Below are 55687 nucleotides of genomic sequence, written 5' to 3' on the forward strand. Positions count from 1 at the left end.
GTCACCGTGGTCTATGCCAGCCGGGGCTATCCCGGGGCCCACAAGACCGGCAATGAGATTCTCGGCATCGACAAGGCCGGCGAGGGCGAGGGCGTCCTCATCTTCCAGGCCGGCACCAAGCGGCTCGGCAACAAGATCGTCTCCAATGGCGGGCGGGTGCTGAATGTCACCGCCACCGGCGCCACGCTGAAAGAGGCCCGCGACCGCGCCTATGGGGCGGCGGCGCGCATCGAATGGCCCGGCGGCTTCTATCGGAACGATATTGGCTGGCGCGCCTTGAAGTAGGATTTCGGGCGCACGGGTCGCAAGAACGCGGCGCCCACATGTGACACAGGGAGGATGCCGTGCCTGATCTCGCCGATCTTTTTCCCGGTTTCTCGTCGCACAATATCGACACGCCGGCCGGGCGCATCTTCGCCCGCGTCGGCGGCGAGGGGCCGCCCCTCCTCCTCCTGCACGGTTTTCCCCAGACCGGGGTGATGTGGCACAAGGTGGCCCCCGCCTTGGCCAAGACCCATCGGCTCGTCATTCCCGACCTGCCCGGCTATGGCTGGAGCGCCGCGCCCGAGCCGGGCCGCGACCATGCCCCCTATTCCAAGCGCGCCATGGCGGCGGCGCTGGTGGCCGTGATGGAGCATCTGGGCCACGCCCATTTCGCCCTCGCCGGCCATGACCGGGGGGCGCGCGTCGGCTACCGCCTGGCGCTGGATGCGCCCGGGCGGGTGGACCGGCTGGCGGTGCTGGACATCGTGCCCACCCTGACCATGTGGCACGGCATGGACCGGGCCCGGGCTCTGCAGGTCTATCACTGGGCCCTCCTGGCCCAGCCCCATCCTTTGCCGGAAAAGCTGATCGGCGCCGATCCCGGCTTCTTCCTGGACTGGACGCTGGCCAGCTGGACGGGGGCGAAGGACCTCTCCGCCTTCGATCCCCGAGCGCTCGCCCATTACCGCGCCGCCTTCGCCTCCCCCGACCATATCCGCGCCGCCTGCGAGGATTATCGCGCAGGGGCCACCATTGATCTTGCCCATGACGAGGCGGACCTTGCCGCCGGCCGGCAGATCGATTGCGAGATGCTGGCGGTGTGGGGCGCGGCGGGCATTCCAAGCCGGGGCGTGAGCCCGCTGGAGGCCTGGAAGGTGTTCGCCCCCAAGCGGTCGGGCGCCCCGGTGGAGGCCGGCCACTTCGTCTGCGAGGAAGCCCCCGAGGCGGTGAGCGCGGCGCTGGCGGCCTTCTTCGCCTGACCGGCCTCAGGTCTCCGGCTGGAGCAGGCGGCCGGCCCAGATCTCCCGCACCGTCAGGCCCGCCACCAGCGTGACGATGGCGCTGGCCAGGAGGAGCAGAGCCCAGGCGGCCGCCCGCGCCGCCGGGTGCGGATGATCGTTGGCAAAGGCCAGGGTGGACATGGCGAAGGCCGCGGTGGGGAAGGTCCAGGCCCACCAGGACAGGGCGAAGGGCATCCGCGCGAACACCGGCACCAGGGTGGCGAACACCAGCGCCAGGAAGGCGCCGAGGCCCAGCAGGATGAGCGGACCGGGGCCAAAGCCGTGGGTCAGCCGCGCCAGCGCCAGCGCGCCCACCGCCGGCGGCGCCAGCAGAATGACCAGGGTCGGCTGAAGGCGGACCGGCATCTTCGGACCGAGGATGATCCGCTGCAGGATCAGCGGCTGCACCATGGCCCACAACAGCGCGCCGACGCCGAACAACACCCAGCTCAGCGTCTCATAGCCAAGCGCCACCCCGAAGGAGGGCGCCAGCACATTGCCCACCAGCGGGATGAGCAGCGGCGGCGACAAGGCGGACGTGTCCCGCGCGCTGACCAGAAGCCCGCGCACCATCCACACGCCGATGGCCACATGCAGCGTCACCGCCACCAGCCAGAGGCCGCAGGCGAGGTCGAAGGCATAAGGCGCAAGGCCGCCGGAGACGATCATCAGGCCGATGGAAGCGGCCCCGGCGAAAGCCGAGCGCACGGGATGCCGGAGGTCGGAGGCGAGCGCGCCGGGATGGCGCACGGCGCGCGTCACGTGCAGGAACACGAGCATCACCCACAGGGCCCCGGCCAGGGCAATGAGCGTCTCGCCGATGAAGGCGGGCGCGCCCAGATAGCGCGCCGCCTCCCGCCAGCCGAGGCCAACGCCCCCCACCCCCAGCGGCGCGGCGAAGAGCGGCAGCGGCAGATGCACCAGCCGTCCCGGCCTCGATCCCGGAACGGGCGACCTGCGCGTCTGGCCAGCGGACATGGCGGTGTTTCCTGCCGTGGAGGGATATGCGCCGTTGAAACGGGCCGCACCCGCCGCCCTTTGGCGCGAGCGGCCGGTTGCCTTGGCTTTACCATTGCGGCCGCAATTTCACGACGGGCGCCCGTGCATGGTGACGCCCCGTTCCATGCGACACCCCGAAGGATCGCAGGATCTGTCAGCGCCGGTCCTTGAAGAAGGTGCGCAGCACCTCGGCCGCCTGCCGCTCGGCGATGCCGCCATAGACTTCGGGGGCATGGTGGCAGGTGGGCTGGCTGTAGAAGCGCGGGCCGCTGTCCACCGCCCCGCCCTTGGGATCGGCGGCGCCATAATAAAGCCGGCGGATGCGCGCGAAGGAGATGGCCGCCGCGCACATGGCGCAGGGCTCCAGCGTCACATAGAGATCGCAGTTCACCAGCCGCTCGGCGCCCAGTGTCGCGGCCCCCGCGCGCAGCACCTGCATCTCCGCATGGGCGGTGGGATCTGAGTTTTCGCGCGTACGGTTGCCATCGCGGGCGATCACCGTGGAACCGCGCACCAGCACCGCCCCCACCGGCACTTCGCCCCGCGCGGCGGCGGCGCGGGCCTCGGCGAGCGCCATCTGCATGAAAGTCTCGCCCACGCCGACGCTCCAGCCACCTCGTCTCGCAGCACGGATCGTGCTATCGCCCTCTCCATGCCCCGTACACAGCCTCCCCGCAAGGACAAGAACCGCGTCCCGCGCGTCAAAACCGCGCTGCCGCCCGCCCAAACCAAGGACGCCGAGCGCGTCGCCAAGGTGATCGCCCGCGCCGGACTCGGCTCGCGGCGCGAGATCGAGGACTGGATCCTGGAGGGACGGATCGCCGTCAACGGGACCGTCCTGACCACCCCCGCCTTCACCGTGACGGCGGAGGACGCCATCACGGTCGACGGCGCACCCCTGCCGGAGCGCGAGCGCACCCGCCTGTTCCTCTATCACAAGCCCCGGGGCGTGGTGACCACCAACAAGGACCCGGAAGGGCGCACCACCCTGTTCGAGATCCTGCCGAAGGGCCTGCCGCGCCTCGTCAGCGTCGGACGGCTCGATCTGAATTCCGAAGGCCTGCTGCTGCTGACCAATGATGGCGGCCTTGCCCGCGTCCTGGAGCTGCCGGAGACCGGTTGGCTGCGCCGCTACCGCGTGCGCGCCAAGGGCGAGATCGACCAGGCCCAGCTCGACGGCCTCATCAAGGGCATCACCGTGGAGGGCGTGGAATACGGCCCCATCGAGGCGACCCTTGACCGCGTCCAGGGCGCCAATGCCTGGATCACGGTGGCGCTGCGCGAAGGCAAGAATCGCGAGGTGCGCAATGTGCTGGGCGCCCTCGGTCTGTTGGTGAACCGCCTGATCCGCGTCTCCTACGGCCCCTTCCAGCTGGGCGAGGTGCCGGAAGGCGGCATCGAGGAGGTGCGCACCCGCATCCTGCGCGACCAGATGGGCGCCGAGATCATCGCCGCCTCCGGGGCCGACTTTGACGGCCCCATCCTCGACCAGCCCGTGGAGCCGCCCGCCCGCCGGACGCGCCCGGAGCCTGCCGAGGACGGCGACGAGGAGCGTCGTCCCGTCCGCCGCGGCCCGCCGCGCCGCGCCGAGCCGGAGCCGGAGCCCCGTGGCCGCGCCCGCCGTCCGCGCGGCGAGGCCGAGGAGACCGCCTCCTTCCGCGTGCGCAGCCGCCGGGGCGACGAGGAACGTGAGCTGGAGAGCCGCGGCACCGTCTCCGACCGCAAGGGCCGCGAGATCAAGGTGGAGCGCGTGGTGAAGCCACGCGAAGAATCCCGCCCGGGCAGGTCGTTCGACGCTCGCCCGCCCCGCAAGGGCGGCCAGCGCGGCTTTGACGATGCGCGCGGCGAGAAGCCCCGCTTCGGCCGGGGCCGTCCCGGCTTCAGCCGTGATGAAGGGGAATTTGGCGGCCGTCCCGCCCGGGGCGGGGCCCGTCCGCCCCGCCGCGACGAGCGCCCCCGCTCCGAGGGGGATGATGTGGGCTTCCTGCCGCGCGGCCCCCGCGCCGGCGCCGAGCGCGGCGAGCGCCCCGCACGCCCCTTCCGCGAGCGGTCCGAGCGTCCCGAGGGCGGTGCCCGTCCGCCCCGTTCCGGTGGCCGCTTCGGCGGTGACCGCGAGGAGCGCGGCGAGCGTCCGGCCCGTCCCTTCCGCGAGCGCTCCGAGCGTCCCGAAGGCGGCGCCCGCCCGCCCCGCGCCGGTGGCCGCTTCGGCGGTGACCGCGAGGAGCGCGGCGAGCGCCCGGCCCGGCCCTTCCGCGAACGGTCCGAGCGTCCCGAGGGTGGCGAACGGCCCCAGCGGTCCGGTGGGTTCCGCTCCGGTGGACGGGAAGACGGCCCGAAGGGCTTCAAGGGCGGCGCCGGCAAGCGGCCCGCTTATGGCGATGATCGTCCGCGCGGCCCGGCCGGGCCTGGCAAGGGCGGACCAAAAGGCGGGCCGCAGGGCCGTCCCTCCGGCGGCTTCAAGGCTGGCCCCAAAGGCGGCGGCAAAGGTGGTCCGAAGGGTGGGCCCGGTGGCTCAGGCCCGCGCGGCCGGTCGTCCGGCCCCCGCAGCCGGGGCTGATCGGGGACGGCCATGCGGATCGTCGGCGGTTCCCTGCGCGGGCGGGTGCTGAAAGCGCCCGCCACCAACGCCACCCGCCCCACCACGGACCGGCTGCGGGAAGCCCTGTTCAACGTGCTCGCCCATGCCTATGGCGATGCGGCTGATGGCGCGCGGGTGCTGGACCTGTTCGCGGGCACCGGCGCGCTGGGCATTGAGGCGCTCTCACGCGGCGCGGCCTTCGCCCTGTTCGTGGAAGAGGCGGTGGAGCCCCGCGCCCTCATCCGCACCAATGTGGAGACGCTGGGCTTGACCGGCGTCACCCGCATCTTCCGGCGCGATGCCACCCGCCTGGGCGACTGCCCGCCGGGCGATGCCTATGGCCTCGTCTTCTGCGACCCACCCTATGGCAAGGGGCTCGCTGAACAGGCGCTGGCCTCCGCGCGCCTGGGCGGCTGGCTCGCACCCGAGGCGCTGGTGGTGGTGGAGGAGAAGGCCGGCGCCTTCACGGTGCCAGAAGGCTTCACCGAGCTGGAGCGCCGGCGCTATGACGAGACGGAACTGACGTTCCTGTCTGCCTGAGACTGCCTACCCGCCCGAGCCTCACTCGGCCGCCAGGAAGCGGCCGATGCGCTCCACCGCCTCGCGCATGTCCGCTTCCGAGCCGGCATAGGAAAAGCGCAGGAACTGCTTGCCCCGGAACGGGTCGAAATCGACCCCCGGGGTCGCCGCCACATGCACGGCGTCCAGCAGCCGGGTGGCGAAGGCGGCGGAATCGCCGGTGAAGCGCGAAACATCCGCATAAAGATAAAAGGCGCCGTCCACCGGCAGGAAGTGGTCAAGCCCCACGCGCGGCAGGCCTTCTGTGAGGATGCGGCGGTTCACCTCATAGCCGTGCTTCACCACGTCCATTTCCGCCCGACCGTCAAAGGCGGCCTCGGCGGCGATCTGCGACAAGGTGGGCACCGAGATGGACAGGTTCTGCTGCAGGCGTTCCATGGTGCGGGAGAAGCCGGGGGGCACCACCATCCAGCCCACGCGCCAGCCGGTCATGCAGAAATATTTGGAGAAGGAATTGATGACCACCGCCTCCTCCGACAGCTCCACGGCGCTCACCGCCGGGAAGGCATAATCGAGGCCGTGATAGATCTCGTCGGAGACAAAGCGCATACCCAGATCCCTGGCGCAGTCCAAGAGCGCCGCCAAGGCGGGGCGATCCATCATGGTGCCGGTGGGATTGGCGGGGCTGGCCACCAAGACGCCCTTCAGCGGCTTTTCCCGGTGGGCGGCCAGCAGGGATTCCGGCGTCAGGGCGAAGCGGTCTTCCGCCCGGGTCTCGATGAGCACCGGCTCACAGCCAAGCGCCGAAAGCACATGGCGATAGGGCGGATAGCCGGGGGCGGCGATGGCCACCCGATCGCCCGGCGCGAACAGGGCCAGGAAGGCCAGGATGAAGCCCCCCGACGATCCGTTGGTGACCACGATGCGCTCCGGGTCCACCGCCGTGCCGTGGACCTCGCCGTAATAGCGGGCGATTCGCGCGCGCAGCGAGGGAATGCCCAGCGCCGCCGTATAGCCCACCTGCCCCGCCTCCAGCGCGGCGGCGGCCGCGCGGCGGGCGGTGAGCGGGGCGGGCGCGGCCGGCTGTCCCACTTCCATATGGATCACCCGCCCGCCCTCGCTCTCGATGCGGGCCGCATGCGCCATCACGTCCATGACGATGAAGGGCGCCACTTCCGAGCGCGCGGAGCCGGAGAAGGGAGAAAAGGGACGCGTGGACATGAGACGTGATCCTCGCACGGGGGCGGCGCCGTGGTGTCGCCGCATTCGCGCTGTGGTTACAGGGTTCGCCCCAACGTGATCCGGGGGCGCATTGACCCACAGGGTCGGGCCGTGTTCCTTCGCTTAGCCTGCGGAGGCGGGCCCGCCAAGGGTTCAGCGGACACGCCCGCAATGCAAAGGAACGAGCGTACGGACCGATGAAGGTGGTGTGGAGCCTCATTCAGCGCATGTGTCAGCCCCGTCGGCCCCCGCCCGCCGATGGCCGGGGCGCGGTTGCGCGCCGCCGGGCGGCGCGCCCAGGCGCAGCGCTGAACCTCGTGCTCGCGTTCGTCGCCAGCCTCGCCTTGCCCATCCACGAGGCGGCGGCGCAGGCCCGCCCCAAGATCATCCGCGATGCCGAGATCGAGAATCTGCTGCGCGACTATATCCGCCCCATCCTCAAGGTCGCCGGGCTGACGCAGCAGAATGTGGACGTGGTGCTGATCGGCGACCGCTCCTTCAACGCCTTCGTGGCCGACGGCAAGCGCATCTTCATCAATGTGGGCGCGCTGATGGATGCGGAGACGCCCAACCAGATCATCGGCGTGCTCGCCCATGAGATCGGCCACATCTCCGCCGGCCATCTGGTGCGCATGCGCGAGCAGATCGCGGGCGCCCAGACCATGGCCATCGCGGCCATGCTTCTAGCCGGCGCGGGGGTCGCGGCCGGAGCGGCGGCGGGCGCCAGCTCCAATGCGGTGAGCGGCGCGGCGGCGGGCGCCATGACCGCGCCCCAGGAAATGATTCGCCGCTCGCTTTTGAGCTACCAGCGCGGCCAGGAATTGGAGGCCGACCGGCTGGCGGTGAAGTATCTCACCGCCACGCGCCAGTCCGCCAAGGGCATGCTGGAGACCTTCGAGCGCTTCCAGAGCGACCAGCTCTTTCTCTCCCAGCGCGTCGACCCCTATCTGCTGAGCCATCCCATGGCGCGCGAGCGCATTGCGGCGCTGGAGGAACTGGCCAAGGCCAGCCCCTATTACAACACCAAGGACCCGCCCGAGCTCCAGGCCCGCCACGACCTCATGCGCGCCAAGCTGTTCGGCTTCATGGACCGGCCCGACGCGGTGCTGCGCCGCTATCCGCCCACCGACACCTCGCTGGCGGCCCAATATGCCCGTGCCATCTCGGCCTATCGCTTTGGCAACGTGAACGACTCCATCGCCAAGATCGACGCCCTCATCGCCCGCCAGCCGGGCAACCCTTATTTCATCGAGCTGAAGGGCCAGGCGCTGCTGGAGGCGGGCCGGGCGGGACAGGCGGTGGCCCCGCTCCAGCAGGCGGTGCGCATGACCGACGGCAATCCCCTCATCCGGGCCATGCTGGGACAGGCGCTGGTGGAATCCGGCAATCCCGCCTACACGGACGAGGCCATCCGCGAATTGTCCTTCGCCACCCAGCGCGATCCTGATTCGGTGACCGCCTGGCGCGCTTTGGCCACCGCCTATGGCCGCAAGGGAGATCTTGCCAATGCCGACCTTGCCTCGGCGCAGAGCTATATGGCGGCGGGCGAATTCCGCACCGGCCAGGAACTGGCCGCCCGCGCCCGCCAGCGCTTCAAGCCCGGCACGCCCGGCTGGCTGAAGGCCGACGACATCTTGAACTTCAAGCCCCCCGCCGCGACGGCGCAACGGTGATGATGCCCAGTTCTGTCGCACCCCGTTCTGTCGCACCCCGTTCTGACGCGTTCCGTTTGCTCATGGAGACTTCGATGCTGCCCCGTCCCGGCCTGCGTGCCGCCCTCGCCTTTGCCGCCGCCTTCGGGACGCTGGCCACCCTCACCGCACCCGCCGCCGCCTTCACCGATGCGGAGAAGGCGGAGATGGGCCCCATCATCCGCGACTATCTCATCAAGAATCCCGAAGTGCTCCAGGAGGCCATCGCCGAGCTGGAGAAGCGCCAGGCCGCCAGCGAGGCCAAGGACCGCCAGCAGGCCCTGTCGCAGATGAAGGACCTCATCTTCAACAGCCCGCGCGGCGTGGTGGTGGGCAACCCCAAGGGCGACGTCACCCTGGTGGAATTCTTCGACTATAATTGCGGCTATTGCCGCAAGTCGCTCTCCGACATCGAGCAGCTCATCAAGGCCGACCCCAAGCTGAAGGTGGTGCTGCGCGAGTTCCCGGTGCTCGGCCAGGGCTCGGTGGAAGCCGCCCAGGTGGCGGTGGCCGTGCGCATGGTTGCGCCCGACAAATACATGGCCTTCCACCATGCCCTGCTGTCCGGCCGCGGCCAGGCCGACCGCGCCAAGGCCATCGCCGCCGCCAAGGAAGTGGGCATCGACACTGCCCTCATCCAGAAGCAGGCCACCTCGCCGGAGCTGAACGCCACCCTCGACGAAAGCATGAAGATCGCCCAGGCGCTGGGCCTCAACGGCACGCCGTCCTTCGTGGTGGGCAATGACGTGGTGATCGGCGCTGTCGGCTACGACAAGCTCAAGGACGCCATCGACCAGGCCCGCAAGCAGCCCACCAACTGAGCCGCCCTGCGACGGTGTGCATCATTCCCGCCCCGCGCCGCGTGATCGCCGCGCGGGGCGCTTTTCTTAAGGCCCGTGACACCTTATAAACGCGCGGCCCGAAGAGCCGGCGCCGGCATGATGCCGCGACGTCTTCCCCTCGGCGGACCCGCGATGTGCGCGGGGCGCCATGGACCCGATCGCACCGGATGCCCGATACCGTCCACGTCCTCAACGGACCCAATCTGAACCTGCTCGGCACCCGCGAGCCCGGCATTTACGGCGCCGCGACGCTGGCCGACATCGAGGCTTTGTGCCGCCAGGCCGCCGCCAGCCACGGGCTGGACCTGGTGTTCCACCAGACCAATCATGAAGGCGTGCTGGTGGACCAGATCCACGCGGCGCGGGGCAGCCTCGGCGTGGTGCTGAATGCGGGCGCCTATACCCACACCTCGGTGGCGCTCCGGGACGCCATCGCCGCTGCGGCCGTGACCACGGTGGAAGTCCACCTGTCCAATGTGTTCGCGCGCGAGCCGTTCCGGCACCATTCCTATCTCTCGCCGGTGGCACGCGGCGTCATCTGCGGCTTTGGTCCGCAGGGCTATGTGCTGGGCATCGCCGCGCTCGCCGCGCAGCGTGCGGCCTGACCATGCTTGACATTCGGAACTGACCAGTCCTCAAGGAGCCCCGCGCGGCCCCTCGCGCCGCACGATCGCATAGGCATGATGAAGAATCCCAAATCCCCGATCGACACCGCCCTCGTCCGCGACATCGCCCAGCTCCTCTCGGAGAGCGACCTAACGGAAATCGAGGTCCAGCACGACGCGCTGCGCATCCGTGTGGTGCGCGCCCCCGCCCAGGTGGTGCAGGTGGCCCCTGCCGCCGTGGCGGCGCCCGCCGCCCCCGCGCTGGCCGCCCCCGAAGTCGCCGCCGCCAGTCCGGCCGACTTCTCCAAGCACCCGGGCGCGGTCACCTCGCCCATGGTCGGCACCGCCTATCGCTGCCCCGAGCCGGGCGCAGCGCCGTTCGTGGACGTGGGCTCCACCGTGCGCGAAGGCCAGACGGTTCTCATCGTCGAAGCCATGAAGACCATGAACGCCATCCCCGCCCCGCGCTCCGGCACGATCACCAAGATCCTGGTGGAGAACGGCCAGCCGGTGGAATATGGCGAGCCCCTGCTCGTCATCGAATGAGAGGCGGCGCGCCGCGTGGCGCGCGCTTGACGAGACGGGCCGGCGCCTCCTGCCGGCCGTCGGCAGATTGAGTTTACGCGAAGGCTAACCGCGCCGATGTTTCAGAAAATCCTCATCGCCAATCGCGGCGAGATCGCGCTGCGCATCCTGCGGGCCTGCAAGGAGCTCGGCATTGCCACCGTGGCCGTGCACTCCACCGTGGATGCGGATGCCATGCATGTGCGCCTCGCCGATGAGAGCGTGTGCATCGGCCCCGCGCCCGCCCGCGACAGCTATCTGAACATCCCCTCGCTGCTCGCCGCCTGCGAGATCACGGGCGCGGACGCGGTGCATCCCGGCTACGGCTTCCTGGCGGAGAACGCCCGCTTCGCCGAGATCCTGAACGACCACAACATCCACTTCATCGGTCCCAAGGCGGAGCATATCCGCATCATGGGCGACAAGATCGAGGCCAAGAAGACCGCCCAGCGCCTCGGCATTCCGGTGGTGCCCGGCTCGGAGGGCGGCATCCACTCGGACGAGGAGGCCCATAAGGTCGCGGCCGAGATCGGCTTCCCGGTTCTGGTGAAGGCGGCCGCCGGCGGCGGCGGGCGCGGCATGAAGGTGGCGCTCACAGCCGACGACCTCTCCGCGGCCCTGTCCACCGCCCGCTCGGAAGCCAAGGCGGCCTTTGGCGACGATGCGGTCTATCTGGAAAAGTACCTCGGCAAGCCGCGCCACATCGAGGTGCAGGTGCTCGGCGACGGGCGCGGCAATGCCATTCATCTGGGCGAGCGCGACTGCTCCCTGCAGCGCCGCCACCAGAAGGTGTGGGAGGAGGCCCCCTCCCCGGTCATCACCGTCGCCCAGCGCGAGCAGATCGGCGAGACGGTGGCCAAGGCCATGCGCGAGATGAAATATCTCGGCGTCGGCACGGTGGAATTCCTTTACGAGAACGGGGAATTCTACTTCATCGAGATGAACACCCGCATCCAGGTGGAGCATCCGGTCACCGAGATGGTCACCGGCATCGACCTCATCAACGAGCAGATCCGCGTCGCCGCCGGCGAGCCCCTGACCCTCACCCAGAAGGACGTGGTGATCGAGGGCCATGCCATCGAGTGCCGCGTGAATGCGGAGCACCCCACAACCTTCCGCCCCTCGCCCGGCCGCATCACCCATTATCATGTGCCCGGCGGGCTCGGCATCCGCGTGGACAGCAATGCCTACCAGGGCTACGCGATCCCGCCCAATTACGATTCGCTGGTGGGAAAGCTCATCGTCCACGGCAAGACGCGCGACGAATGCCTGATGCGCCTGCGCCGGGCGCTGGACGAGTTCGTGGTGGATGGCATCGACACCACCTTGCCCTTGTTCCGCACCCTCGTGCGCACCAAGGACATTGCCGAAGGCCAGTATGACATCCACTGGCTGGAGCATTTCCTGGCCAAGGGCGAGGACTGACCCCGAATCCGCGCGGACCAGTCAGGCGGCCTTGCCGTCCTTGGGCAAGGCCAGGCACGCCAGGAGGCCGAGGGCGAGGCCGGCGAGCGTCAGCTCCACCCGATAGCCGCCGAGCGTGGTGATCGCCTCGCTCGGCGAGAGCGCGAAGTTCAGCGCCACTACGGTCAGGCAGAAGCTGTAGAGGCCGTAACGCTGCGGCCCCACCAGCAGCATGGCGCCGACGATGGCGCCCATCAGCCCCAGGTGCAGCCCCAGGGGCAGGCCCAGGAAGAGAAGCGCCACCGCCGCCACCGATCCGAGCACGGTGCCGAGCCCGCGCCGGTGCATTCTGCGCAAGGTCTCGGTCCGCGTCGGCTTCATGACGCGCAGCGCCGTGGTCAGCAGCCAGCCCGAATGGGGCACCGGCACCAGCACCACCAGCACGCTGCCCACCCCCGCCAGAACCGCCATCACCAGATCGAAACGCGCCCGCACCTTGGGGGCGGGCGTCACGGCGCCGGCATCGCGGGAGAACAGCCCCATCCACGGCACCACCAGCTCCTGCCGCCAGCTGCGGCGGCCGGTGTCGCCTCGTGGCACCAGCAGCGCCACCCAGAGCGCCTGCCAGAGCGCGCCCAGGCCGAGGGCAAGGCCATAGGTGAGCGGGGAGAGGCCGGGGGGCAGCGGCCCGGCGGACAGGGCCATGGCCAGGGCGCTCAGGGCCGCCACCGGCCGCAGGCTCACCGGCACCAGCTCGGTGCGCGCCTGCCAGAGGGCGAAGAGGATGGCAGCGGGCATGAACCGCCACAGGTCCAGCCCGCAAAAGGCGCCGATGGCCGCCGAGGCCCCGAAGCAGGCCGCCGCCACCGCCAGCTTGGCGCGGGGCTGGCGCGCCGGCAGGCGCGGAAAGCTCACCACCAGGAGATAGGCCCCGAAGGCGCCGGCGATCCCCGCCTCAAGCGCGCCCGTGGCCAGGCCGGCAAAGCCGGGCGCCGTCGCGGCTGCGGCGAGCCCCCCTGCCCGGATCAGACGGGCCCGCTCCATTCGCCCCTCCCCCTGGCCCCACCGACGACGCGCCGCCGGCCTCAAGGGACGGGCGGCCGATCACTCTTCTTCTTCGAGGCTGAACTGCTTCAGCTTCTCGTCATACACGAAGGTCTCGCCATAGCGGCCCCAATTGACCACCGCCAGGAGGGATTCCTGCGCGAACTCCTCCGACATGTGGTCTTCCAGCTCGTCGGCGAAGCGCGACCAGGGCGCCTTGTGGCTGGGACGCTCCTCCAGCACCCGGTGGATGTGGGCGGCCAGCGGCACATGGGCCAGGAGATGGTCCGCGAACAGGCGCTTGCGGGCCTCCACCTCGGCGCCCACGAACTCCCGCCCGGCATCGGTGAGCAGAATGTCGCCCGCCACGATCTCGGCGAAACGCAGCATCTGCAGGGTCTCGGCCACGGGGAAGAGCTCGTCCGCCGGCATGTGCAGGCTGTCGGCCAGCTCCGGCAGATCGGCGCGACCGTTATAGGGCGGATCGTTCAGCTCTTCGAGCAGACCCGCCAGGATGTTGGTGGAGATGGGCTGCAGGTGCGAGGTGATGGTGGCCGCTTCCTGCTGCTGCTGGTCGTGGCCCTGGAGCGCCGCGCCGGGACCCGCCCGGTTGGTCATGCGGGCGTAGATCTCCTCCACCAGCGCGCGGAATTCCGGCGCCAGGCGGTCGCGCGGATGGGGCAGGCTGATGGGCATCTCATAGGCGACCCGTCCCGGATTGGACGAGAAGATGAGGACGCGGTCGCACATGAGCACCGCTTCCTCGATGTTGTGGGTGACGATGAGGATGGACTTGATGGGCAGGACGCCATCCGTCCACAGGTCGATGATGTCGGTGCGCAGCGTCTCGGCGGTCAGCACGTCCAGCGCCGAGAAGGGCTCATCCATGAGCAGGAGGCGGGGATGCACCACCAGCGCCCGGGCGAAGCCCACGCGCTGGCGCATGCCGCCGGACAATTCCTTGGGATAGGCGCTCTCGAAGCCGCCGAGGCCGATGAGGTCGATGGCCTGCTCGGCGCGCCGGCGCCGTTCCGCCGCATCCACCCCCAGCGCCTCCAGGCCGATCTCCACATTCTGGAGCACGGTCAGCCAGGGGAAGAGGGCGAAGGTCTGGAACACCATGGAGATGCCCGGGCACGGCCCGTTGATCTTCTGGCCGCACCAGGTCACCTCGCCCGAGAAGGGCGGCACGAGGCCGGAAATGATGCGCAGCAGGGATGACTTGCCGGAGCCCGAGCGGCCCAGCAGGCCGACGATCTCGCCCTCCTTGATGGACAGCGAGACATCGTCCAGCACCAGGATGCGGTTGTTGTCGCCCTTGCGGTACGACTGGACCACGTGGGAGACGCCGAGCAGCGGGGCATCTGCCGCGGGAGAGACGGTTTCGAGCATGGTCGGTCTCCTCAGTCGAGGCGCAGGCGGCGGGCCGCGAAGGTGAACATCGGGCGCCAGAGCGTGCGGTTGAACGCGATGACGTAGAGCGACATGACGGCGATGCCGAGGGTGACGCGCGGGAAGTCCGCCGCCGTGGTGGCATCGGCAATATAGGCGCCAAGGCCTTCCGCCCGCAGCGTGGTGTCACCCCAGCTGGCCACCTCCGCCACGATGGAGGCGTTCCAGGAGCCACCGCTCGCGGTCAGAGCGCCCGTGACATAATAGGGGAAGACGCCGGGCAGGATCACCTTGCTCCACCAGTGCCACCCCCGGATGTGGAAGGAACTGGCGGCTTCCCTGAGGTCGTTGGGGAAGGCGCTGGCGCCGGCGATGACGTTGAACAGGATGTACCACTGGGTGCCCAGCACCATCAGCGGGGACAGCCAGACATTGGGGTCGAGCCCGAGCCGCACGATCGCCACCACCGCGAAGGGGAAGACGATGTTGGCCGGGAAGGCCGCCAGGAACTGGGCCGCCGGCTGGAGCGCGGTGGCCACCTTCGGCCGCAGGCCGATCCACACCCCCACCGGCACCCAGATGAGCGAGGCGAGGAAGATCAGCACGGCCACGCGGATCAGGGTGAGGAAGCCCAGCCACACCACATGGCCCACTTCGGCGAGCCCCACCTCGCGGCCCACGTAATCCACCACGATCCAGGCGCCATAGGCGGCGCTGGCCACCACCAGCACCGTCCAGATGCGATCCATGGTGGGGCTGGTCCAGGCGGCCTCCACGCGGTGGGGCACGCGCACCGGCGAGCGCAGCGGCATGCGGGCGGTGACCTTGGCCAACGCGCCGACGGGCGTGAGGATGATCTGCAGCAGGTGCGCCCGCTTCACCAGGTCGAGCACCCAGGACTTGGGCGCCGGACCGCCGGCGGACTGCTCGAACCGGAACTTCTCCGCCCAGGCCACCAGCGGCCGGAACAGCAACTGGTCATAGAGCAGGATGATGACCAGCATGGCGATCACCGACCAGGCCACGGCGCCAAGGTCGCGATGGTCGATGGCGGTGGCCACATAGGCGCCGATGCCCGGCAGCGTGATGGTGGTGTCGCCCACCGTGATGGCTTCCGAGGCCACCACGAAGAACCAGCCGCCCGACATGGACATCATGGTGTTCCACACCAGGCCCGGCATGGAGAAGGGCACTTCCAGGCGCCAGAAGCGCTGCCAGCCGGTGAGGCGGAAGCTGTCGGACACTTCCACCAGGTCGCGCGGCAAGGTCTTCAGCGACTGGTAGAAGCTGAAGGTCATGTTCCAGGCCTGGCTGGTGAAGATGGCGAACACCGCCGCCAGCTCCACGCCCAGAACCTGGCCCGGAAACAGGTTCATGAAGAACAGCACGGTGAAGGACAGGAAGCCCAGCACCGGCACCGACTGCAGGATGTCGAGCACCGGGATCAGCACCATCTCGGCGCGCCGGCTCTTGGCGGCGATGGCGCCGTACACGAAGGTGAAGATCAGCGAGCAGACGATGGCGGCCAGCATGCGCAAGGTGGTGCGCAGCGCATATTCGGGCAGCGACCACGGGTCGAGCGAAATGGGCGTGCGCTCGATGTCGGCGATGGGAACGAGCGTCTCTTGCGTCGCATGGGTAATCAGCGCCAGGAAGGCGAAGATGATGGCGAAGGCGAAGAGATCGAACGCGCTGAAATAGCGGGGGCGCACCGCCGCGGGATCGGGTTTGGAGCCAACAGGCTGGAAGAGCATGAGGCGGGTCCGCTGCGCACGAGCTGAATGGCGGACGACACCGCGCGGTGGGTCCTTGGGCGGCAGTACAGCGCGTTCATGACAAAAAGACTACAATCGGTTTTCAGTAGCTTGGCACCTTTCCACCCTTCTCTTGCTGCACCGCACTTTCTCCGCGAGAGTGATCCAAAAGCGGCAAAGCGCCACATCGCCGCCCCGCTTGCATGCGCTTCTATGATCCCATGAGCCGGCCCCGCGACCATATTGTTGAAATCACCTCTGACGTGCTGCTGAAGGCCTATGCCTGCGGCATCTTTCCCATGGCCGAAAGCGCCGAGGATCCAGGGCTTTACTGGATCGAGCCGGAACGGCGGGGGATCATTCCGTTGGATGCCTTCCACGTCTCATCCCGCCTCGCCCGGACCGTGCGGTCGGACCTGTTCGAGGTGCGGGTGGACAGCGATTTCGAGGCTGTGATCTCCGGCTGCGCCGCCTCCCAGCCCGGCCGCACCAAGACCTGGATCAATGGCCGCATCCGCTCGCTTTATGGCGACTTGTTCCGCCGCGGCCATTGCCACACGGTGGAGGTCTGGCGGGACGGTCAACTGGTGGGCGGGCTCTATGGCGTCCGGCTTGGCGCCGCCTTCTTCGGCGAGAGCATGTTCCACACGGAGCGGGACGCCTCCAAGGTCGCCCTCGTCCATCTGGTGGCCCGCCTGAAGGCGGGCGGCTTCCGGCTGCTGGACACCCAGTTCGTCACCTCCCACCTCGCCACGTTCGGCGCGGTGGAGGTCAGCCGGCGCGCCTATCAGCGCCTGCTGGACGATGCGGTGAAAGCCCGGGCGGACTTCTACTTCTGGCCCGCGGACCGGGTGGTGCCCGGCGGCGTCGCCTTACAATCCATCAGCCAGATATCGTAGATGGGGTGCTCCACGGCGTGGAGCCCGGGGCTTGAGGCGAACATCCATCCGGTAAAGATGCGCTTGGCCTCGCCCTTCAGCGTGATCTCGTTCACCTCGGTGAAGGAGGTGGTGTTGGGCGTCTCGGTGGGCGGGCGGGTGTAGCACACGCGCGGCGTCACCTGGAGGGCGCCGAATTGCACGGTCTCGCCGATGGCCACGTCGAACGAGGTGATGCGGCCGGTGATCTTGTCGAGCCCGGCGAAGACGGCCGTCGGATTGGAGATGCGTTCCGCCGAGGGCTGCACCACCACATAATCATTGCCATCGGCCGCCGGAGCCTGGGTGCCGGGGGCCACAGGCGGCGCGGCGACCGGGGTCTGGGCGGCGGGCGCCGCCTGGGTGGCCGGCGCCGGCTGGCTGCCGGGCTGGGCGGCCCGTGGGGCGCCGGGCGGCGGCTGTTGGGGATATTGCGGGCGGGCCGACTGGCTGGGCGTGGTGGTGGACGACGGGCCGACGCTGGCGGGCGGCAGCAGGGGCGCCGATTCGATGCCGCTTCTCGACTGCGCGAAAGCCACCGATCCCGCCGCGAGCAGCGTCGCGAAAGCAAGGAACGACGCAAAGCGGGACATCACCATGTCAGAACCATTTCCAGGGGCCGGCCATCGGGCGGCTGGATTGCCACGAAGCGGGAGAGGCGATCCGCCTGCCGCCGGTCCCCGTTAACACCCCCATTGCGGCCACGGAAGGGCAAGCCAAGCGGGGCGCGCCATCTCCGCGCATGGGCGCGGGGCGCAAGACTGGCGATCGAGGGGAACTGAGGGACGAAACGCGCCAGTGACGCGCCAAGTGGGGGCGCGGGCCTGACGCCCGCGCACACCTCACGCGGTGCGACTCACTCGCCCGGCGTCCAGGCCGAATAGTCGCCCGTCACGCGCGGACGAGCGCGGCCGGCGAGCACGGAGCCCTTGGGGCGATAGGCGGCGGGGCTGCCGGTGAGATTGCGGTGGTGCGGCTTCTGCCAGGACCGGGGCGCGTAGTTTTCCTCGGTGGGCAGCACGTCGGTGCGGTGGTGCATCCAGCCATACCAGCCGGGCGGAATGGCGGTCGCCTCGGCATAGCCGTTATAGATGACCCAGCGGCGCTCGAAGCCGAGCGTGGGGTCGATCGCGCCGTTGCGGGTGCGGAAATAGCGGTTGCCAAACTCGTCCTGGCCCACGAACTCGCCAAACCGGCGGGTCCACAGCGCCGTGCCGATCGTCTGCTTGTTCCACCAGGTGAAAATATAAAGCAGCAACTCTTTCACGATCCGCGCCTCGCTCGATTTTGGGTCGGAACATGCCATTCCCGCGCCCGGGTGTCCACGCCTTCTCGACGGGAGCGGGAGCGCCGCCCCAATGGTCCCGCCCTAAGGCAGGATCAACGTCACCACATATACGAAGAACAGAACCAGATGCACCAGTCCGGTGAGGGTATTGGTCTTGCCGGTGCCGAAATTCACCACCGACAGCAGCAGCGCCAGGAGCAGTTGCACCCGGTCCTCCGGGTCGACGCCCAGGATGATCGGCCGGTACAGGATGAAGGAAATGGCCACCATGGCGGGCATGGTGAGGCCGATGGTGGCGAGCGCGGAGCCGAGCGCCGTGTTGATCGCCCGCTGCAGCTCGTTGTTGCGGGCCGCGCGAATGGCGGTGATGGTCTCCGGCAGCAGCAGCATGGCCACCACCACGGCGCCGATCACCGCATCGGGGTCCGCAAGGTTCAGCGGCACGATGAGATGTTCGACGCCGGCCGCCACATGGTCCGACAGCATCACCACGCCCACCAGGCTGAGCAGCAGGAAGGCCACCGCCTTGAGCGTCTGCCGGCCGCTGGGCCGGTCGTCAATTTCACTGTCTGAATCCAGGTAGTCCAGCCGGTAGCGCACCGTCTGCATGAACAAGAACGACAGATAGAGCAGCACCACGCCCACCATGATGAGGGCGAGCAGCACGGGATTGGAGGTGCCGTTCACACCGGCGGAGGTTTCCCCCGGCAGGATCAGGGCGATCACCGAAATGGCGATGATGACGGACAGGAAGCCCGTCACGCCCTGTTGCTGCACCCCTTGCTGGTAGTGGCGCAGGCTTCCCACCAACAGGCAGATGCCCACCACGCCGGTGAGCACGAACATCACGGTGGAGAGCACCGCCTCGCGGGCCAGGGTGGGATTGTTGCTCCCGTTCAGCATCAGGGACGCAAGCACCGAGACTTCGATGAGGGTCACGGAGAAGGTGAGGACCAGCGTTCCGTAGGGCTGGCCCAGCCGCGCCGAGATGCGCTCGGCATGCTTCACCGCCGAGAAGGAGGAGCCCAGCAGCAGGAAGGTGGCCGCGATGGCCACGGGGTCGGAAAACGGCAGTTGGAGGATGGGGCCCGCCAAGGCGAGCCCCACCGCCGACATGGGGAGGACATAGGCATAGGCCGGAATGGCCATGACCGCGCTCCGGCCTAGAGGGAGATGTCGAACCCCTTCGCCTTGCGATCGGCGAGCAGGCACAGATAGCAGGCCGCAAGGCTTGCCCCGGCGAGCGCAGTGATCTCCGCGTGGTCGTAGGGGGGCGAGACCTCCACCACGTCGAAGCCCTTCAGATTGAGCCCGCCGAACTGGCGCAGGATGGAGATGGCCTCCCGGCTGGTGAGGCCGCCGCACACCGGCGTGCCGGTGCCCGGCGCGAAGGCGGGGTCGATCGCGTCAATGTCGAAGGAGACATAGACCGGGGCATCCCCCACCCGCTCGATCACACGCCGCGCCACCTCGCGCGGGCCCAGCTCGCCCGCGGTGAAGCCGTCGATGATGTCGATGCCATAGGTCTGGGGCGCGTGGGTGCGAATGCCCACCTGCACCGAACGGTCGACGCGGATAAGGCCGTCCTTCACCGCCCGGGTAATCATGGTGCCGTGGTCCACCCGCTCGCCGTCATCGTCCCAGGTGTCCTGGTGGGCGTCGAACTGGATGAGGGCCACCGGCTCGCCGAGCTTGGCTACCAGCGATTTCAGCACGGGATAGGTGAGGAAATGGTCGCCGCCCAACGTCACCAGATGGGTGCCACGGGCATGGTGCTGGGCCGCCTGCGCCTCGATGGCGGCGGGAATGGCATGGGCGATGCCATAGTCGAAGACGCAATCCCCGGCGTCGGCCACATCGAGCCGGGCGAAGGGATCGAAGCCGAAGGGATAGTAGGGATCGCCATCCAGAATGGAGGACGCCGCCCGCAGCGCGCGCGGCCCGAAGCGGGTACCGGGGCGGTTGGAGACGGTCACGTCGAGCGGGATGCCCCACACCACGGCCTCGGCGCCCCCGCCGTCCTTGGCATAGCGCCGCCGCAGGAAGGAGGCCGCGCCCGAATAGTTCGGCTCCATGGACTGGCCGAACCGGAAGGAGGCATCCAGCGCGCGGTCCACCGGCCGCGGGAACAGGGGATCAGCGCTCATCACACTCTCTCTGTGTTGCCGTTTGCATTGCAGCACAAGTCGCTACCTTCGACTTAGCCTTTCCCCATCGCCAAGAGCAAGAGCGACGCAAGGTCAGGCCTTGCCCCAGGCAGGGCCTCGCGCATGGGCTCAGATGGCATATTCGCCGGTCTGGTGGGCCTTGGGCGGGCGGCAGTCCACGGCGCCCCCGGCGGCGGGAAACAGGCGGGCGCGGTCGAAGCGCACCGACACCCGCGTGCCCGGCGGCACGCGCACGGCGGGGGTGACATTGGCCTCCACCAGGCCGCCGCCCACTTCCACTTCCAGGAGGCGCGTCGCCCCGTGCCGGCGGAAGCCCCGCACCACCCCGTCCGCGCCGGGCGTGCCGGCCATGGACACCGTGATGTCGTGGGGGCGCACGAACAGGAGGCCCGGCCCTTCCGACACTGTTTCAATGGGCGCGGCCACCACGTCGCCGCCAGCGCGCACCAGCCCCTCGCCCACGGTCACCGGCAGGCGGCTGGAGGCGCCCATGAAGCCGAACACGTCGGGCGTAGCGGGACGGTCATAGACGTCGTCCGGCGTGCCCACCTGCTCGATGCGCCCCTGGCTCATGACCACCACGCGGTCGGCCAGTTCCAGCGCCTCCTCCTGGTCGTGGGTGACGAACAAGGTGGTGTGGCCGGTCTGGTCGTGCAGCGCCCGGAGCCAGGCGCGCAATTCCTTGCGCACGAGGGCATCCAGCGCCCCGAAGGGCTCGTCCAGCAGCAGCACCTTGGGCTCGATGGCCAAAGCCCGGGCCAGCGCCACGCGCTGGCGCTGGCCGCCAGACAATTGCGCCGGGAAGCGGCCGCCATAGCCTTCCAGCTGCACGAGGGCGAGCAACTCCTCCACCCGGCGGCGGATCTCGGCGTCCGGCGGGCGCGTCGCCCGGCTGCGGGAGCGAAGGCCATAGGCGATATTGTCGGCCACGCTCATGTGGCGGAACAGGGCATATTGCTGGAACACGAAGCCGATGCCGCGAAAGCGCACCGGCACTTGGGCGGCGTCCACGCCGTCGAACAGAATGTGGCCGGTGTCGAGCTGCTCCAGCCCCGCCACCGCGCGCAGCAAGGTGGTCTTGCCCGAGCCGGAGGGACCCAGCAGCGCCACCAGCTCGCCGGGCTCGATCTTCAGCGAGATGCCCGACAGGGCGCGATGGGGCCCGAAGGTCTTCACCGCGTCTTCAATGGTCACCGCGACCGTCATGATCCGTCCCGTCCACAAGCATGCCGGCGCCGCAACGCGCGGGGCCCCGTCACCGGCTGAAGCTGGCCTTATGCCATGAACCGCCGGCGCGGCAAACGCTTGGGGCCGGTCAGCGGGTCAGCGCGCGGCCGTAGAAGACCACCTTGCCGGTGGGGGTGCCGAAGGTGAAGGCCACGGGCTCCAGCGTCACCTGGAGCGTGCCGGCCAGCAGCCCTGCCCGTCCCACCGTGCCGAGCACGCCGGACGGGCATCGGCCGGCCTGCGTGAAGCTGCAGAGCGCCCGCGTGCCGTGCTCATGGGAGATGAGCCACATGCGATAGACCATGCCCGCCGGCGGCGGCGCCTCCACATGGCGCACCACCACGTCCCCCGCTTCCGGGTCGAGGGCGAGCACCATCAGCGGATCGGGCGACGATTTCAGGGGCGCGAACACATCCGGCGGCGGCGGCTGCCGGTGCATCTCCCGATAGGCCACCGCCCCACCCCCGATGAGGCCGGCCACCAGCAGAAGCCCAGTGGTCAGGCGCCAGGGATTGCCACCGTCCCGCCGCGGCTCCGGCAGGGCCGGCGCGGAGCCATCCGCACCCGTGGGCGCGGGGCGCTCCAGCACGATGTCGAAGGGGCCGCGCGGCCGGGGCGGCGACGCGGCGTCTGTCCCCGCATCCGGCGGCAGGCCGGGGGGCACAGGCTCGGACGCCGGCGGCAGGCCGGAGGGCGCTCCCCCGTCCGCCGCGCTGGCCGGGGCCGCCTCGGCATGGACGGTAGAACCTGGCCCGGGACGCTCCTCATCCGGCGAGGTGTCCGGCGCGGGGATTTCCGGCACTGGGCGCTCTGAAGCCGGCCCCTCTTGCGCGCTCGCCCCCTCGGCGCCAGCCTCTGGGGCGGGCGACTGTTGGGCGGGCGGCGGCGGCGTTTGCGTCTCTGGAGCGGGCGGCTCTGGAGCGCGCGGCTCTGGACTCGATGGCTCTGGGCTCGGCAGCTCTTGAGCGACCGGTGCGGCCGCCTCTTGAGCGCGTGCCGATCGGGCAAGCCCCTCCTCGTCAAGTTCCTCTTGGGTATTTCCTTCTTGGGCACGTCCCTCTTGTGTGCGCGTTACCCCGCGCGACACCTCTGGCACGGGCGAAATAGGGAGCGCCGCGCCAGCGCTGCCTCCCTCCCCGCCTTGTCCCACCCCCGCGACAGGCCCATCGCCGGGAGCGGACCCCGGTTCGTCGGTCACACCTCGGTCCGCGCCCTCCGTCGGTCCCAGCGCCACCGCGTCAGGGATCGGGAGCAAGACGGCAGGCGCGGTGTCGGGCGCTGGCCGCTGCGTATCCGCTGGGGAGGGCGAGGCTTCGTCAACCGGGACCTCTGTGAGAGGCAAAGGCGATGGCGCTGCCCCCGTCCCGTCGACGGGCGCCGCCGGGGAAAGGGCGGCATCGGTCGGCCCGCCCACGGCTTCCGCCGCTGGAGCATCCGTCGGCCGCGCCTCCGCGACGGAGGCCGGCGGGCCGTCCGCGCCAGGTGGCGGAGATGCGGCCGCAGGCGCCTCCTCGGTTCCGTTCGCGTCAGGGGCAGCGGTCGCCTCGTCCGCCCCATGGTCCGTGGCAGCCTCAGGCTCCGGGGACGGCAGGCCGGCGCAAATGTCATCCCACAGGTCCGCCGGCGGCCGCACGGCGGGCGACAGCGCATGAAGGGGCGCCAGGCGCTCCTCCCACAGGCGGACCAGGGCCGCGAAATCGGGGTCCCCGGCGAGCCGCTCGCGGGCGAGCGCGCGTTCTGCCCCATCCAGCGTGCCCAGCACATAGGTGGCCGCCAGGCGCCGATTATCCTCCGGCCCCATCATGGTTCAAGACACGCATCAAGTTCGGTCACCGACCGCCAGATCCAGGTGTTCACCGCATGGGGCGGGGCGTCGAGATAGATGGACAGGGCATCGCGGCTCCAGCCGTCATAATAGGCCAGAAGCAGCATGCGGCGCCGGTCCTCCGGCAGATGGCCAAGGCAGGTCAGGAGCTTGAGAAGGGAGGGGCTGCGCCGGGCCCGCGCCAGCGGGTCATCCGCGTCATCCTCCACCTCGAAAGGCTCGAACCCGCAGCCGCTCTCCATGCCATCGCGGGCGGCGTCCAGGGCGAGCGCGCGCACCCGCGCGGCCATGCGGTCCACCAGACCATCCGGGGCGGCGAAAGCGCCGGCCTCGGCCCACACTTCCAGGTAGAGGGCGCGCGTGGCCGCCCGGGCGCGCCCCTCGTCGCGCAGGATGCGCAGGGCAATCCCGTACATGCGGGGCGCGGTCGCCTCATAAAGTTCGCGCAAGGCGTCCCGGTCTCCGGCCGCCAGCCGCTCCACCAGGCTGTCCGCATTGAATGGATCGGTCACGACACTCCCGTCTGGCGCCCCGACGCCGCTCACATCCGTTCGATCAGGGCCTGATCTGATCCGTCCCGGGACCTGTCATACGCGCTCTTGGCGCCACATGCACATGTCGCGCGGTGCAGGCTGCCGGCGCGCCGGGAAACCCGCGCCCGCGTGCCGCTGGCACGCAGGCCTTTCGCCCTCGGGGGCGGGCATTCACATGCGCGCGGTTTCGCCCAGGCGCCAGGCCATGCGGCGGTCGAGGCCTTCGCCATCGGCGCCGCGCTCCCGCTCGCCGGCGGCTTCCGCCAGCTGCAGCTGGGTTTCCGCCTCATTGAGCACGTCCAGGGCCTCGGAACGCTGGACCCGCAGGTCCTGGCACGAGCGCACGAGATTGTCGCGCCGCTGGCGCGCGGCCGCGGCCACGGGGGGATAGGCAAAATGCCGGGGATCGGTGATGCCGGTGCGCGTCTCCTCCGCCGCAATGTCGCGGTCAAGGTCGCCCGCCATGCGCTCGAATTCGCCGATCATCGCATCGATCTGGGAGAGCCGCCGACGGGCATCCTCGATCTTGAACCGTTTGGCGCGGATCAGGGGTTCACGCGACTTCATGGAACGCCGTACTCCGAAGTGCATCACTGAACGCAGTGGTCCGCTCGGGACCTGTTGAGCGAGCATGGCGCACACCCGTTGCGCTTTCCTTACCGCCAGGCAGGCGCGGTGGGAAATTTACGCCCGGGCACCGTCTGGAAACCAATCGTTTACCGCCTTCATTAATGATGCTTCCACGGTTCGGGCGCGGTTCGCGAAGCCTCGGGCGCAAGGGCAATCCTTGCGCCTCATGGGTTTTGCAAGCCTCCGGTTCGGGTCCGAAGGTGCCGGCAAAGTGTTACCGCGCCATCCTTCGGATCAGGACCGACGCCCGGTGTTTCCGGTCTCGAAAGGGAGTGCGACGTTACGTCGGCATGGGGTCGAAAAAACGTAAGTGCTTGGAACAGAGTCAGTCTTCGCGTTCATGCACAAAGTTTTTCAAACCGACTCTTGCCCGCATGAATCCATGTCGGTTATCGATTCATCACACGTAACGCGAATCACACTGTCTGTCGGGACCGCGAGGGGCGGCACGCCGCCTTTCGTCTTGGTTCGAGGAAAGGGATTGCCATGCGCGTCTTGCTCATCGAGGACGACAGTGCGACGGCCCAAAGCATCGAATTGATGCTGAAGTCCGAGAATTTCAACGTCTATACGACCGACCTCGGTGAGGAAGGCGTGGACCTGGGCAAGGTCTACGAATACGACATCATCCTGCTGGACCTGAACCTCCCGGACATGTCCGGCTTCGAGGTGCTGCGCGCCCTGCGCGTGGCCAAGGTCAAGACCCCCATCCTCATCCTTTCCGGCCTTGCCGGCACCGAGGACAAGGTGAAGGGCTTCGGCTTCGGGGCGGATGACTATCTGACCAAGCCGTTCCACAAGGACGAGATGGTGGCGCGCATCCACGCCATCGTACGGCGCTCCAAGGGCCATGCCCAGTCGGTGATCCAGACCGGCGACCTGATCGTGAACCTCGACACCAAGACCGTCGAGGTGGAGGGCACCCGGGTGCACCTCACCGGCAAGGAGTACCAGATGCTGGAGCTCCTTTCCCTGCGCAAGGGCACGACGCTCACCAAGGAGATGTTCCTCAACCATCTCTATGGCGGCATGGACGAGCCCGAGCTGAAGATCATCGACGTGTTCATCTGCAAGCTGCGCAAGAAGCTGGCGAACGCCTCCGGCGGCAAGAACTACATCGAGACCGTCTGGGGCCGTGGCTACGTGCTGCGCGAGCCGGTTCCCGGCGCCGAGCGCATGGCCGTCTAGGGCGCGTCAGCGGTCTGGAGCGCCCGCCGGTCCCTCCTTCCTCTCATCGCCTTCATTCAGCGGCTCCGCCCTTCGGCGGGGCCGTTGCATTTGGGGGAGCTGGCAGGTCACGGCGCGCACGCGCGCCCTCCACCGCCCAAAAGAAAGGCCCCGCCCGCCGGGGCCTCCAGGAGGTCCGGCGGACGGGGCCATATGGTCTCAGCGCAAGCGGCAGGCGCCGGTCGTGAGGGTCAGGCCTTGACCAGCGGCACCTTGGGCACCGAGCGGCCGGACGGCCCACCCGACGCGCCACCGGACGATCCACCGGACGGTCCACCGGACTTGGGGCCGCCCTTGGGGCCGGGCTTGGCGCCGCCCCCTGAGCCGCCTGGGCCGCCCTTGGGCCGTCCACCGCCGGAGGGACCGCCCTCCTCGCCCTTGCGGCGCGAGGCGCGCTTGGGGGCGGTGGGGGTGACCTTGTCGGGCTTGGGGGTGACGGGCCCGTCCGGGAAGGAGAAGCCGAGCTTGGACTTGGCGCCCTCGCCCTCCACCACCACCCGCACATGCCCGCCGCCCTTGAGCGCGCCGAACAGCACCTGATCGGCCAGCGGGGTCTTGATATATTCCTGGATCACCCGGCCCATGGGGCGGGCGCCCATCTGCTCATCGTAGCCGCGCTCGATCAGCCAGGCGCTGGCCTCCTCGGACAGCTCGATGGTGACATTGCGATCGGCGAGCTGCGCCTCCAGCTGGAGCACGAACTTCTCCACCACCTGGCCGATGATCTCCGGCGAGAGGTGGGCGAAGGGGATGACCGCGTCCAGGCGGTTGCGGAACTCGGGCGCGAAGGTCCTGTTGATGGCCTCCACGTCGTCGCCTTCCCGCTTGGAGCGGGTGAAGCCATAGGCCGCCTTGGACAGGTCCGCGGCCCCCGCATTGGTGGTCATGATGAGGATCACATTGCGGAAATCCACCGACTTGCCGTTATGGTCGGTGAGCTTGCCGTGGTCCATCACCTGAAGGAGGATGTTGAAGAGGTCCGGGTGGGCCTTCTCGATCTCGTCCAGCAGCAGCACGCAATGGGGGGTCTGGTCGACGCCGTCGGTCAGCAGGCCGCCCTGGTCGAAGCCCACATAGCCGGGAGGCGCGCCGATGAGGCGGCTCACGGTGTGGCGCTCCATATATTCGGACATGTCGAACCGCAGCAGGTTCACCCCGAGCACGGAGGCGAGCTGCTTGGCGACCTCGGTCTTGCCGACGCCCGTGGGGCCGGAGAACAGATAGGAGCCGATGGGCTTCTCCGGTTCCCGCAGGCCCGCGCGGGCCAGCTTGATGGAGGCGGCCAGCGCCTCGATAGCCTTGTCCTGGCCATAGACCACGCGCTTGAGCGTGCTTTCCAGCGCCGAGAGCACCTCCGCATCGTCCTTGGAGACGGTCTTGGGCGGAATGCGCGCCATGGTGGCGATGGTGGCCTCGATCTCCTTGAGGCCGATGGTCTTCTTGCGCCGGGCCTCGGGCAGCAGCATCTGTGCCGCACCGCTCTCGTCGATCACGTCAATGGCCTTGTCGGGCAGCTTGCGATCATGGATGTAGCGGGCGGACAACTCCACCGCGGCCTTGATGGCCTCGTTGGTGTAGCGCAGCTTGTGATAGTCCTCGAAATAGGGCTTGAGGCCCTTGAGGATCTCGATGGCGTCCGGAACGGTCGGCTCGGCCACGTCGATCTTCTGGAAGCGCCGCACCAGGGCGCGGTCCTTCTCGAAATATTGCCGGTATTCCTTATAGGTGGTGGAACCCATGCAACGCAGCGAACCCGACGCCAGTGCCGGCTTCAGCAGGTTGGACGCATCCATGGCCCCGCCCGAGGTCGCACCCGCGCCGATGACGGTGTGGATCTCGTCGATGAACATGATGGCGTTGGGATAGGCCTCGATCTCCTTCACCACCTGCTTGAGGCGCTCCTCGAAGTCGCCGCGATAGCGGGTGCCGGCGAGCAGCGCGCCCATGTCAAGCGAGAAGATGGTGGCGGTGGCCAACACCTCCGGCACGTCGCCATTGATGATGCGGCGCGCCAGGCCCTCGGCGATGGCGGTCTTGCCGACACCGGGATCGCCCACGAACAGGGGATTGTTCTTCTGGCGACGGCAGAGCACCTGGATGGTGCGCTGGATTTCCTTGTCGCGGCCAATCAGCGGGTCGATCTTGCCCTCATTGGCCTTGCGGTTGAGGTTGACGCAATAGGCGTCGAGCGCATCCGCCTTCTTCTTGGTATCGTCGCCGGTTTTCGTCTCAGTCTCCTCCTCGGCGCCGCGCACGGGGCGGCTCTCCGACATGCCGGCCCGCTTGGCGATGCCGTGGGAAATGTAGTTGACGGCGTCGTACCGCGTCATGTCCTGCTCCTGCAGGAAATAGGCGGCGTGGCTCTCGCGCTCGGCGAAGATGGCGACGAGCACATTGGCGCCCGTGACCTCCTCGCGGCCGGAAGATTGAACGTGAATGACGGCGCGCTGGATCACCCGCTGGAAGCCGGCCGTGGGCTTGGAATCGTCCCCGCCGCGCTGGACCAGATTGTCGAGCTCGGTATCCACATATTCGATGAGATTGCGGCGCAGCTTGTCGAGATCGACGTTGCAGGCGCGCATGACCGCGGCCGCGTCCTGGTCATCCACCAGGGAGAGAAGCAGGTGCTCGAGCGTCGCGTATTCGTGGTGCCGCTCGTTCGCCAAGGCGAGCGCACGGTGGAGCGATTGTTCGAGGCTGCGTGAAAAAGTCGGCATCGACACCTCTATCTGGCACGTCGCCCCAACCCTTGCCGGTTTGAAGGATCCCGGCGCGTGCCCGCTCCGTTAAACTTTGTACCGGCCCGCCCCCCTTGCAAGACCCTCGCGGGCCTCATTCACCCATGTGACGACACGAAGCTTGTTCCAGCGTCACTTTTTTTCCATCACACACTGGAGAGGATGTTGGTGTTTGCGGGCAAAGTCCATCACCTGTGTCACTTTTGTTTCAGCGACCTCGTAGGTGTAGACGCCGCATTCCCCCACCCCGTGGTGGTGGACGTGGAGCATGATGGTGTTGGCGGCTTCCCGGTCCTTGTTGAAGAACCGTTCGAGCACATGCACCACGAATTCCATGGGGGTGTAGTCGTCATTGAGGAGCAGCACGCGATACAGGCTCGGCCGCTTGGTCTGCGGCTTGGTGCGCGTGATGACGGCGGTGCCGGGACCCGAGCCGCCGCCTCGGCGCGGCTTGTCTCCGGCGGCCTGGAGCGGCTGGGGGGCGGCGCCCGAAAAGGGCTGTGCTGAAATGGAAGTGATATGTCTCATCGGCATCTTGCGCGCTGTTCCCGGTGACGCGACCGCGGACGATCTGCCATCTCGGCGCATGCCGGAATAATAGGAATGAAGGCCCGGCTTCGCCAGACCACAGAGGCCAGGAAAGCGCAAAATGATGCCTGGGGCCCCGCTCCCGCAGGCTTCACGAAAGCCTCGCGCCGCTCAAGGGGCGCTGAGGCGGTACGTCAAGTTGCCGCCCGGTGCCCCCGGGCGGCGAACGGACGCGTCTTCACTGCACCTTGGCGAAGACGGCTTCGTAGGGCTTGTAGGCCTGCTTGTAGAGGTCGGAATAGAGCTCACCGATCTTGGTGGACTCGGAAACCAGCGCCTCGTAGGCGGCCTTGAAATAGCCCTGCTGGATCTCTACGGCCTGATCCAGGGTCTTGGCGCCAAGCAGCTTCTCCAGGGTGGAGGTGCTCAGCTCGAACGAGCTCTTGGTGTACTCGGCGACCTCGATGGCGATGGCCTGGGCGCCCTTCGACCACACGCCGAAGCTCTTCAGCGCGACGTCGACATTTTCCTTACCGAGCTTCTGCAGCTCTTCAGCGGACTGAACCATTGGGAGTTCCTTTCCTATACCGGCTTGCGCCGGCAGCCCTGACACTGGGAGGTTTTGCCCTGCCCGAGCTTCATAATATGCACTGCAACATAGCCGTCAACAAAATTGTGCACCGCACAAATACGGAGGGCGCCGGATTTACGCCTTAGTAACTGCGGGTTTCTACCCTTTGAGAGGGTCACAGACCGAACGACATGACCGTGACGGCGCGCCGGGCTTGCGGCTGCGTCGTGTCTTTTTGCCGGCCTGTCCGCCGGACCAGAACGGGACCAGTTTCATGCGTATTGCGCTTGCGAATGGCGCCTTTTCCCTCAGGCTTGTCGCGGCAGTGACGGCGCTTGTCTTCGCCTTCACCATGGGTGTCGCCGACGCGGCGGACTCCAAGAGCCAGAAGTCGTCCCAGAAGCAGACGCAGTCCAGCAAGTCGAAGAGCGCCAGCAGCGCGAAGTCCGCCTCGAAATCCAGCAAATCCAAGGCCGCGCGGGCCCAGGACGACGAGGACGACGATTCCCCGACCACGGGCGCCGGATGGCGGACGGGCACAGCGGCGCTCATCATCGACGGCAACACCGGCAAGGTCCTTTATGAGGAAAATGCCGACACCCAGCTTCACCCGGCGTCCGTCACCAAGGTGATGACGCTCTACATGCTGTTCGAGCAGCTGGAGGCCGGACGGCTCCGCCTCGACAGCCAGCTGCCGGTCTCCGCCCGCGCGGCGGCGCAATCGCCCTCCAAGCTCAACGTGCGCGCCGGCTCCACCATCTCGGTGGACGATGCCATCAAGGCCCTGGTCACCCGCTCCGCCAATGACGTGGCGGTGGTGATTGCCGAGGCCATCGGCGGCGACGAATCCAGCTTCGGCGACATGATGACGCGGAAGGCCCGCCAGATCGGCATGACGCGCTCGCAGTTCCGCAACGCCTCCGGGCTGCCCAATCCCGGCCAATTGACCACGGCCCGCGACCTGGCCACCCTCGGCATCGCGATCCAGGATCGTTTCCCTCAATATTACAAGTATTTCTCCACGCGCACCTTCGTCTATAAGGGCGAGGCCATCGGCAATCACAACCGGCTCATGTCGCGCATGGAAGGCGTGGACGGCATCAAGACCGGCTATACCCGCGCCTCCGGCTTCAATCTGCTGACCTCCGTGCACAAGGACGACCGCTTCATCATCGGTGTGGTCCTGGGCGGTTCGAGCGCGCCCTCCCGCGACGCCCGCATGGCCAGTCTGATCGCCAACAACTACAACCGCGCCTATGCCGGTGCGCGCACAAGCCGCACCATCCAGACCGCCGCCAACGACAATCCCCCGCCGGTGCCCGCCCTGCGGCCCACCCCGGTTGCCGAGGCGCCTGGCCCCGTGGCGCCGCTCCCGGCGCCCCAGCGCCTCGCCTATGCGGCCGATCCCGTGACCACGGCGGCCATTCCCGTCCGCGCCACCACTCAGCCCGCCAATGAACTCATCAAGCCGGTGGCGGTGAAGACCACGGCCATCCAGCGGCCCGCCGCCCAGACGCTCACCGCGCCCGGCCTTGCCGCGCCCGGCACGCACACCCAGGCCTATGCCCAGACGGCGGCCCAGGCCCCGGCCACGGCCCCGGCGCCCTCGCAGAAGTTCCAGACCGCCCAGGCGCAGGTGCAGGCCGTCTCCCATCTCCAGCCCCCGGCCCGCCTGCCCGCCGGACTTGCGGAAGAAGAGATTGCCCCGCCCGCCCTCGTCTGGGGCGCGCCGGTGCCCTCCAGCGAGGCGGCCCGGCCGGACGCCCAGCCCGTGCGCACCGCGTCCGCCGCCCCCGTGGCCCTGCCGACGGCGCGTACCTCCTCTGCGGCCGTGGCCAACAGCGGCCCGCCCAAGCCCGGCTGGCAGATCCAGATCGGCGCCTTCAATGGGGAAAAGGAAGCCAAGGCGAAGCTCGACGCCGCGCTCTCCAAGGCCCGCTCGGCGCTCTCCGGCGCGGCCCCCTACACCGAGAAGGTGTCGCGCGGGTCGTCCGATCTCTACCGCGCCCGCTTCGCTGGCCTGAGCGAAAAGAGCGCCAAGGACGCCTGCCGTTTACTGCAGCGAAATGATTTCGACTGCATGACTATACGCAACTGAGGACACGGATTCGCGCGGGTTCAGCGATGCTTACGCAAAATGACATCCTTTGCCTGATTGACGCGAGCCGCAAGGTAACCGGAGCCGCCCTGATCGGGATGGAGCCGCTTCATGAGCGTCCGGTGCGCACTGCGCACCGCGGCCTCATCCGCCCCCGGCTGAAGACCAAGGACCTCGTAGGCTTCCTCCTCGGTCATCGCGCCCCGGTCCGCACGGCCCGGCTCGGCGCCGCTCCCCCGACCCGCATAGCTCTGTCCGTCTTCACGCCAAGCGGGCGCCCGGCGGTCGAGATAAGCTTCGAGTAGCGACAGCGATTGCGGGTCCAGCTGGGCCCGCAGCGCCAGCAGGTCCGGCACCCCCAGCGCATCGAGGGAGGCGCCCGCGTGAGGACCGGCCAGGATCTGCCCGCTCATGGCGCCACTGTCATGGTCGAGCGCCATCTCGAACCAGGCGGAACGGACCTTCGAAACGCGCGGCGCCTTCGGGCCACCCCGCCAGGCCCCCAGGAGGCCCGATAGCCCCCCGCCCGTTCGTCCCAGCAGGGCCAGGCCGATCGCCGCCAGCGGAATGGCCGCGGCGAACCGCCCCGTCACCAGCATGACGGCCGCCGCCACAAAGGCGAGCGTTGCCCCGATCTTCATGAGATGGGCGGACAGGGCCTTGGGGCTGGCCTTGGTCCACACATGGGCCGCGTAAAGCAGCACGGCGAGCAGGATCGCACCGGCGATCAGGGCCACGGGGTCAACCTTTCCGAGGGCGCGATCCGGTCGGAGCCACTCCGTCCGACCGGTGAATCACGCTCCCACTTTCTCAAACCATACGGCCTTGCGGGCCATTTTGGATCGCCCGCGCGCGCCATTTGCCTTGCAGCCCCGCGTCGGCCCACGCGATGGAGATCCGACGCCACCGCCGTCAGGGCCGCAGCGCCGAAAGGAGCAGACGGGCGCCGCGCTCACGGCTTGCCTCAAGGGCCGGCCGCCCCCCGGCGGCATAGGCGGCCACCGCCCGCAGCAAGGCGCGCAACTCATCTCCCGCGCCCGGCTCGAACCGGCACCACGCGCCACCCGTGAGGCGGGCGATCTCCCGGAAACCCGCCTCCACCCGCCGGTCGTGGCCCTCCTGAAACACGAAGAGCTTCAGCCCGAGAACCCCGAGCCGCCCGGCCGTCTGGCAGAGGGCGTCCACATTCTCCTCCAGGGCATCCCCCACGAAGACCGCCGCCTTGAGGCCGGCGCGCTCCCCCTCCCCTTCCAGGTGGCTCAGCACGCGGCCGATCTGGGTCTGCCCGCCCTGGCAGGCGATGGTGCCCATCAGGCGGCCCAGTGTGCGGGGATCGGCCACCCAGCCGGAGGCTTTGCACTCGCTGGCGCCGCGATAATAGATGAGCTTCACATCCAGCCCGCCCAGGTCCGCCGCCGCCGCGAACAGCTCGGCCTGCAGGCCGCAAGCCAGATCCCAGGTGGGCTGGCGGGAGAAGGTGGCATCGAGCGCGAACGCCAGCCGCCCCCGTCCCGCCGGGCGCGGCGCGGTCTGCGTCGCCGCCTTCAGGAAGGCCGCCACGTCATCCGCCGAAGAGGTGCCGGCGGTGGGCAGGCCCTTGCCGTCCTTGGCGCTCATGGCGTGCGGCTCCCGCATCCGGCAGCGGGAGGGGACAAGGGGAATGACGGGCGAAGGCAGGCGGGCAGGTGCATGGCGCCAACATAAGCATGAGGACCGGCGCCACCAAGGGCGAGCGGACCGGCTTCCCTCCGGCAGCGACGCACACTAGGTTTCGCGCGCGACGGATCACCGGACGCGCCTCCGCCGCAGGGCCGGGGCCGCGCCGGCTCGCCGCACAGACGTGACCGCGGCGCCCGCCGGCGAGACCCGGGTGGGGCGCAGCTTGGGGAGGATGGAATGGCGGAAAAGCCTCAGGTGGCCGAGACGGTGGCGGCCTTGCGCCAGCAGGTGAACGCCTGGCGCGCGGCCGGGGAGAGCGTGGCCTTGGTGCCCACCATGGGCGCGCTGCATGAGGGCCACATGGGACTGGTGGAGCTGGCCCGCTCCAAGGCGCGGCGCGTGGTGGTGTCCATCTTCGTCAATCCCACCCAGTTCGCGCCCAATGAGGATTTCTCCCGCTATCCCCGCACCTTCGAGGCGGACCTGGAGAAGCTGGCGCAGGTGCAGGCGGACCTCGTCTATGCGCCCTCCCCCGCTGACATGTATCCGCCCGGCTTTGCCACCTCCATCGTGATGGCGGGGCCGGCCCAGGGCCTGGAAAGTGATTTCCGGCCGCATTTCTTCTCGGGCGTCGCCATCGTGGTGTCGAAGCTGTTCCTGCAGTGCCTGCCGGACTATGCGCTGTTCGGCGAAAAGGACTACCAGCAGCTGAAGGTGGTCACCCGCATGGCGGCGGATCTCAACCTCCAGCTGGAGGTGGTGCCCGGCCCCACCGCCCGCGAGCCGGACGGGCTCGCCCTGTCCTCCCGCAACCGCTATCTGAGCCCGGAGGAGCGGGCGACGGCACCCGTCATTTACCGGGCGCTCAACGCGGCTGCGGCGGCGCTGCGGGCGGGTACGGCGCCGGAGGTGGCGATGGCGCAGGCGCGGGCCACCCTGTCCGATGCGGGCCTGAGGGTGGATTATGTGGAGGCTCGCCACGCGGAGACGTTGGCGCCGCTCACGGGCGCCGCCGAGCCCATCCGCCTGCTGGCGGCGGCTTGGCTCGGCACCACCCGCCTCATCGACAATATCGGGGTTTGACCCGCCCCTGCGGCTTGCGGCTTGCGTCGAGCTCCAAGAGCACGGTGCGGCCCGAGGGCGTTGAAGCACATCGGCACAACCCCGGATCGCTGAAGGAGCGATGGTTCAAGATCAGGCGGGGTCCGCCTGATCGGGACTTGCCCTGTGAGCGCGGTCCGACAGGATGGAACCGCTTGGGGGCCAGCCGGTCGGTGAATCACCCTGTCACTGATGGGGTAGAGACGGATTCACATGGAATCGTCGAAACGATTCCATGTGAGGGGACCCGGCTCTAAACCGCCAGCATGAAGCTGGCCACGAAGCCGGCCACCACCACGATCAAGCCCACCACCAGAATGGTGACCACCCGGCCCGAGCCGATGCCTTGCCGCGCCTGGGCGGCGGGCTTCACCGGCTCGCCCTGGGGGCCGACCCCATCGGCGGAATGAAAGGCGCGTTCCTCGCGCCGCTCCTTGACGTCATCCATGGCGTTCTCCTTTCCCAAGGACAACGCCGGCAGGGCGGTGCGCGTTTCATCCAAGTCCCGCGCACAAGTCCCGCGCCCGCGAGGGCGGCCCGGCCGCACCGGGCCCCCTCCGCCCTCAGTGGAGGATCTGGCTCAGGAACAGCTTGGTGCGCTCGTGCTGCGGGTTCGAGAAGAAGGCGTTGGGCTCGTTCATCTCGATGATCTGCCCGGCATCCATGAAGATGACCCGGTCCGCCACCTGGCGGGCAAAGCCCATCTCATGGGTGACGCACAGCATGGTCATGCCCTCTTCCGCCAGGGACACCATGGTGTCGAGCACTTCCTTGACCATTTCCGGGTCGAGGGCCGAGGTGGGCTCGTCGAACAGCATGATGCGCGGGCGCATGCACAGGGCGCGGGCGATGGCCACGCGCTGCTGCTGGCCGCCGGAGAGCTGGCCGGGATATTTGTGCGCCTGGTTGGGGATCTTCACCTTGGTGAGGAAGTGCATCGCCACCTCCTCCGCCTCCTTCTTGGGCATCTTGCGCACCCACATGGGGGCAAGCGTGCAGTTTTCCAGGATGGTCAAGTGGGGGAAGAGGTTGAAGTGCTGGAACACCATGCCCACCTCGCGGCGCACCTCGTCGATGCGCTTCAGGTCATTGGTGAGCTCGATGCCATCAACCACAATGCGGCCCTTCTGGTGTTCCTCCAGACGGTTGATGCAGCGGATCATGGTGGACTTGCCGGACCCCGACGGCCCGCAAATGACGAGGCGTTCCTTGCGCTTCACGGCGAGATTGATCTCCCGCAGCACATGGAAGTCGCCATACCATTTGTTGACATTGACCAGCTCGACCGCGAGCTGCTCGCCTTCGTCGGCGGCAGGGGCGAGGGAGGCGGTGGCGGAGGACATGGATTGCGCCTGGGACATGGTCGAACCCCTCAATGGCGGCGGCCGCGGTCGAGACGCTTTTCCAGCATCATCGAGTAGCGGGACATGCCGTAGCAGAACACGAAATAGATGATCCCGGCGAAGCCGAAGCCCGTGAACACGGTGGTGGGAGTGGCCCAATTGGGATCGGTGAAGGCCGCGCGCAGGACGCCCAGCAGGTCGAAGATGGACACGATAAGCACCAGCGTCGTGTCCTTGAACAGGCCGATGAAGTTGTTGACGATGCCCGGGATCACCAGCTTGAGCGCCTGGGGCAGGACCACCAGGCGCATCATGAAGCTGGACCGCAGGCCAAGCGCCATGGCGCCCTCATACTGGCCCTTGGGGATCGCCTGCAGGCCACCGCGCACCACCTCGGCCATATAGGCGGAGGCAAACAGCGTGACGCCCACAAGCACCCGGAGCAGGCCGTCAATGGTGAAGCGGCCGGGCAGGAACAGGGGCAGCATGTAGGTGGCGAAGAACAGCACCGTGATGAGCGGCACGCCACGCCAGAACTCGATGAAGATGATGGAGCTGTATTTCACCAGCGGCAGTTCGGACCGCCGGCCCAGCGCCAGGAGAATGCCCAGCGGCAGGGAGGCGACGATGCCGGTGACCGCGATCACCAGTGTCACCATCATGCCGCCCCACTGGCGCGTCTCCACCTCGCGGAGACCGAAGTCCACGTCCATCACCAGCAGGACGAGGCCAAGCACGCCGAACACCTTCAGGACGCCCTTGGCGGCATCGGGGCGGGCGGTGCCGAAGAAGGGCGACACCGAGGCCCACAGCGCCGCCGCCAGCACCGCCACCAGCACGAACTGCACCCAGAAGGACAGCCACAGGCCCCCCGCCGTGGCGGTGAGCCCGAAATCAAGGCCGAAGCTGCCCAGGATGAAATTGCGCATGGTCACGTTGCCGCCGGTCAGCAGCACGAAGGTCACCAGCGGATAGACGGCGAGGAACAAGAGCGCGTTCAGGCGCTTATAGGGTGCCTTGGGGACCAGCAGGGGCACCAGGAGGGCGATGCCCAGCAGATAGACGATATTGACCCGCCAGCGCTCCGTCTCCGGGTAGAAGCCGTAGAGGATCTGGTTCCACTTGGCCCAGATGAAGGGCCAGCAGGCCCCCACGTCCCGACCCACCGTCTGCGGCAGGCAGGCCTCTCGGTTGGTGCCGATCCACACCGCGTCAAAGATGAAGAAACGCAGGACCGGCGGCACGACGGCCAGCACCAGCAGCGCGCCGAACAGCGTCAGCAGCACCTGCGAGACCGAGCCGAACAGATGGGCCCGGGCCCAGCCCCACGCGCCGCGCGTGGCGGGCGGAGCAGGTTCGGGGGCGAGGAGTTCACCGGGGGCCACATAGACGCGGACGTGAGGGGCGTGAATATCCGTGGAAGTCATGTCCGCCCCCTCACCGTTCCACCAGCGCGACGCGCTTGTTGAACCAGCCCATCAGCGCCGAGGTGATGATGGAGATGATGAGATAGACCGCCATGGTGATGGCGATGATCTCGATGGCCTGGCCGGTCTGGTTGAGGGTGGTGCCCGCAAAGATGGCGAACAGGTCCGGGTAGCCCACGGCAACGCCCAGCGTCGAGTTCTTGGTCAGGTTCAGATACTGGCTGGTGAGCGGCGGTACAATCACCCGCATGGCCTGCGGGATGATGACGAGGCGCAGCGTCGGCCCCGCGCGCAAGCCCAGCGAATGGGCCGCCTCGGTCTGGCCCTTCGACACCGCCAGGATGCCAGCGCGCACGATCTCGGCGATGAAGCCGGCGGTGTAGATGGACAGGGCCAGCACCAGGGCGACGAATTCGGGGATGACCCGCAGGCCGCCGACGAAATTGAAGCCCTTCAGCTCGGGGGTCTCAAACGTCATCGGCCGGCCGACCACGAGGCTGGCAATGACGGTCGGCACCACCACCACCGCAAGCCCCGCCCAGAAGGTGGGAAATTGCTGGCCGGTGGCTTCGCGCCGCTTGCGCGCCCAGCGGGCCAGAAGAAAGGCGGCCACCACCGCGAGGGCGAGCACGATCAGCACCGTCTCGATGCCCGGCTCGAAGATCGGCCGCGGCATGATGAGGCCGCGGTTGGACAGGAAGATGCCCGGCGCCGCCGCCGCGCCGGCAAGCCCCTTGAACCAGGCGCCGAGGCCCGCAAGGCCGATGGCATTGGACCAGTCCCCCAGCACGCCCAGCAGCGGCTGGATGCCGAAGCGCCAGCTCTGGCGCGGGCCGGGCATGGTGGAGAGCACCGCCAGGTACCAGAACAGGATCTGGAACAGCGGTGGCAGGTTGCGGGTGATCTCCACGTAGGCGGAGGCCAGCGCCTTGATGACCACGTTCTGGGACAGGCGGGCGACGCCCATGAAGAAGCCGATGACCGTGGCCAGGATGATGCCGATCACCGCCACCAGCAGGGTGTTGAGCAGCCCCACCAGGAAGGCGCGGCCATAGCTCATGGATTCCGAATAAGGGATGAGCGTCTGGGTGATGCCGAAGCCGGCCGAATTGTCCAGGAAGCCGAAGCCGGAGGCGATGCCCTGGCGCGCCAGGTTCGCCTGCGCATTGGCGAAGAAAGACCATGCCATCCACAGAAGGATGAGCGCGAGGCTCACCTGGATGACGGCGGACCTGAGCGCCGGGTCGGTCCACGACCAGCGCCGCGCCGGACCTTCGTCCGACCTGCGAACATCTGCCATTTAGCCCCTCGGTCCCGAAAAATGTCCCACCGCTGCGCCTCTGACGTGCGCCTTGCCGGGTTCGGTTTCGTCTGATGTGGAGTGTGGTGCGGACTGCCCGGGGGCGATCCCGCCTGCGGGCCATGCGATGCCGGAGCTCTGTGTCCCCTTGCGCGCGCCCGTCTTCTTATGGGCCGATCTGAACCGGACGGTCTCTGGGCGGCGCCGGCCGCCGGACCTACTCTTGACCCGCCCCCGCAGCGGGGCGGAAGGGCCCGGCGCCATCGGCGCCGGGCGATGTCGTCAGCGGACCGGCATGCCGTACTGGAGGCCGCCGTTGTTCCACAGATTGTTCTGGCCGCGATTGATGCCGAGCGGCGTGGAGGGGCCGAGGTTGCGGTCGAAGATCTCGCCGTAATTGCCCACATTCTTCACGATGCGCAGGGCCCAGTCGGTGGTCAGGCCGAGCGCCTCGCCATACTTGCCGTCGGAGCCGAGCAGGCGCTTGATCTCGGGATTGGCCGAGGTAACCATCTGGTCGGCGTTCTTGGACGTCACGCCCAGCTCTTCCGCGTTGAGCAGCGCGAAATAGGTCCACTTGACCAGGTCGAACCACTGGTCATCGCCATGGCGCACCAGCGGGCCGAGGGGCTCCTTGGAGATGACCTCGGGCAGCACCAGGTGATCGCCGGCATTGGTGAGCTTGAGGCGCACCGAATAGACTTGGCTCTGGTCCGAGGTGAAGGCGTCGCAGCGGCCCGAATCATAGGCCTTGACCGTCTCGTCGATGGTCGCGAACGCGATCAGCTCGTACTTCATGTTGTGGGAGCGGAAATAATCGCCCACGTTCAGTTCGTTGGTCGTGCCGGTCTGGACGCAGATGGAGGCGCCGTTCAGTTCCGCCACAGACTTCACGCCCAGCGACTTCCGCACCATGAAGCCCTGGCCGTCGTAATACATCACGCCGGCGAAGTTGAAGCCGAGCGTGGTATCGCGGGACATGGTCCAGGTGGTGTTGCGCGACAGCACATCGATGGCGCCGGACTGCAGCGCGGTGAAGCGATCCTTCGCCGACAGGGGCGAGAACTTCACCTTGCTGGGGTCGTTGAAGATGGCCGCCGCGACGGCGCGGCAGAAGTCCACGTCAATGCCGGTCCAATTGCCCTTGTCGTCGGGATTGGAGAAGCCGGGCAGGCCTTGGGTCACGCCGCAATTCAGCGCACCGCGCGCCTTCACGTCGTCGAGAGTGGCGGCGTGGCCCGCGCCGACGCCGAGCGCAAGAAATCCAGCCGCAGCAAGCAGGATGCGTTTCACGGAAGGTCCCTTCTTTCTTAGCACCTGAGCTTCGTGCCGGTTCGAGGCGCCGACCCCCCTCAGGGATCGACGCCATCGTCCGGGACGTCGTAAGGACATGTATCTCATTCTCTCGCGCCCAGGTGGTCAATAGGCTGCCTAGCGTTTAGACAGCACAATCGTGTGGCACCCCCCGGAGAGCCGGATGAAGCCTTCAGATCAGCTTGATGCAAAATTCGCGCCGGCCACCGAGGTGGTCCGCCTCGGCCGGGACCCCGAGCGTTTCGACGGCTTCGTCAACCCGCCGGTGGTGCGCGGGTCCACCGTGCTGTCCCCCACCTATGCGGATCTCGTCGGCCATACCGGCCGCTATTCCTACGGCCGGCGCGGCAATCCCACCGGCGAGGGCCTGGAATTGGCGCTTTCCGCCCTGGATGGGGCGGATGGCACGGTCCTCACGCCTTCCGGCCTTTCCGCGGTCTCCACCGCCCTCCTGTCCGTGCTGGGCGCCGGCGACCACCTGCTGATGGTCGACACCGCCTATGGCCCCACGCGCACCATCTGCAATGGCGTGTTGAGGCGCATGGGCGTGGCGGTGACCTATTATGACCCGCTGATCGGGGCGGGGATCGCCGATCTCATCACCGACAAGACCCGCGCCATCTTCCTCGAATCGCCGGGCTCCCAGTCCTTCGAGATGCAGGACGTGCCAGCCATCACGGCGGTGGCCCGGGCGCGCGATGTCACCACCCTCATCGACAATACCTGGGCCACCCAGCTCTATTTCAAGCCGCTGGACCATGGGGTGGACATCACCATCCAGGCCGGGACCAAATATATCGGCGGCCACGCGGACGTGAACCTCGGCACCATCGGCGCCCGCGGCGCCGCCTGGCGGAAGGTCAAGCAGACCCATGGGGATCTCGGCCTCTGCGTCAGCCCGGACGATGCCGCCCTCGCCGCGCGGGGCCTGCGCACCATGGCGGTGCGGCTGGAGCGGCACTGGGCCTCGGGCCTGACGGTCGCCCGCTGGCTGCGCGCGCAGCCGCAGGTGGCGCGGGTGCTCCATCCCGCCCTCGAGGACGATCCCGGCCACGCCATCTGGAAGCGGGACTTTGCCGGCGCCTCCGGCCTGTTTAGCTTGATCCTGAAGCCGGTGCCCGAGGAGAAGGTGGCGGCCTTTTTCGATTCGCTGGCCTTGTTCGGCATGGGCTATTCGTGGGGCGGCTATGAGAGCCTGGCCATCCCCTTCGACTGCTCCAGCTACCGCACCGCCACCACCTGGGCGCCCGGAGGCCCCGCGGTGCGCTTGCATATCGGCCTGGAAGACCCCGCCGACCTCATGGCTGACCTCGCCCAGGCCCTCGCGCGCCTGGACGCCTGAGCGGCCAGGTCGCACGGCACAGGGCGGCGCTCAGGCCTTGGGCAGCGCCGCCTTGTTGGCCTTGCGCTCGCGCAGGGCGAACTGGAGGTTGCGGATATAGATGAAGGTGGACAGCGCCTGACCGGCGATGAACACCGGGTCGCGGCGATAGAGCGCGTAGATCAGAAGCAGCGTGCCGCCGCCCAGGGAGAAGGTCCAGAAGGCGAACGGCACCACGGTGCGCCCTGCCCGCTCGGACGCCACCCATTGCACCACGAAGCGCATGGTGAACAGGATCTGGGCGACGAAACCAAGAATGACCCACCAGTCGAGCTGGTTCACGAACACGTCGTGGAGATAATCCCCAACGGCGTTGACGAGGTCAACGAGCATCCGGATAGACCCTCACTACCTTGGGCACGCGACGCCGACGGGTGAGCCACCACACCCCCAGGAGATCCACGATCCCCACCCACAGGCGGTTCCAGAAGCCGTATTTGGACTGCCCGTGCCACCGTGCCCGGTCCTTGACCGGCACGGTCACGATGTCGAACCCCTCCCGTCGCACCAAGGCCGGCGTGAAGCGGTGGAGGGCATCGAAATAAGGCAGACGCAGATAGACGTCGCGATACACCACTTTCAGGCCGCACCCTGTATCCCGGGTGCCGTCCCGCAGCAAGGCGCTGCGCACCGCATTCGCCAGGCGGGACTGAAATCGCTTGAAGGCCGTGTCTTTTCGGCCCACGCGCTCGCCCTGCACCATGCCCACCCCGGCGCCGCCCTTTTCCAGGGCCGCCACCATCTCGGGGAAATAGGCAGGGTTGTTCTGCCCGTCGCCGTCCAGCAGCAGCAGGATGTCGCCGCGCGCCGCCCACACGCCCGTGTCCACCCCCGCCGACTTCCCGCAGGGCGCCTGGTGGGTGATGATGAGCATGTTGGGCCGGTTCTGGGCGCAGGCCAGCAGCGTGCGGTCGGTGCCATCCACCGAGCCGTCATCGACGAACACCAGCTCGAACGAACCGGCGGGCAGCGCGGCCTCGATCTCCTCGATCAGCGGGGCCACATTGTCCACCTCGTCGCGCACGGCGATCACGACCGAGTAGCGGGGAGCGGCCGGAGCCAGCGCAGTCTGAGCGTTCAAGGTCTCGCCTCTTCAAGGGCCGATCGTTGGGAATGGGGGTCGCGCGCGAACAGGCGCGCCAGGCGGCGGGCGGACGGGCCCGCCATGGGGCGCACCGCGCCATCCGCCGCGACGGAAAACACCAGGCGCCGCGCGGCGAAGGCCTTCACCGTCAGGCCGGAGAACAGGATGGCCAGCGCCCCGCCCGCCAGCACGTCGCTGGGATAATGAGACCCCAGCACCACGCGCGAAAAGGCCACCAGCCCGGCCACCGCGAACAAGGCCAGGCGCGCCCGGGGATAGAGCGCGGCAAAGGCGCAGGCGGTGGCGAACACCACCGTGCTGTGGCCGGAGGGAAAGCTGGCAAAGCCCGCATGCAGCCGGAGCCAGTCGAAGGTCAGCACCGGATGGGGGCCGGGCAGGTGCAGCGCCATATAGGGCCGGGCGCGGCCCAGCACATATTTCAGCACCAGCACGAACACGCCCACGCCGGTGATGCAGGTGAAGACGAAGCCGATGCGCGCCGCCAGCGCCGCCGCCACCCGACGGTTCATGGCCTTCAGCTCCGGCAGCGCGCCGAGCACCGCCAGCAGGGCCAGTCCAATGGGCCAGAGCACCACGCTGCCCAGGCCAAGATCGGTAATGCGCTCGAACACCCGCACGAGGCCGTGCGGCAATTGCAGCCGCAGGCCGGGCACCAGGGGATCGAGCAGGATCATGGAGGCGGCGACGAGGCTGGCCACCAGGATGAAGGCGCAGGCGGCCTCCACCAGGCCGCCGGAGACCAGCCGGGGCGCGGTGCCCCGCACGGGCCGCGCTCGCACATAGGCAAGGGCCGCCACCAGCCCCTCGACCGCCTGGCGCAGGAACAGCCCGGCCCTGTGAAGGCGCGCCTTCACCGCCCGCTCCCGCCGTCCAGCCGAGGCCGGAACACATAGATGGTCACCTTGCGCCCGCCATTATAGGCAAAGCCTTCCACGGTGCCGGCGGTCTCGTAGCGCAGGCCGATGCGCTCCGCCCGGTCGGTGAAGAGCGGGCGCATATTGGCGCCGATGAAGGCGAGCGAGCAGGGCTGGTCCTTGAGCAGATCGGCCGCGTCCACCGGGTTGGTGAAGCGCGTGTCGGTGCCCACCAGGAAGGCCAGGCTCGGCTCCTGATAGGGCACGGTGGCGATGTTCCCCGCCGGGCAGCCGCTGGCACGGGCATATTCGGCGAGGCGCTCCGACACCCACACGCCGCGCATGTGGGGCATGAGGAGCTGATAGATGGACACGTAAAGCAGCAGCGCGCCGCCCGCCGCCAGCACGAAGCTGGCCTGTGCGCCCCTGCGCGTCATGCCGGCGGAGGCACGCACCAGGAGGAAGATGGAGCCCGCCAGGAGCGGCAGGGCCACCAGCCAATAGACCAGCTTGCCGCCAATCCAGATGTAGCCGCCGAGCCCGCCGACGATCAGCACCGTGGCGAGGATGGGCCACACGAGCGAGGTGCCGGCGAGGCGCCGGTGCACGGCATCGAGCGCGCCACGCTCCAGAGCAAGGGCCGCCATCAGCGCCAGCGCGGGATAAAGCGGCAGCACATAATGGGGCAGCTTGGTGGCGGTGATCTCCAGCACGATCCAGGCCGGCACGATCCAGGCCAAAAGCAGGCGCACCGCCGGCTCGCGCCGGTGGCGCCAGGCAAAGGGCACCGCCATGGCCACCAGCACCACGCCGGGCCAGAAGGTGCCCCACACCGCCAGCAGATAGGTGCCGGGCGGCCCCCAATGGCCCTCCGCCCCGTCCGCCACCTTGCCCAGCATGTCGACGCCCACCGCATGCTCATAGAAGGCGCCGTTGGTGACGATATAGATGGCCACGAACCACGGCAGGCACAGCAGCAGGCACCAGGCGAGGCCCGGCAAGGGCTTCAACGCCCGCATGAAGCCCAGCGAGCGGTCGGCGATCGCCAGGGTCAGGATGGGCAGGCCCACGAACAGGGGCGCCATCGGCCCCTTGATGAGGATGCCCGCCGCAAGGCCGGTCCAGAAAATGGCCGGCAGGCGCCAGCCGCCCCAGGCCCGATCGGGCCGCTCGCGGCCATTCAGATAGGCCTTGGTGAGGGCACCGAGCGAAGCCAAGATCGTGAACAGGAGCACCGCATCGGTCTTGGCGAGGCGCGCCTCCACCCCCAGCAGCACGCAGGTGGCCATCATGCCGGCCGCCAGGAAGGCGCCGCGCCGGGTGAGGAACCCCAGCCCCACCCAATAGGTCAGCAGCACCGCGCCGATGGCGCCGGCCAGCGAGGGCAGCCGGTAATAGGCGATCTTGGTGCGCGCGGTCGGCCCCATGACCGCCTCGGCCGCGGAGACGGTGGCCGCCTGGAGCCAGTAAATGCCCACCGGCTTCTTGTGGCGCGCCTGCTCCTTGAAGCGGATGTCCACGTAATTGCCGGTCTCCAGCATCTGCTTGGTGGCCTGGGCGAAGCGGGCCTCGTCGCGATCGATGGGAGGAATGGCAAAGAAACCCGGCAGGAAGGCCAGGAGGCACAACAGCACGAGGGCGCCCACCGCGCGACCATGGGAGGCACAGACGCGGTCGAGACCGTTTGCGATGCGGTCCGAGGCAGAGGGGCTGGCAGCCATGCGGTGTCCGCCAGCGGGCGCGGAAAGGGCCATGCGCGAGGTCAGGTCCGGGTCGTTTCGGGCGCGGGACAATAGCAGAAACGCCCAAGCCGGAAAGTGGACCCCTCCGGCCGGCCGCAGCCTGCCCCAATCCGGGCACACATGGCCGAGCAGCTGGGCGGAAGCAAGGCACAATCTGCCCCAGCCGGGTGCGGTGCACACCAAGCCCGCACCGGGGCGCTCCCCTGCCGCAGGTTCGCGGCGCCGGCTATTTGGTCAGGATGAGCTTGCCCTGGGAGGTCAGGCGCAGCTGATAGACCTGATCGCCATGGGAAATGGTGACCACGCGCGAGGCGGCAAACAGATCCCGGCTGTCCATCTGCTCCCCCACCAGCGGAACCGCCCGGGCCTTGGCCTGTGGGGTCCAGGAGGGAGCTTGATGTTCATGCTTGCTCATTTGAACAGCTCCAATATGCAATGATCTGAAAATCCATCGTCTTCAGGCTATTCGTGCACTTTAGAAGAATTCAATATTAGGCTTCTTCCTGCACATCTCCTTCTAATACGCTGACCCCTGGAAATCAACGCAGTCCCACAAGGCAGAGACTGCCATGGGGCGCCGGGGGGCGCCACGGGGCTGCTTTGGGGGAACAACGTCAGGCGGGGCAACAAGGCCGGGACGCGCGGCAGCGAGGGCCCGGCCGCGCGCGGGGCCGCACAGAGGCGAATCGCGCGGCTTGAGGCGCCGGATCTGACTTGGGACCGTGGTGGACGCGGCGCGCGGCCGGGCATCGTCTGGCCGGCGCGTCACCGGAGGGGATGGAGGCGACGGCGTTCGGGCCGGGTCGAGGTTCAGCGCGGCGGGCCGTGCCGGGCCGCTGTCAACCTTGTGCCGTCAGGGGATGGGCGCCAGCCAGGGCTCAGCGCCGAGCGGGACGCCCCTCACTGCCGCCGCCCCAGGCGCACATGTTCAGTACGCGCAGGCGCTCATCGCGCACCGTCCCATGGGGAACGCAGGCCTTCGGGGCCGGGCCAGGCCGGCCCCGCGCCCCTATTCGGCGGGGTGGACGCTGGGGCCCGGCACCGGCTCGCCGCTGTCCCCGGACACGGCCCGCGTCACGCGGCGGTCGATGCGGTCGAGATAAAGATAGATCACGGGCGTGATGTAGAGGGTGAGGAGCTGGGACACCAGCAGGCCGCCCACCACCGCCACGCCCAGGGGCTGACGCAGTTCGGAGCCGGCGCCGGCGCCCAGCGCGATGGGCAGCACGCCAAAGATAGCGGCGAGCGTGGTCATCATGATCGGCCGGAACCGCAGCAGCGCCGCTTCCCGGATTGCCTCCAGCGCCTCCGCCCCCTCGCGCCGGCGTTCCAGCGCGAAGTCGATCATCATGATGGCGTTCTTCTTCACGATGCCCACCAGCATGACGATGCCGATGATGGCGATCACCGACAATTCCATGCCGAAGGCCATCAGCGTCAGGATGGCGCCAATGCCGGCCGAGGGCAGGCCGGACAGGATGGTGATGGGGTGGATGAAGCTCTCATACAGGATGCCGAGCACGATATAGATCACCACCACCGCCGCCAGGATGAGAAGCGGCTGGTTGGAGAGCGAATCCTGGAACACCTGCGCGGTGCCCTGGAAGCCGGTGATGATGGTGGGGGGCAGGTTGGCCGCCCGCTCGGCCCCTCCGATCGCCTCCACCGCCTGCCCGAGCGACACGCCCGGCGCCAGGTTGAAGGAGATGGTGACCGAAGGCTGCTGTTGCTGGTGGTTGATCTGGAGCGGCCCCACCGTGCGGCGAATGTCGGCGATGGTCTCCAGCGGCACCACCGAGCCTGAGGTGGTGCGCAGATACACGCGGCTGAGGTCGCTGGCATCCTGCTGGAAGCGCGGCTGCACCTCGGCGATGATCGCATACTGGTTGGTGGAGGTGTAGAGCGTGGCCACCTGCCGCGTGCCGAACTGGGTGTAGAGGGCGTTGCGCAGCTGGTCCTCGGTGATGCCGATGGCGGCGGCCTTGTCCTTGTCCAGGTCGATGGTGAGCTGGGGATTGGTGATCTGGAGGTCCGAGGTCACGTCGCGCAATTGCGGGAGGGTGGCGAGGCGCTCCTCCATCTGGGCCGCACGGGCATAGAGCAGGTCGGTGTCGGAACTCTGGAGCGTGTACTGGTACTGGCTCTTGGAGGCCACGCCGCCGATATTGATGTTCTGCACCGGCTGGAAGAACACCTTCACGCCCGGCACCGCCGCCACCCGGCGCCGCAGGTCCTGGATCACCTGGAAGGCGCTCTTGGCGCGCTCCTCGCGCGGCTTAAGCGCGATGAACATGCGCCCGGAATTGGTGGTGCGGCTGACACCCGTGGCTCCGGCGGTGGAGATGAGATAGGCGACGTTGGGATCGCCGCGCACCGCATCGGCCACCCGTTTCTGCCGCTCCACCATGGCATCGAAGGAGGAATCGGTGGCCGCCTCCACCGTGCCGGTGATGAAGCCGGTGTCCTCGGTGGGGAAGAAGCCCTTGGGAATGGTGATGTAGAGATAGACCGACAGGCCGATGGTGGCGAAGGTCACCAGCAGCATGGGGAACCGGTGACGCAGAACGAAGTCCAGGCTGCGGCGATAGCCTGCCAGCCAGGCGTCGAACATGGCTTCGCTCAGCCGGAAGAAGAGCGGCGGCTTCTTGTGGTGGTCCACCGGCTTCAGCACGCGGGCGCACAGCATGGGCGTGAGCGTCAGGGAGACGAAGCCGGAGACGAGGATGGCGATGGAGATGGTGACCGCGAATTCGCGGAACACCCGGCCCACCACGCCGCCCATGAACAGCACGGGAATGAACACCGCCACCAGGGACAGCGTCATGGAGATGATGGTGAAGCCGATCTCCCGCGCGCCGAGGATGGCGGCCTTGAAGGGGCGCATGCCGTTCTCGATGTGGCGATAGATGTTCTCCAGCACCACGATGGCATCGTCCACCACGAAGCCGACGCACAAGGTGAGCGCCAGCAGCGTCATGTTGTTGATGGAGAAGTTCAACAGCCACATGGCGCCGAAGGTGGCGACGATGGAGATGGGCAGCGCCAGCGAGGGAATGATGGTGGCGCGCACATTGCGCAGGAACAGGAAGATGACGAGCACCACCAGCACGATGGCCTCGAACAGGGTCTTCTGAACATCGTCCACCGCATCGCGGATGGAGATGGAGCGGTCGTTCAGCACCGCGATTTTCACCGAGGCGGGCACCTGCGCCCGATAGCCGTCCAGATGGGCGCGCACCTCGTCCACCACCGCCACCGTATTGGCATCGGGCTGGCGCACCACGGCCAGCACGATGGAGCGGTCGTCATTGAACCAGGAGGCCACGCGCTCGTTTTCCACGCCATTGGTGACGCGGGCGATCTCGTCGAGCCGCACGGGGGCGCCGTTGCGCCAGGCCACCACCAGGCGCCGATAGGCGGCCGCATCCGCCTTGGGCATGCCCATGTCGATGGTCAGGCTCTGGCGCGGGCCGGACAATTGGCCGATGGGCGTGTTGGAGGCGGCCGCCTCCACCGCACTCTGGATGTCGGCGGCGGAAATGTTGCGGGCGCCGGCGGCGGCGGGGTCCACCCGGATGCGCACGGCATATTTCTGCGTGCCGTAGATCTGCACCTGCGCCACGCCGGGCAATTGGGAGATCTGCTGGCCGATGATGGTGTCGGCATATTCATTGACGGTGGACAGCGGCAGCGTGTCCGAGGAGACCGCCAGCAGGATCACCGGCGCATCGGCCGGATTGACCTTGCGGAAGCTTGGCGGCGTGGTCATCTCCGCCGGCAATTGCCGCTGCGCCACCGACAGGGCGGACTGAACGTCGAGCGCGGCATCGTCGATGTTGCGCGACAGGTCGAACTGCACCGTGATGGAGGTGGAGCCCTGGGTGCTCGACGACGTCAGCTGGGTGATGCCGGAAATGGTGGAGAGCTGGCGCTCGATGGGGGTGGCGACCGCCGAGGCCATGGTCTCCGGGCTGGCGCCCGGCAAGGTGGCGGAAATGGAAATGGTGGGAAAGTCCACCCGCGGCAGCGCCGCCACCGGCAGCAGGCGATAGGCGAACAGGCCGGCGACAATCAGCGACACCATCAGCAAGGTGGTGAGGACGGGCCGACGGATGCACAGTTCCGAGAACATGGCTCAGCTCCCCGCGGTCGCGGCCCCGTTGGCGCTCTTCACATCCACCTTCGAGCCGTTGCGCAGCGCGAGCTGGCCTTCCGTGACCACCACCTCGCCGCCCTTCAGGCCCGCCGTGACCACGGCCTGGCCGTCCACGGTGCGGGCGACCTTCACCGGCACCACCGAGGCGGTGTTGTTCTCCACCACGAAGACAAAGGTGCCGTTCTGCCCGTTCTGGATGGCCTCGGCGGGCACGGCCACCATGTTGGGCTCCATGCGCAGCGTCACCGTGACATCGCCGAGCGTGCCCGGCCACAGGCGCTCGTCCGCATTGGGGAACAGCGCGCGCACCATCAAGGTGCCGGTCTGGGGATCGATGGTGTTGTCGAGGGCCACCACCTTGCCGCCATTGACGCGCGCGTCGCCGCCCTGGAGGCGGAACTGGACTTCGGAGGTGCCCATGGTGGCGCGCAATTCGCCCAGATACCGCTCGGGCACGCCGAAGGCCACATAGATGGGCTTGATCTGGCGCACGGTGGCCATGGTGTCGTCCACCCGGATCACTGCGCCAGGCCGCACGCCGGCAACCCCGATGCGGCCGGTCACCGGCGACTTGATCTCATAATAGCTGCGCTGGACCTTGAGCGACTGGAGATTGGCCTCGTCTTGCTGGACGGTGGCCTTCTGCACGTCGGCAGTGGTCTTGGCGTCATCCACCTGGACCTGGGAGACCGCGTTGCGGGTCAGAAGGCCGGAATAGCGCTCCACATCGCGCTGCGCCTTGTCCAACTGGGCCTTGTCGCGGGACAAGGTGGCCTCCGCCTGGAGGATCTGGGCGTCGATGTCGCGGGAATCCAGCACGAACAGGACATCGCCCTCGCGCACGGCGGCGCCGTCCTCGAACTTCACGGCGTCCACCCGGCTCGCCACCCGCGTGCGGATGGTCACGGAGACCATGGGCTCCACCGTGCCCAGCGCATCGACCCGCAGCGGCATGGCCTTGTTCACTGCCGTGGACACCAGCACGGGCACGCCGCGCGCCTGGGCCGGCGGCGCGGCCGACACGCTGCTTTTCTTCCACGGCAGAAACTTATCGGGCACCAGACCCTGGGACCAGGCCCATCCCCCGCCCGCCAATACAGCCATGGCCAGCACAGCCAGAATGGGCCGCAGGCCCCGCGATGCCTTCCCCGCCGACATAGAACCTCGCGTTCAGACACTCCGGGATGTCGCGGAGCGTTCATACCGCTCCACGCTGAAACGAACGTTACACGCACATGACGCCACTGGCGATCACGTTCTCGGGGGAAGGCGCTGTCATTTTGAATGCCGCAACGGCAGCATTCTACCTGTAATTGCGCAAGGCACCGGCCAGGCGTTCCAGTGCGCCGTCAAGGGTTGCATCGCGCTTGGCGAAGCAGAAGCGGACCACCGAACGCACGGCGTCTTCGGCATAGAAGGCCGAGACCGGAATGGCCGCCACCCCATGGGTGCGCACCAGATCCAGGCAGAAGGCTTCGTCGTCCAGGCTCGGGTCGAGCGCGGCCAGATCCACCGACAGGAAATAGGTGCCGGCGCTCGGCAGCACGTCGAAGCCGAGGTCGGACAAGCCCCCCGCCAGCCGGTCGCGCGCCCGTTGCAGGCCCGCCCGCATGGTCTCGAAATAGGCATCCTCCTTGCCGAGGCCATAGGCGACCGCGCTCTGGAGGTTGGGCGGGGTGGTGAAGGTGAGGAACTGGTGCGCCTTCGCCAGCACCTTCATGATCGGCGGGGCAGCGCAGACCATGCCCACCTTCCAGCCGGTCATGCCGAAGATCTTGCCGGCCGAGCCGATCTTCACGGTGCGCTCGCGCATGCCCGGCAGGGCCATGAGCGGCCGGTGGCGGCGGCCGTCGAACACGATGTGCTCCCACACCTCGTCGCACACCGCAAAGGCGTCGAAGCGAAGGCAGAAATCCGCCAGCAGCTGCAGCTCGGCGTCGGAATGGACGATGCCGGTGGGGTTCTGGGGATTGTTGAACAGGACGAGCTTGGTGCGCGGGGAGAACACCTTCTCCAGCTTCTCCGCCGTGATGCGCCAGGAGGGCGGTTCCAGGCGCACCAGGCGCGCGATACCGCCGGCGCGCTGCACCAGCGGCAAATAGGCGTCATAGAGCGGCTGGAACAGCACCACCTCGTCGCCCGGCTCGATGAGAGCGAACAGGGCCCCCGCCAGGGCCTCGGTGGCGCCCGAGGTAATCATCACCTCGGTTTCGGGGTCCAGCGACAGGCCCTGCCAGTGCCGGTAATGATCGGCCACCGCCCGGCGCAGGTCGGGCAGGCCCATCATGGGCGGATACTGGTTCCACCCGTCCACCACCGCCTCGGCCGCCTTGGCGCGCACATCCGCCGGTCCGGGATCGTCGGGGAAGCCCTGGCCCAGATTGATGGCCTCATGGGTCCGGGCCAGGCCCGACATCACCTCGAAGATGGTGGTCGGCAGGCCGCTATAGACCGGGTTGAAGCTGCGCACGGGCGCGAGGGCGGGCGCCAGGGGGGCGGGTGATATGGGGGCGGGGGACATCAAGGTTTCGGTCATGGCACTCGGGCTCGTGTGGCCCTTCTCATAGAGGTGGAAGCGCGCCGGTTGAAGGGCACAGCGGGGGAAGGGGCCGTTGCGCGCTCAGGCCGAGCGCACCTCGGGTCCGGCCAGGGGGGCCAAAGCGGGAATGAGTTCGTCCTCGGTGACGGTGGCCAGAGGCTTCAGGAGCTTGGCCGCCTCGGTCCGCCGCCCCGGCCGCATCACCAGGATCACGGTCTCCGCACCGCCGCAGGCCGGATCGCCGCAGGCGATCTCGGTGACGGAGACGCTGGCCTCCTCCTCCAATTGCAGAATTTCGCGAATGCGATCCGCGAGCTTGCGGGCCGCATCCCGCGCGCCCTCCCCGCTCGCCCCGCGCCCGCGCATGAAGAAACGCGCCATCGTCCACTCCCGCTCTCTTGCCCCGCCCGCCCTTATGACCCGCCGCCGTCGGCCACCCGGCGGCGCAGCCCCATGCGGGCCGCCAGCCGCCGAAAGCCGATCGGCGGCCCCTCGCCGTCCACCTGCTCGAAATGCAGGGCGGCCTGGCTGACCCGGCCGGCATCCACGGAGCGCACCTCCAGCACCGCATGTCCCAGCGAAATGCGCATGCCGCGCGCCGGCCGGTCGTCGGCCCGGTCAGCAAAGGCGTCGGCGATGGTCATGTCCCGCTCCGCCTCGCTCACCGGCAGGCCGTAGAGGCCCGCCACATCGCCCATGCGCACGTCGCCGGCAAACGGAAAGGCGGTGTCGTCCGCCCACACCATTTCCTCCTCCACGAAGAAACGGTCAAGCTGATGCACCCGGCGGGGCGGGGCGAGGATATAGACATAGTCGCCCGCCACCAGCGCTCCCGCCTCCTCGGCGCTCAAGATGCGCCCCTCGCGCACCGCCAGCACCAGCCGGGCCCAGGCGGGCAGAAGGGCGGTGCTGATGGCCAGGGTCTTGGCGGTGATGGGATAGCCCACCAACTCATGCTCGGTCTGGCCGGGCAGGTCGATCTCGAAGCGCTGGGGATCGCGCATGGGCTCGGCGAGGGCGACATTGAGCCGCCGGGCCGCCAGGACCAGGGTGCTGCCATGCAGCAGCAGCGAGGCCAGCACCACGATGAAGGCGGTGTTGAAATAGACTTGCGCCGCCGGCAGATGGGCCAGCATGGGAATGGTGGCCAGGAAGATGGACACCGCCCCGCGCAGGCCCGCCCAGGAGATGAAGGCCTTCTCCTTCATGGAGAAGCCGAACGGCGCCAGGCAGGCAAACACCGCCGCCGGACGCCCCACCAGGAACAGGAAGGCGGCGATGGCAAGGCCCGGCAGCACCGCTTCCGCCAGCTTGTGGGGCGTCACCAGCAGGCCCAGCATGGTGAACATGACGATCTGGCACAGCCAGCTCACGGTGTCGTGGAAGGAGATGATGCCCGCCAGCCCCCGCACGGGCCGGTTGCCCAGCACGAGGCCCGCCAGATAGACCGCCAGGAAGCCCGAGCCATGCAGCATGGCGGTGGCGGCAAACAGCAGCACCGCCGAGGAGACCACCATCACCGGCTGGAGCGCGCCGGGCAATTCCACCCGGTTGAGAAAGACCGACAGCAGATAGCCGCCGGCGATGCCCGCCACCGTGCCGATGGCCAGCTCCCGCATCACCCCCACCACCATGGTCCAACCGGGATCGGCGGAGCCGGAGGCGATTAGCTCCACCAGGATGACGGTCATGACCACCGCCGCCGGGTCATTGGTGGCGGATTCGATCTCGATCACCGATCCCACCCGCCGGCCCAGCTTCAACCCCTGGGCGCGCACCAGGAAGAGCACGGCGGCCGCATCGGTGGAGGCGACGATGGCGCCCACCAGAAGCGCCTGGAGCGGGGACAGGGAAAACAGCCAGGCCGCCGGCAGCGCCACCAGGATTGCGGTCAGCAGCACGCCGACGGTGGACAGGAGAAAGGCGGGCGCCACCGCCCCGCGCATGCTGGAGGCCCGCATGCGCAACCCGCCATCGAACAGGATCACCGCCAGCGAGGCCGATCCCACCATATAGGTGGCCCAATAGTCGGAAAAATGGATGCCGCCGAGCCCATCCTCCCCTGCCACCACCCCCACCAGGAGAAACACCAGCAGGATGGGCGCGCCGAAGCGGGCCGCCACCAGGCTCGAGACCGTGCCGGCCACCACCAGCGTGGCGCACACCAGCAGGATCAGGTTCGTCAGGAACACCGCATCCATCGGCCGCTCGACTCCTCCCCCTCGGTCTCGGTCAATAATCGACTGTAGCCGCTCCATATGAGCGGGCGTATGGTTGGTTTTGCCGATGCAACCTTAAGGCGTTCCGCGGGGGAACGCGGTAGCAGGGGCGGAGACAACAGCCATGAATGTGGCACCGTCTGCTTACGCATATCTGGTCAGGGCATGCATCCGCACGCCCGCCGGCGCCCTGTTCCAGGAACCGGACACCATCTGCTTCGATCTGGATCTCGCCCTGGAGATCGCCGAAGCCGATCGCCTGCATGCGGCGGGATTGGCCGTCTATGCCATTGATGCGGATGGCGCGCCGCTGGCGGAACGCCCGGTGGTCAGCCATGGCATCCCCCTGCCCCCCGATCTGGCCGCCGGATGGGCGTGCCGCGGCCGGGCCTGAGGCTGGCATCTTCCCCTTCACATCCGCGAGGTGACGAAAGCCACCGCTTCCGCCGGCGAGGCGAAGCGCAGCAGCTTGATGTTCTTGCTGCCGCACAGATCGCAGCGCAAGCGCGCGCCCGCTTCCCCGGCCGGCGGCGTGTCCGGCGTGGGAAGAGCGGTGCCCGTGCGGGGCAGGCCCAGGATGGATTTTCGGCGGCAGCGGGGACATTCGGCGCAAAGCATAGGTCATCAAGCCCGGCAAAGGTGCGCACAATGAGGCGAAATCGCTGAGGACATCGCCCAAATCGCACCTTCCGATACCGCGCGCGCCACCTCGGTGCGCCCCCGGCCGCCGCCCCCGGCCAGAGCTCTATGTGCCCGATCATCCCGCAGTGCAACATAGCCACGGACATGCTAAAAGGGGCCACCCGAAACTGGCGCCGGATGCTGCATGGCCCTGGAGATCGAACGAAAATTCCTTGTCGCCAACGAGGGTTGGCGGGAGGTGGCGGGCACGGGTATCACCTTCAGGGAGGGGCTGCTCGCCCGGATGGCGCGGGGAAAGGTCCGCATCCGCCGGAGCGAAACCATTGCCTGGATCACGGTGAAGGGCCCCAAGAGCGGGATCAGCCGCCCGGAGTTTGAATATCCCATTCCGGTTGATGACGCGGACCAGATGCTCGCCGACCTCTGCAATGGCCCGCTGATCGAGACGACGCGCTACCGCATCCCCTATGACAATATGGTCTGGGAAGTGGACGAGTTTGCCGGCCCGCTGTCCGGCCTCATCATTGCGGAGGTGGAATTGAAGACCGCCGACCAGCCCTTCCGCCTGCCGCCCTGGATCGGCCGGGAGGTGACGGCGGACAGCAATTACAGCAGCGCCGCCCTCGCCCGCCGCATGACCTTGGCCCTGGGGCCGACCTTGCGCGACGCCGCATCCGGCGGATAGGCCCCATGGCGGCGGGCGCGTTCCGCCCGTTCGCATCCGATCTGGAGGCATAAAGCTCCCAGCTTGGAGCAATCGAGCCGGCGGTTCGTGCGCCCGGCGCTGGCCCGCCACCCCGCTTCCCTTCGCGATTCCGGGCCGCCGGGCCTGACTGACTGTGACGCACGGGCCGCGCGAGCGCGCGTCCGTGGCGTGCCCCTTGGAACGGCCTTGGACCGGAGCCGCCGCGCTCGGCCTCGGCCGGCCCGCCCACCGTTCCAAATTGGTGGCATCCCGCATTGCCCCACCCCGCCCGCCGCTGCCAGACCTTGAAGCGGCGCGCAGGGGCGCCGGTGTCGGGGTGGTGAGATGAAGGCGGTGATACTGGCCGGCGGGTTCGGCACGCGGCTGAGCGAAGAGACGTTGACCCGCCCGAAGCCCATGGTCGAGATCGGCGGGCATCCGATCCTCTGGCACATCATGAAGATCTATTCCCACCACGGGATCAACGACTTCGTGATCTGCCTGGGCTACAAGGGCTATATGATAAAGGAATACTTTATCAATTACGCCCAGCACATGTCCGACCTGACGGTGAACCTGCGCTCGGGGACGG

The 55687-nt window shown here is 68.3% G+C and carries 52 protein-coding genes (2 of these 52 running past the window's edge); 17 read left to right on the top strand and 35 right to left on the bottom strand.

What is annotated here, in order from left to right; all coding sequences use genetic code 11:
- Positions 1 to 285 carry the final stretch of a phosphoribosylamine--glycine ligase gene (gene purD / locus ACT54L_RS05830; RefSeq protein ID WP_476084607.1) on the top strand. 972 nt of this gene lie to the left of the window's left edge, so only the last 285 of its 1257 coding nucleotides appear in the window; the start codon falls outside the window, past its left edge; it ends in the stop codon at positions 283 to 285.
- A 59-nt stretch (positions 286 to 344) separates the two neighbouring features.
- Positions 345 to 1244 (top strand): alpha/beta fold hydrolase, encoded by a 900-nt coding sequence (locus ACT54L_RS05835; protein ID WP_476084608.1) that lies wholly within the window; start codon positions 345 to 347, stop codon positions 1242 to 1244.
- Between the two features lie 6 nt (positions 1245 to 1250).
- On the opposite strand, the gene ACT54L_RS05840 is transcribed toward ACT54L_RS05835, so the two are convergent.
- On the bottom strand, positions 1251 to 2243 hold the full coding sequence (locus ACT54L_RS05840) for an SLAC1 family transporter (RefSeq protein WP_476084609.1): 993 nt from the start codon (positions 2241 to 2243) through the stop codon (positions 1251 to 1253).
- A gap of 175 nt (positions 2244 to 2418) precedes the next feature.
- Positions 2419 to 2847 (bottom strand): nucleoside deaminase, encoded by a 429-nt coding sequence (locus ACT54L_RS05845; protein WP_274774666.1) that lies wholly within the window; start codon positions 2845 to 2847, stop codon positions 2419 to 2421.
- A 69-nt stretch (positions 2848 to 2916) separates the two neighbouring features.
- Here ACT54L_RS05845 and ACT54L_RS05850 point away from each other — a divergent pair, with 69 nt between their 5' ends.
- Together ACT54L_RS05850 and rsmD are read left to right on the top strand one after the other, a co-directional pair.
- On the top strand, positions 2917 to 4821 hold the full coding sequence (locus tag ACT54L_RS05850; protein ID WP_476084610.1) for a pseudouridine synthase: 1905 nt from the start codon (positions 2917 to 2919) through the stop codon (positions 4819 to 4821).
- A 12-nt stretch (positions 4822 to 4833) separates the two neighbouring features.
- Positions 4834 to 5382 carry a 16S rRNA (guanine(966)-N(2))-methyltransferase RsmD gene (gene rsmD / locus ACT54L_RS05855; RefSeq protein ID WP_476084611.1) on the top strand — a complete coding sequence of 183 codons (549 nt, stop codon included), beginning with the start codon at positions 4834 to 4836 and terminating at the stop codon, positions 5380 to 5382.
- A gap of 21 nt (positions 5383 to 5403) precedes the next feature.
- Here the strand turns inward: rsmD and ACT54L_RS05860 are convergent, their stop codons facing one another.
- Complete coding sequence (locus ACT54L_RS05860) at positions 5404 to 6582, bottom strand: pyridoxal phosphate-dependent aminotransferase (RefSeq protein ID WP_476084612.1); 1179 nt, start codon at positions 6580 to 6582, stop codon at positions 5404 to 5406.
- A gap of 227 nt (positions 6583 to 6809) precedes the next feature.
- Between ACT54L_RS05860 and ACT54L_RS05865 the strand changes: the two genes are divergently transcribed.
- The 5 genes from ACT54L_RS05865 (at position 6810) to accC (ending at position 11709) form a co-directional block, all read left to right on the top strand.
- Positions 6810 to 8255 carry a M48 family metalloprotease gene (locus tag ACT54L_RS05865; protein ID WP_476084613.1) on the top strand — a complete coding sequence of 482 codons (1446 nt, stop codon included), beginning with the start codon at positions 6810 to 6812 and terminating at the stop codon, positions 8253 to 8255.
- Between the two features lie 74 nt (positions 8256 to 8329).
- Complete coding sequence (locus ACT54L_RS05870) at positions 8330 to 9094, top strand: DsbA family protein (protein WP_476084614.1); 765 nt, start codon at positions 8330 to 8332, stop codon at positions 9092 to 9094.
- A gap of 188 nt (positions 9095 to 9282) precedes the next feature.
- Entirely contained in the window at positions 9283 to 9720 is a 438-nt protein-coding gene (gene aroQ, locus ACT54L_RS05875; protein ID WP_476084615.1) for a type II 3-dehydroquinate dehydratase, read from the top strand.
- 75 nt (positions 9721 to 9795) lie between these two features.
- Entirely contained in the window at positions 9796 to 10266 is a 471-nt protein-coding gene (gene accB, locus ACT54L_RS05880; RefSeq protein ID WP_476084616.1) for an acetyl-CoA carboxylase biotin carboxyl carrier protein, read from the top strand.
- Between the two features lie 96 nt (positions 10267 to 10362).
- A complete protein-coding gene (accC, locus tag ACT54L_RS05885) occupies positions 10363 to 11709 on the top strand; it encodes an acetyl-CoA carboxylase biotin carboxylase subunit (RefSeq protein WP_476084617.1) in 1347 nt (448 codons plus the stop codon).
- Between the two features lie 21 nt (positions 11710 to 11730).
- Here accC and ACT54L_RS05890 read toward each other — a convergent pair whose 3' ends face one another.
- From ACT54L_RS05890 to ACT54L_RS05900, 3 genes are read right to left on the bottom strand one after another with little or no spacing between them, the layout of a single operon-like run.
- A complete protein-coding gene (locus ACT54L_RS05890; protein WP_476084618.1) occupies positions 11731 to 12732 on the bottom strand; it encodes an FUSC family protein in 1002 nt (333 codons plus the stop codon).
- 60 nt (positions 12733 to 12792) lie between these two features.
- Entirely contained in the window at positions 12793 to 14124 is a 1332-nt protein-coding gene (locus ACT54L_RS05895; RefSeq protein WP_476084619.1) for an ABC transporter ATP-binding protein, read from the bottom strand.
- An 11-nt stretch (positions 14125 to 14135) separates the two neighbouring features.
- Positions 14136 to 15878 (bottom strand): ABC transporter permease, encoded by a 1743-nt coding sequence (locus ACT54L_RS05900; RefSeq protein WP_476084620.1) that lies wholly within the window; start codon positions 15876 to 15878, stop codon positions 14136 to 14138.
- Positions 15879 to 16099: 221 nt separating this feature from the next.
- Between ACT54L_RS05900 and aat the strand changes: the two genes are divergently transcribed.
- Positions 16100 to 16777, top strand: a complete 678-nt coding sequence (aat, locus tag ACT54L_RS05905) for a leucyl/phenylalanyl-tRNA--protein transferase (RefSeq protein WP_476084621.1) — start codon at positions 16100 to 16102, stop codon at positions 16775 to 16777.
- Here the strand turns inward: aat and ACT54L_RS05910 are convergent.
- The 8 genes from ACT54L_RS05910 to ACT54L_RS05945 form a co-directional block, all read right to left on the bottom strand.
- Complete coding sequence (locus ACT54L_RS05910; protein WP_476084622.1) at positions 16708 to 17388, bottom strand: DUF2155 domain-containing protein; 681 nt, start codon at positions 17386 to 17388, stop codon at positions 16708 to 16710. The genes aat and ACT54L_RS05910 overlap by 70 nt on opposite strands.
- 263 nt (positions 17389 to 17651) lie before the next feature.
- On the bottom strand, positions 17652 to 18062 hold the full coding sequence (locus tag ACT54L_RS05915; RefSeq protein WP_476084623.1) for an NADH:ubiquinone oxidoreductase subunit NDUFA12: 411 nt from the start codon (positions 18060 to 18062) through the stop codon (positions 17652 to 17654).
- A gap of 102 nt (positions 18063 to 18164) precedes the next feature.
- Positions 18165 to 19232 carry a calcium:cation antiporter gene (locus ACT54L_RS05920; RefSeq protein WP_476084624.1) on the bottom strand — a complete coding sequence of 356 codons (1068 nt, stop codon included), beginning with the start codon at positions 19230 to 19232 and terminating at the stop codon, positions 18165 to 18167.
- A 14-nt stretch (positions 19233 to 19246) separates the two neighbouring features.
- Positions 19247 to 20230 (bottom strand): agmatinase, encoded by a 984-nt coding sequence (gene speB / locus ACT54L_RS05925; protein WP_476084625.1) that lies wholly within the window; start codon positions 20228 to 20230, stop codon positions 19247 to 19249.
- A gap of 129 nt (positions 20231 to 20359) precedes the next feature.
- Positions 20360 to 21457, bottom strand: a complete 1098-nt coding sequence (locus ACT54L_RS05930; RefSeq protein WP_476084626.1) for a sulfate/molybdate ABC transporter ATP-binding protein — start codon at positions 21455 to 21457, stop codon at positions 20360 to 20362.
- A gap of 109 nt (positions 21458 to 21566) precedes the next feature.
- A complete protein-coding gene (locus ACT54L_RS05935) occupies positions 21567 to 22280 on the bottom strand; it encodes an anti-sigma factor domain-containing protein (RefSeq protein WP_476084627.1) in 714 nt (237 codons plus the stop codon).
- A 998-nt stretch (positions 22281 to 23278) separates the two neighbouring features.
- The gene (locus tag ACT54L_RS05940; RefSeq protein WP_476084628.1) at positions 23279 to 23815 is read right to left on the bottom strand and encodes a sigma factor-like helix-turn-helix DNA-binding protein; all 537 of its coding nucleotides are present in this window, start codon (positions 23813 to 23815) and stop codon (positions 23279 to 23281) included.
- A gap of 192 nt (positions 23816 to 24007) precedes the next feature.
- Positions 24008 to 24403, bottom strand: a complete 396-nt coding sequence (locus tag ACT54L_RS05945) for a flagellar export protein FliJ (protein WP_476084629.1) — start codon at positions 24401 to 24403, stop codon at positions 24008 to 24010.
- Positions 24404 to 24952: 549 nt separating this feature from the next.
- On the opposite strand from ACT54L_RS05945, the gene ctrA reads away from it, so the two are divergent.
- Positions 24953 to 25654 carry a response regulator transcription factor CtrA gene (ctrA, locus tag ACT54L_RS05950; RefSeq protein ID WP_209104540.1) on the top strand — a complete coding sequence of 234 codons (702 nt, stop codon included), beginning with the start codon at positions 24953 to 24955 and terminating at the stop codon, positions 25652 to 25654.
- Between the two features lie 230 nt (positions 25655 to 25884).
- Here the strand turns inward: ctrA and clpA are convergent, their stop codons facing one another.
- The 3 genes from clpA to ACT54L_RS05965 all read right to left on the bottom strand — a co-directional run bounded on the left by clpA (position 25885) and on the right by ACT54L_RS05965 (position 29527).
- Positions 25885 to 28410, bottom strand: coding sequence for an ATP-dependent Clp protease ATP-binding subunit ClpA (gene clpA / locus ACT54L_RS05955; RefSeq protein WP_476084630.1), 2526 nt, complete (start codon positions 28408 to 28410; stop codon positions 25885 to 25887).
- A 153-nt stretch (positions 28411 to 28563) separates the two neighbouring features.
- Positions 28564 to 28959, bottom strand: a complete 396-nt coding sequence (clpS, locus tag ACT54L_RS05960) for an ATP-dependent Clp protease adapter ClpS (protein ID WP_476084631.1) — start codon at positions 28957 to 28959, stop codon at positions 28564 to 28566.
- Positions 28960 to 29197: 238 nt separating this feature from the next.
- Positions 29198 to 29527, bottom strand: a complete 330-nt coding sequence (locus tag ACT54L_RS05965; RefSeq protein ID WP_476084632.1) for a phasin family protein — start codon at positions 29525 to 29527, stop codon at positions 29198 to 29200.
- 277 nt (positions 29528 to 29804) lie between these two features.
- Here ACT54L_RS05965 and ACT54L_RS05970 point away from each other — a divergent pair, with 277 nt between their 5' ends.
- Positions 29805 to 31628 carry a serine hydrolase gene (locus ACT54L_RS05970; protein WP_476084633.1) on the top strand — a complete coding sequence of 608 codons (1824 nt, stop codon included), beginning with the start codon at positions 29805 to 29807 and terminating at the stop codon, positions 31626 to 31628.
- Between the two features lie 20 nt (positions 31629 to 31648).
- On the opposite strand, the gene ACT54L_RS05975 is transcribed toward ACT54L_RS05970, so the two are convergent.
- The gene (locus ACT54L_RS05975) at positions 31649 to 32365 is read right to left on the bottom strand and encodes a DnaJ domain-containing protein (RefSeq protein ID WP_476084634.1); all 717 of its coding nucleotides are present in this window, start codon (positions 32363 to 32365) and stop codon (positions 31649 to 31651) included.
- 175 nt (positions 32366 to 32540) lie between these two features.
- Positions 32541 to 33245, bottom strand: a complete 705-nt coding sequence (locus tag ACT54L_RS05980) for a VWA domain-containing protein (protein WP_476084635.1) — start codon at positions 33243 to 33245, stop codon at positions 32541 to 32543.
- A gap of 279 nt (positions 33246 to 33524) precedes the next feature.
- Here ACT54L_RS05980 and panC point away from each other — a divergent pair, with 279 nt between their 5' ends.
- Positions 33525 to 34370, top strand: a complete 846-nt coding sequence (gene panC / locus ACT54L_RS05985) for a pantoate--beta-alanine ligase (RefSeq protein WP_476084636.1) — start codon at positions 33525 to 33527, stop codon at positions 34368 to 34370.
- 271 nt (positions 34371 to 34641) lie between these two features.
- On the opposite strand, the gene ACT54L_RS05990 is transcribed toward panC, so the two are convergent.
- The 5 genes from ACT54L_RS05990 to ACT54L_RS06010 all read right to left on the bottom strand — a co-directional run bounded on the left by ACT54L_RS05990 (position 34642) and on the right by ACT54L_RS06010 (position 39751).
- Positions 34642 to 34836 (bottom strand): hypothetical protein, encoded by a 195-nt coding sequence (locus ACT54L_RS05990; RefSeq protein ID WP_476084637.1) that lies wholly within the window; start codon positions 34834 to 34836, stop codon positions 34642 to 34644.
- Between the two features lie 115 nt (positions 34837 to 34951).
- Positions 34952 to 35731 (bottom strand): amino acid ABC transporter ATP-binding protein, encoded by a 780-nt coding sequence (locus tag ACT54L_RS05995; RefSeq protein ID WP_476085166.1) that lies wholly within the window; start codon positions 35729 to 35731, stop codon positions 34952 to 34954.
- Between the two features lie 29 nt (positions 35732 to 35760).
- Positions 35761 to 37158 carry an amino acid ABC transporter permease gene (locus ACT54L_RS06000; RefSeq protein ID WP_476084638.1) on the bottom strand — a complete coding sequence of 466 codons (1398 nt, stop codon included), beginning with the start codon at positions 37156 to 37158 and terminating at the stop codon, positions 35761 to 35763.
- Positions 37159 to 37168: 10 nt separating this feature from the next.
- Positions 37169 to 38458: an amino acid ABC transporter permease gene (locus ACT54L_RS06005; protein ID WP_476084639.1), complete on the bottom strand. Its 1290-nt coding sequence runs from the start codon at positions 38456 to 38458 to the stop codon at positions 37169 to 37171.
- 282 nt (positions 38459 to 38740) lie between these two features.
- Positions 38741 to 39751 carry an amino acid ABC transporter substrate-binding protein gene (locus ACT54L_RS06010; RefSeq protein ID WP_476084640.1) on the bottom strand — a complete coding sequence of 337 codons (1011 nt, stop codon included), beginning with the start codon at positions 39749 to 39751 and terminating at the stop codon, positions 38741 to 38743.
- A gap of 184 nt (positions 39752 to 39935) precedes the next feature.
- Here ACT54L_RS06010 and metC point away from each other — a divergent pair, with 184 nt between their 5' ends.
- Positions 39936 to 41114, top strand: a complete 1179-nt coding sequence (gene metC / locus ACT54L_RS06015; RefSeq protein ID WP_476084641.1) for a cystathionine beta-lyase — start codon at positions 39936 to 39938, stop codon at positions 41112 to 41114.
- A gap of 30 nt (positions 41115 to 41144) precedes the next feature.
- Here metC and ACT54L_RS06020 read toward each other — a convergent pair whose 3' ends face one another.
- The 10 genes from ACT54L_RS06020 to ACT54L_RS06065 all read right to left on the bottom strand — a co-directional run bounded on the left by ACT54L_RS06020 (position 41145) and on the right by ACT54L_RS06065 (position 53750).
- The gene (locus ACT54L_RS06020; RefSeq protein ID WP_476084642.1) at positions 41145 to 41486 is read right to left on the bottom strand and encodes a lipid-A-disaccharide synthase N-terminal domain-containing protein; all 342 of its coding nucleotides are present in this window, start codon (positions 41484 to 41486) and stop codon (positions 41145 to 41147) included.
- Positions 41476 to 42234, bottom strand: coding sequence for a glycosyltransferase family 2 protein (locus ACT54L_RS06025; protein ID WP_476084643.1), 759 nt, complete (start codon positions 42232 to 42234; stop codon positions 41476 to 41478). The genes ACT54L_RS06020 and ACT54L_RS06025 overlap by 11 nt, the downstream gene beginning before the upstream one ends.
- Positions 42231 to 43112 carry a phosphatase PAP2 family protein gene (locus ACT54L_RS06030; RefSeq protein ID WP_476084644.1) on the bottom strand — a complete coding sequence of 294 codons (882 nt, stop codon included), beginning with the start codon at positions 43110 to 43112 and terminating at the stop codon, positions 42231 to 42233. The genes ACT54L_RS06025 and ACT54L_RS06030 overlap by 4 nt, the downstream gene beginning before the upstream one ends.
- Complete coding sequence (locus ACT54L_RS06035) at positions 43109 to 44833, bottom strand: ArnT family glycosyltransferase (RefSeq protein ID WP_476084645.1); 1725 nt, start codon at positions 44831 to 44833, stop codon at positions 43109 to 43111. The genes ACT54L_RS06030 and ACT54L_RS06035 overlap by 4 nt, the downstream gene beginning before the upstream one ends.
- 247 nt (positions 44834 to 45080) lie before the next feature.
- Positions 45081 to 45269 carry a hemin uptake protein HemP gene (gene hemP, locus ACT54L_RS06040; protein WP_476084646.1) on the bottom strand — a complete coding sequence of 63 codons (189 nt, stop codon included), beginning with the start codon at positions 45267 to 45269 and terminating at the stop codon, positions 45081 to 45083.
- A gap of 594 nt (positions 45270 to 45863) precedes the next feature.
- Positions 45864 to 48986 carry an efflux RND transporter permease subunit gene (locus ACT54L_RS06045; protein WP_476084647.1) on the bottom strand — a complete coding sequence of 1041 codons (3123 nt, stop codon included), beginning with the start codon at positions 48984 to 48986 and terminating at the stop codon, positions 45864 to 45866.
- Positions 48987 to 48989: 3 nt separating this feature from the next.
- Positions 48990 to 50033, bottom strand: a complete 1044-nt coding sequence (locus ACT54L_RS06050; RefSeq protein WP_476084648.1) for an efflux RND transporter periplasmic adaptor subunit — start codon at positions 50031 to 50033, stop codon at positions 48990 to 48992.
- A 280-nt stretch (positions 50034 to 50313) separates the two neighbouring features.
- Complete coding sequence (locus ACT54L_RS06055; protein ID WP_476084649.1) at positions 50314 to 51546, bottom strand: aminotransferase; 1233 nt, start codon at positions 51544 to 51546, stop codon at positions 50314 to 50316.
- A gap of 84 nt (positions 51547 to 51630) precedes the next feature.
- Positions 51631 to 51930, bottom strand: coding sequence for a hypothetical protein (locus tag ACT54L_RS06060; protein WP_476084650.1), 300 nt, complete (start codon positions 51928 to 51930; stop codon positions 51631 to 51633).
- A 32-nt stretch (positions 51931 to 51962) separates the two neighbouring features.
- Positions 51963 to 53750 (bottom strand): potassium/proton antiporter, encoded by a 1788-nt coding sequence (locus tag ACT54L_RS06065; protein ID WP_476084651.1) that lies wholly within the window; start codon positions 53748 to 53750, stop codon positions 51963 to 51965.
- A gap of 142 nt (positions 53751 to 53892) precedes the next feature.
- Here ACT54L_RS06065 and ACT54L_RS06070 point away from each other — a divergent pair, with 142 nt between their 5' ends.
- Complete coding sequence (locus tag ACT54L_RS06070; RefSeq protein ID WP_476084652.1) at positions 53893 to 54162, top strand: hypothetical protein; 270 nt, start codon at positions 53893 to 53895, stop codon at positions 54160 to 54162.
- Between the two features lie 17 nt (positions 54163 to 54179).
- Here the strand turns inward: ACT54L_RS06070 and ACT54L_RS06075 are convergent, their stop codons facing one another.
- A complete protein-coding gene (locus ACT54L_RS06075; RefSeq protein WP_476084653.1) occupies positions 54180 to 54386 on the bottom strand; it encodes a hypothetical protein in 207 nt (68 codons plus the stop codon).
- A gap of 208 nt (positions 54387 to 54594) precedes the next feature.
- On the opposite strand from ACT54L_RS06075, the gene ACT54L_RS06080 reads away from it, so the two are divergent.
- Positions 54595 to 55095, top strand: coding sequence for a CYTH domain-containing protein (locus tag ACT54L_RS06080; RefSeq protein WP_476084654.1), 501 nt, complete (start codon positions 54595 to 54597; stop codon positions 55093 to 55095).
- Between the two features lie 345 nt (positions 55096 to 55440).
- On the top strand, positions 55441 to 55687 hold the beginning of the coding sequence (gene rfbF, locus ACT54L_RS06085) for a glucose-1-phosphate cytidylyltransferase (RefSeq protein WP_476084655.1). It continues 527 nt past the right edge of the window; only the first 247 of its 774 coding nucleotides appear in the window; it begins with the start codon at positions 55441 to 55443; its stop codon lies off the right edge, out of view.

This window comes from Aquabacter sp. DMC10 (genome assembly GCF_056314145.1).

What these genes read in the sequence shown, in the direction of transcription:
- ACT54L_RS05845 (WP_274774666.1), bottom strand. Translation starts at nt 2,847, where the DNA reads ATGCAGATGGCGCTCGCCGAGGCCCGCGCCGCCGCCGCGCGGGGCGAA.
- ACT54L_RS05965 (WP_476084632.1), bottom strand. Translation starts at nt 29,527, where the DNA reads ATGGTTCAGTCCGCTGAAGAGCTGCAGAAGCTCGGTAAGGAAAATGTC.
- ACT54L_RS06035 (WP_476084645.1), bottom strand. Translation starts at nt 44,833, where the DNA reads ATGGCTGCCAGCCCCTCTGCCTCGGACCGCATCGCAAACGGTCTCGAC.
- ctrA (WP_209104540.1), top strand. Translation starts at nt 24,953, where the DNA reads ATGCGCGTCTTGCTCATCGAGGACGACAGTGCGACGGCCCAAAGCATC.
- ACT54L_RS05865 (WP_476084613.1), top strand. Translation starts at nt 6,810, where the DNA reads ATGTGTCAGCCCCGTCGGCCCCCGCCCGCCGATGGCCGGGGCGCGGTT.
- clpS (WP_476084631.1), bottom strand. Translation starts at nt 28,959, where the DNA reads ATGAGACATATCACTTCCATTTCAGCACAGCCCTTTTCGGGCGCCGCC.
- accB (WP_476084616.1), top strand. Translation starts at nt 9,796, where the DNA reads ATGATGAAGAATCCCAAATCCCCGATCGACACCGCCCTCGTCCGCGAC.
- ACT54L_RS06020 (WP_476084642.1), bottom strand. Translation starts at nt 41,486, where the DNA reads ATGCTCGTTGACCTCGTCAACGCCGTTGGGGATTATCTCCACGACGTG.
- speB (WP_476084625.1), bottom strand. Translation starts at nt 20,230, where the DNA reads ATGAGCGCTGATCCCCTGTTCCCGCGGCCGGTGGACCGCGCGCTGGAT.
- panC (WP_476084636.1), top strand. Translation starts at nt 33,525, where the DNA reads ATGGCGGAAAAGCCTCAGGTGGCCGAGACGGTGGCGGCCTTGCGCCAG.
- ACT54L_RS05900 (WP_476084620.1), bottom strand. Translation starts at nt 15,878, where the DNA reads ATGCTCTTCCAGCCTGTTGGCTCCAAACCCGATCCCGCGGCGGTGCGC.
- ACT54L_RS06075 (WP_476084653.1), bottom strand. Translation starts at nt 54,386, where the DNA reads ATGCTTTGCGCCGAATGTCCCCGCTGCCGCCGAAAATCCATCCTGGGC.
- ACT54L_RS05895 (WP_476084619.1), bottom strand. Translation starts at nt 14,124, where the DNA reads ATGCTCGAAACCGTCTCTCCCGCGGCAGATGCCCCGCTGCTCGGCGTC.
- ACT54L_RS05890 (WP_476084618.1), bottom strand. Translation starts at nt 12,732, where the DNA reads ATGGAGCGGGCCCGTCTGATCCGGGCAGGGGGGCTCGCCGCAGCCGCG.
- ACT54L_RS05920 (WP_476084624.1), bottom strand. Translation starts at nt 19,232, where the DNA reads ATGGCCATTCCGGCCTATGCCTATGTCCTCCCCATGTCGGCGGTGGGG.
- ACT54L_RS06060 (WP_476084650.1), bottom strand. Translation starts at nt 51,930, where the DNA reads ATGGCGCGTTTCTTCATGCGCGGGCGCGGGGCGAGCGGGGAGGGCGCG.
- ACT54L_RS05930 (WP_476084626.1), bottom strand. Translation starts at nt 21,457, where the DNA reads ATGACGGTCGCGGTGACCATTGAAGACGCGGTGAAGACCTTCGGGCCC.
- ACT54L_RS06070 (WP_476084652.1), top strand. Translation starts at nt 53,893, where the DNA reads ATGAATGTGGCACCGTCTGCTTACGCATATCTGGTCAGGGCATGCATC.
- ACT54L_RS06065 (WP_476084651.1), bottom strand. Translation starts at nt 53,750, where the DNA reads ATGGATGCGGTGTTCCTGACGAACCTGATCCTGCTGGTGTGCGCCACG.
- hemP (WP_476084646.1), bottom strand. Translation starts at nt 45,269, where the DNA reads ATGAGCAAGCATGAACATCAAGCTCCCTCCTGGACCCCACAGGCCAAG.
- metC (WP_476084641.1), top strand. Translation starts at nt 39,936, where the DNA reads ATGAAGCCTTCAGATCAGCTTGATGCAAAATTCGCGCCGGCCACCGAG.
- ACT54L_RS06080 (WP_476084654.1), top strand. Translation starts at nt 54,595, where the DNA reads ATGGCCCTGGAGATCGAACGAAAATTCCTTGTCGCCAACGAGGGTTGG.
- ACT54L_RS05910 (WP_476084622.1), bottom strand. Translation starts at nt 17,388, where the DNA reads ATGTCCCGCTTTGCGTCGTTCCTTGCTTTCGCGACGCTGCTCGCGGCG.
- ACT54L_RS05850 (WP_476084610.1), top strand. Translation starts at nt 2,917, where the DNA reads ATGCCCCGTACACAGCCTCCCCGCAAGGACAAGAACCGCGTCCCGCGC.
- clpA (WP_476084630.1), bottom strand. Translation starts at nt 28,410, where the DNA reads ATGCCGACTTTTTCACGCAGCCTCGAACAATCGCTCCACCGTGCGCTC.
- ACT54L_RS06005 (WP_476084639.1), bottom strand. Translation starts at nt 38,458, where the DNA reads ATGGCAGATGTTCGCAGGTCGGACGAAGGTCCGGCGCGGCGCTGGTCG.
- accC (WP_476084617.1), top strand. Translation starts at nt 10,363, where the DNA reads ATGTTTCAGAAAATCCTCATCGCCAATCGCGGCGAGATCGCGCTGCGC.
- aat (WP_476084621.1), top strand. Translation starts at nt 16,100, where the DNA reads ATGAGCCGGCCCCGCGACCATATTGTTGAAATCACCTCTGACGTGCTG.
- rsmD (WP_476084611.1), top strand. Translation starts at nt 4,834, where the DNA reads ATGCGGATCGTCGGCGGTTCCCTGCGCGGGCGGGTGCTGAAAGCGCCC.
- ACT54L_RS05980 (WP_476084635.1), bottom strand. Translation starts at nt 33,245, where the DNA reads ATGAGCGCCAAGGACGGCAAGGGCCTGCCCACCGCCGGCACCTCTTCG.
- aroQ (WP_476084615.1), top strand. Translation starts at nt 9,283, where the DNA reads ATGCCCGATACCGTCCACGTCCTCAACGGACCCAATCTGAACCTGCTC.
- ACT54L_RS06045 (WP_476084647.1), bottom strand. Translation starts at nt 48,986, where the DNA reads ATGTTCTCGGAACTGTGCATCCGTCGGCCCGTCCTCACCACCTTGCTG.
- ACT54L_RS06055 (WP_476084649.1), bottom strand. Translation starts at nt 51,546, where the DNA reads ATGACCGAAACCTTGATGTCCCCCGCCCCCATATCACCCGCCCCCCTG.
- ACT54L_RS05860 (WP_476084612.1), bottom strand. Translation starts at nt 6,582, where the DNA reads ATGTCCACGCGTCCCTTTTCTCCCTTCTCCGGCTCCGCGCGCTCGGAA.
- ACT54L_RS05970 (WP_476084633.1), top strand. Translation starts at nt 29,805, where the DNA reads ATGCGTATTGCGCTTGCGAATGGCGCCTTTTCCCTCAGGCTTGTCGCG.
- ACT54L_RS05840 (WP_476084609.1), bottom strand. Translation starts at nt 2,243, where the DNA reads ATGTCCGCTGGCCAGACGCGCAGGTCGCCCGTTCCGGGATCGAGGCCG.
- ACT54L_RS06000 (WP_476084638.1), bottom strand. Translation starts at nt 37,158, where the DNA reads ATGACTTCCACGGATATTCACGCCCCTCACGTCCGCGTCTATGTGGCC.
- ACT54L_RS05945 (WP_476084629.1), bottom strand. Translation starts at nt 24,403, where the DNA reads ATGAAGTCGCGTGAACCCCTGATCCGCGCCAAACGGTTCAAGATCGAG.
- ACT54L_RS05870 (WP_476084614.1), top strand. Translation starts at nt 8,330, where the DNA reads ATGCTGCCCCGTCCCGGCCTGCGTGCCGCCCTCGCCTTTGCCGCCGCC.
- ACT54L_RS05995 (WP_476085166.1), bottom strand. Translation starts at nt 35,731, where the DNA reads ATGTCCTCCGCCACCGCCTCCCTCGCCCCTGCCGCCGACGAAGGCGAG.
- ACT54L_RS05990 (WP_476084637.1), bottom strand. Translation starts at nt 34,836, where the DNA reads ATGGATGACGTCAAGGAGCGGCGCGAGGAACGCGCCTTTCATTCCGCC.